Annotated in this window: 47 protein-coding genes, 1 tRNA gene, 1 pseudogene and 1 riboswitch (2 of these 50 running past the window's edge); of the genes and pseudogenes, 3 read left to right on the forward strand and 46 right to left on the reverse strand. The window is 39.6% G+C overall.

Annotated features, from left to right (window positions below; translation table 11 throughout):
- From purL to ACYSNO_RS02200, 12 genes are all read right to left on the reverse strand, one after another.
- Window positions 1-711, reverse strand: partial view of a phosphoribosylformylglycinamidine synthase subunit PurL gene (purL, locus tag ACYSNO_RS02145; RefSeq protein WP_461729413.1) — the start only. Its footprint begins 1,515 nt before the window's first position; the window shows 711 of its 2,226 coding nt (coding positions 1-711); its start codon is at window positions 709-711; its stop codon lies off the left edge, out of view.
- Window position 712: 1 nt separating this feature from the next.
- Complete coding sequence (gene purQ / locus ACYSNO_RS02150; protein ID WP_461729414.1) at window positions 713-1,387, reverse strand: phosphoribosylformylglycinamidine synthase subunit PurQ; 675 nt, start codon at window positions 1,385-1,387, stop codon at window positions 713-715.
- A gap of 1 nt (window position 1,388) precedes the next feature.
- Window positions 1,389-1,643 carry a phosphoribosylformylglycinamidine synthase subunit PurS gene (gene purS / locus ACYSNO_RS02155; RefSeq protein ID WP_461729415.1) on the reverse strand — a complete coding sequence of 85 codons (255 nt, stop codon included), beginning with the start codon at window positions 1,641-1,643 and terminating at the stop codon, window positions 1,389-1,391.
- Window positions 1,644-2,134: 491 nt separating this feature from the next.
- Window positions 2,135-3,259 (reverse strand): 5-(carboxyamino)imidazole ribonucleotide synthase, encoded by a 1,125-nt coding sequence (purK, locus tag ACYSNO_RS02160; RefSeq protein WP_461729416.1) that lies wholly within the window; start codon window positions 3,257-3,259, stop codon window positions 2,135-2,137.
- Window positions 3,243-3,731 (reverse strand): 5-(carboxyamino)imidazole ribonucleotide mutase, encoded by a 489-nt coding sequence (purE, locus tag ACYSNO_RS02165; protein ID WP_461729417.1) that lies wholly within the window; start codon window positions 3,729-3,731, stop codon window positions 3,243-3,245. The genes purK and purE overlap by 17 nt, the downstream gene beginning before the upstream one ends.
- A 130-nt stretch (window positions 3,732-3,861) precedes the next feature.
- Entirely contained in the window at window positions 3,862-5,646 is a 1,785-nt protein-coding gene (locus tag ACYSNO_RS02170) for a hypothetical protein (RefSeq protein WP_461729418.1), read from the reverse strand.
- A gap of 277 nt (window positions 5,647-5,923) precedes the next feature.
- Window positions 5,924-6,505: a xanthine phosphoribosyltransferase gene (locus ACYSNO_RS02175; protein ID WP_461729419.1), complete on the reverse strand. Its 582-nt coding sequence runs from the start codon at window positions 6,503-6,505 to the stop codon at window positions 5,924-5,926.
- A 67-nt stretch (window positions 6,506-6,572) separates the two neighbouring features.
- Window positions 6,573-6,669: riboswitch (purine riboswitch) on the reverse strand.
- A gap of 88 nt (window positions 6,670-6,757) precedes the next feature.
- Window positions 6,758-7,444 (reverse strand): beta/alpha barrel domain-containing protein, encoded by a 687-nt coding sequence (locus tag ACYSNO_RS02180; RefSeq protein ID WP_461729420.1) that lies wholly within the window; start codon window positions 7,442-7,444, stop codon window positions 6,758-6,760.
- A gap of 18 nt (window positions 7,445-7,462) precedes the next feature.
- Window positions 7,463-8,086, reverse strand: coding sequence for a glycoside hydrolase family 73 protein (locus ACYSNO_RS02185; protein WP_461729421.1), 624 nt, complete (start codon window positions 8,084-8,086; stop codon window positions 7,463-7,465).
- Window positions 8,087-8,093: 7 nt separating this feature from the next.
- Complete coding sequence (locus tag ACYSNO_RS02190; protein ID WP_461729422.1) at window positions 8,094-8,873, reverse strand: M15 family metallopeptidase; 780 nt, start codon at window positions 8,871-8,873, stop codon at window positions 8,094-8,096.
- Window positions 8,874-8,894: 21 nt separating this feature from the next.
- Entirely contained in the window at window positions 8,895-9,407 is a 513-nt protein-coding gene (locus tag ACYSNO_RS02195) for a hypothetical protein (RefSeq protein ID WP_461729423.1), read from the reverse strand.
- A 332-nt stretch (window positions 9,408-9,739) separates the two neighbouring features.
- A complete protein-coding gene (locus ACYSNO_RS02200) occupies window positions 9,740-10,699 on the reverse strand; it encodes an aromatic acid exporter family protein (protein WP_461729424.1) in 960 nt (319 codons plus the stop codon).
- Between the two features lie 90 nt (window positions 10,700-10,789).
- On the opposite strand from ACYSNO_RS02200, the pseudogene ACYSNO_RS02205 reads away from it, so the two are divergent.
- A pseudogene (locus ACYSNO_RS02205) lies at window positions 10,790-11,254 on the forward strand (FUSC family protein); the annotation flags it as partial.
- Between the two features lie 98 nt (window positions 11,255-11,352).
- Here ACYSNO_RS02205 and ACYSNO_RS02210 read toward each other — a convergent pair.
- From ACYSNO_RS02210 to ACYSNO_RS02225, 4 genes are all read right to left on the reverse strand, one after another.
- Window positions 11,353-14,772 carry an ABC transporter permease gene (locus ACYSNO_RS02210; protein ID WP_461729425.1) on the reverse strand — a complete coding sequence of 1,140 codons (3,420 nt, stop codon included), beginning with the start codon at window positions 14,770-14,772 and terminating at the stop codon, window positions 11,353-11,355.
- 7 nt (window positions 14,773-14,779) lie between these two features.
- Complete coding sequence (locus ACYSNO_RS02215; protein ID WP_461729426.1) at window positions 14,780-15,481, reverse strand: ABC transporter ATP-binding protein; 702 nt, start codon at window positions 15,479-15,481, stop codon at window positions 14,780-14,782.
- Window positions 15,482-15,694: 213 nt separating this feature from the next.
- The gene (gene nagA, locus ACYSNO_RS02220; RefSeq protein WP_461729427.1) at window positions 15,695-16,843 is read right to left on the reverse strand and encodes an N-acetylglucosamine-6-phosphate deacetylase; all 1,149 of its coding nucleotides are present in this window, start codon (window positions 16,841-16,843) and stop codon (window positions 15,695-15,697) included.
- Window positions 16,844-16,906: 63 nt separating this feature from the next.
- Complete coding sequence (locus tag ACYSNO_RS02225) at window positions 16,907-17,746, reverse strand: helix-turn-helix domain-containing protein (RefSeq protein ID WP_461729428.1); 840 nt, start codon at window positions 17,744-17,746, stop codon at window positions 16,907-16,909.
- Window positions 17,747-17,874: 128 nt separating this feature from the next.
- Between ACYSNO_RS02225 and ACYSNO_RS02230 the strand changes: the two genes are divergently transcribed.
- Window positions 17,875-18,066 (forward strand): DUF2187 domain-containing protein, encoded by a 192-nt coding sequence (locus ACYSNO_RS02230; RefSeq protein WP_461729429.1) that lies wholly within the window; start codon window positions 17,875-17,877, stop codon window positions 18,064-18,066.
- Window positions 18,067-18,462: 396 nt separating this feature from the next.
- On the opposite strand, the gene ACYSNO_RS02235 is transcribed toward ACYSNO_RS02230, so the two are convergent.
- The 15 genes from ACYSNO_RS02235 to parE all read right to left on the reverse strand — a co-directional run bounded on the left by ACYSNO_RS02235 (window position 18,463) and on the right by parE (window position 41,195).
- The gene (locus ACYSNO_RS02235) at window positions 18,463-19,680 is read right to left on the reverse strand and encodes a pyridoxal phosphate-dependent aminotransferase (RefSeq protein ID WP_461729430.1); all 1,218 of its coding nucleotides are present in this window, start codon (window positions 19,678-19,680) and stop codon (window positions 18,463-18,465) included.
- A gap of 228 nt (window positions 19,681-19,908) precedes the next feature.
- Window positions 19,909-19,990: transfer RNA gene (locus ACYSNO_RS02240), tRNA-Leu, on the reverse strand.
- 226 nt (window positions 19,991-20,216) lie between these two features.
- Entirely contained in the window at window positions 20,217-20,948 is a 732-nt protein-coding gene (locus ACYSNO_RS02245; RefSeq protein ID WP_461729431.1) for a hypothetical protein, read from the reverse strand.
- 91 nt (window positions 20,949-21,039) lie between these two features.
- Window positions 21,040-22,857 carry a glycoside hydrolase family 13 protein gene (locus ACYSNO_RS02250; protein ID WP_461729432.1) on the reverse strand — a complete coding sequence of 606 codons (1,818 nt, stop codon included), beginning with the start codon at window positions 22,855-22,857 and terminating at the stop codon, window positions 21,040-21,042.
- Between the two features lie 6 nt (window positions 22,858-22,863).
- Window positions 22,864-25,269, reverse strand: coding sequence for a glycogen/starch/alpha-glucan phosphorylase (locus ACYSNO_RS02255; RefSeq protein WP_461729710.1), 2,406 nt, complete (start codon window positions 25,267-25,269; stop codon window positions 22,864-22,866).
- An 87-nt stretch (window positions 25,270-25,356) separates the two neighbouring features.
- Window positions 25,357-26,784, reverse strand: a complete 1,428-nt coding sequence (glgA, locus tag ACYSNO_RS02260) for a glycogen synthase GlgA (RefSeq protein WP_461729433.1) — start codon at window positions 26,782-26,784, stop codon at window positions 25,357-25,359.
- Window positions 26,785-27,927, reverse strand: coding sequence for a glucose-1-phosphate adenylyltransferase subunit GlgD (gene glgD, locus ACYSNO_RS02265; protein WP_461729434.1), 1,143 nt, complete (start codon window positions 27,925-27,927; stop codon window positions 26,785-26,787).
- The gene (locus ACYSNO_RS02270; protein ID WP_461729435.1) at window positions 27,917-29,059 is read right to left on the reverse strand and encodes a glucose-1-phosphate adenylyltransferase; all 1,143 of its coding nucleotides are present in this window, start codon (window positions 29,057-29,059) and stop codon (window positions 27,917-27,919) included. Before ACYSNO_RS02270 ends, glgD begins: the two co-directional genes overlap by 11 nt.
- On the reverse strand, window positions 29,049-31,001 hold the full coding sequence (glgB, locus tag ACYSNO_RS02275; protein WP_461729436.1) for a 1,4-alpha-glucan branching protein GlgB: 1,953 nt from the start codon (window positions 30,999-31,001) through the stop codon (window positions 29,049-29,051). Before glgB ends, ACYSNO_RS02270 begins: the two co-directional genes overlap by 11 nt.
- A gap of 364 nt (window positions 31,002-31,365) precedes the next feature.
- On the reverse strand, window positions 31,366-32,211 hold the full coding sequence (locus tag ACYSNO_RS02280; protein WP_461729437.1) for a DUF1803 domain-containing protein: 846 nt from the start codon (window positions 32,209-32,211) through the stop codon (window positions 31,366-31,368).
- A gap of 72 nt (window positions 32,212-32,283) precedes the next feature.
- On the reverse strand, window positions 32,284-33,210 hold the full coding sequence (locus tag ACYSNO_RS02285; RefSeq protein ID WP_461729438.1) for a manganese-dependent inorganic pyrophosphatase: 927 nt from the start codon (window positions 33,208-33,210) through the stop codon (window positions 32,284-32,286).
- Between the two features lie 123 nt (window positions 33,211-33,333).
- Entirely contained in the window at window positions 33,334-34,101 is a 768-nt protein-coding gene (gene pflA / locus ACYSNO_RS02290) for a pyruvate formate-lyase-activating protein (protein WP_461729439.1), read from the reverse strand.
- 66 nt (window positions 34,102-34,167) lie between these two features.
- On the reverse strand, window positions 34,168-36,450 hold the full coding sequence (pflB, locus tag ACYSNO_RS02295) for a formate C-acetyltransferase (RefSeq protein ID WP_461729440.1): 2,283 nt from the start codon (window positions 36,448-36,450) through the stop codon (window positions 34,168-34,170).
- A 278-nt stretch (window positions 36,451-36,728) separates the two neighbouring features.
- Window positions 36,729-39,185 carry a DNA topoisomerase IV subunit A gene (gene parC / locus ACYSNO_RS02300; protein WP_461729441.1) on the reverse strand — a complete coding sequence of 819 codons (2,457 nt, stop codon included), beginning with the start codon at window positions 39,183-39,185 and terminating at the stop codon, window positions 36,729-36,731.
- Window positions 39,186-39,197: 12 nt separating this feature from the next.
- Window positions 39,198-41,195, reverse strand: a complete 1,998-nt coding sequence (gene parE, locus ACYSNO_RS02305) for a DNA topoisomerase IV subunit B (RefSeq protein ID WP_461729711.1) — start codon at window positions 41,193-41,195, stop codon at window positions 39,198-39,200.
- Window positions 41,196-41,375: 180 nt separating this feature from the next.
- On the opposite strand from parE, the gene plsY reads away from it, so the two are divergent.
- Window positions 41,376-42,005 carry a glycerol-3-phosphate 1-O-acyltransferase PlsY gene (plsY, locus tag ACYSNO_RS02310; RefSeq protein ID WP_461729442.1) on the forward strand — a complete coding sequence of 210 codons (630 nt, stop codon included), beginning with the start codon at window positions 41,376-41,378 and terminating at the stop codon, window positions 42,003-42,005.
- Between the two features lie 45 nt (window positions 42,006-42,050).
- Here plsY and ACYSNO_RS02315 read toward each other — a convergent pair whose 3' ends face one another.
- The 15 genes from ACYSNO_RS02315 to ACYSNO_RS02385 all read right to left on the reverse strand — a co-directional run.
- Window positions 42,051-42,926 carry an aldose 1-epimerase family protein gene (locus tag ACYSNO_RS02315; RefSeq protein ID WP_461729443.1) on the reverse strand — a complete coding sequence of 292 codons (876 nt, stop codon included), beginning with the start codon at window positions 42,924-42,926 and terminating at the stop codon, window positions 42,051-42,053.
- Window positions 42,927-42,947: 21 nt separating this feature from the next.
- Complete coding sequence (gene codY / locus ACYSNO_RS02320) at window positions 42,948-43,733, reverse strand: GTP-sensing pleiotropic transcriptional regulator CodY (RefSeq protein ID WP_461729444.1); 786 nt, start codon at window positions 43,731-43,733, stop codon at window positions 42,948-42,950.
- An 18-nt stretch (window positions 43,734-43,751) separates the two neighbouring features.
- A complete protein-coding gene (gene hslU / locus ACYSNO_RS02325; protein ID WP_461729445.1) occupies window positions 43,752-45,149 on the reverse strand; it encodes an ATP-dependent protease ATPase subunit HslU in 1,398 nt (465 codons plus the stop codon).
- Between the two features lie 3 nt (window positions 45,150-45,152).
- On the reverse strand, window positions 45,153-45,698 hold the full coding sequence (hslV, locus tag ACYSNO_RS02330) for an ATP-dependent protease subunit HslV (protein ID WP_461729446.1): 546 nt from the start codon (window positions 45,696-45,698) through the stop codon (window positions 45,153-45,155).
- Window positions 45,699-45,731: 33 nt separating this feature from the next.
- A complete protein-coding gene (xerC, locus tag ACYSNO_RS02335; protein ID WP_461729447.1) occupies window positions 45,732-46,634 on the reverse strand; it encodes a tyrosine recombinase XerC in 903 nt (300 codons plus the stop codon).
- 357 nt (window positions 46,635-46,991) lie between these two features.
- Entirely contained in the window at window positions 46,992-48,236 is a 1,245-nt protein-coding gene (locus ACYSNO_RS02340) for an MFS transporter (protein ID WP_461729448.1), read from the reverse strand.
- A 446-nt stretch (window positions 48,237-48,682) separates the two neighbouring features.
- Window positions 48,683-50,101 (reverse strand): flotillin family protein, encoded by a 1,419-nt coding sequence (locus tag ACYSNO_RS02345; protein ID WP_461729449.1) that lies wholly within the window; start codon window positions 50,099-50,101, stop codon window positions 48,683-48,685.
- Window positions 50,102-50,117: 16 nt separating this feature from the next.
- Window positions 50,118-50,534 carry a hypothetical protein gene (locus tag ACYSNO_RS02350; RefSeq protein WP_461729450.1) on the reverse strand — a complete coding sequence of 139 codons (417 nt, stop codon included), beginning with the start codon at window positions 50,532-50,534 and terminating at the stop codon, window positions 50,118-50,120.
- Between the two features lie 131 nt (window positions 50,535-50,665).
- A complete protein-coding gene (gene trmFO / locus ACYSNO_RS02355) occupies window positions 50,666-51,970 on the reverse strand; it encodes an FADH(2)-oxidizing methylenetetrahydrofolate--tRNA-(uracil(54)-C(5))-methyltransferase TrmFO (protein WP_461729451.1) in 1,305 nt (434 codons plus the stop codon).
- 63 nt (window positions 51,971-52,033) lie between these two features.
- Window positions 52,034-54,109, reverse strand: a complete 2,076-nt coding sequence (gene topA, locus ACYSNO_RS02360; protein ID WP_461729452.1) for a type I DNA topoisomerase — start codon at window positions 54,107-54,109, stop codon at window positions 52,034-52,036.
- Between the two features lie 138 nt (window positions 54,110-54,247).
- Window positions 54,248-55,114, reverse strand: a complete 867-nt coding sequence (gene dprA, locus ACYSNO_RS02365) for a DNA-processing protein DprA (RefSeq protein WP_461729453.1) — start codon at window positions 55,112-55,114, stop codon at window positions 54,248-54,250.
- Window positions 55,115-55,181: 67 nt separating this feature from the next.
- Window positions 55,182-55,952 (reverse strand): ribonuclease HII, encoded by a 771-nt coding sequence (locus ACYSNO_RS02370; protein WP_461729454.1) that lies wholly within the window; start codon window positions 55,950-55,952, stop codon window positions 55,182-55,184.
- Complete coding sequence (ylqF, locus tag ACYSNO_RS02375; protein WP_461729455.1) at window positions 55,939-56,805, reverse strand: ribosome biogenesis GTPase YlqF; 867 nt, start codon at window positions 56,803-56,805, stop codon at window positions 55,939-55,941. The genes ACYSNO_RS02370 and ylqF overlap by 14 nt, the downstream gene beginning before the upstream one ends.
- Before the next feature lie 125 nt (window positions 56,806-56,930).
- Window positions 56,931-57,479, reverse strand: coding sequence for a signal peptidase I (lepB, locus tag ACYSNO_RS02380; protein ID WP_461729456.1), 549 nt, complete (start codon window positions 57,477-57,479; stop codon window positions 56,931-56,933).
- 14 nt (window positions 57,480-57,493) lie between these two features.
- A protein-coding gene (locus ACYSNO_RS02385; protein ID WP_461729457.1) for a S41 family peptidase crosses the window boundary here: on the reverse strand, window positions 57,494-57,671 show its 3' portion. 1,250 nt of this gene lie beyond the right edge of the window; 178 of the gene's 1,428 nt are visible here — the last part of the coding sequence; the start codon falls outside the window, past its right edge; the stop codon is at window positions 57,494-57,496.

Genomic DNA, 57,671 nt, shown 5'->3' on the forward strand with positions numbered 1-57,671 from the left:
CTCTTCAGAAAATTCTTCGGATGAAAAGGTTGCACCATGAATCCCGTCTCGTCCCGTTTTGGCACCGACATACATGATTGAATTTCCAATTCCTTTCGCTTGTCCTTTTTGAATGTCTTCATGATTTATTAGACCAACACACATTGCATTCACTAATGGATTTTTTTCATAACATGCGTCAAATTGAATTTCCCCACCTACTGTCGGGATGCCAATCGCGTTGCCATAACCGCCAAGGCCGGCCACAACTTCCTTGAAGATGTATTTGGTCCGTTCAGATTCAAGCTCACCGATTCGCAGAGAATTCAACATCGCAATCGGACGCGCACCCATACTAAAGATGTCACGAATCACGCCACCGACACCCGTCGCCGCTCCTTCATAAGGTTCAACTGCAGATGGATGATTATGACTTTCTGCTTTAAACACAACTGCTTGATTATCGCCAATGTCGACAATCCCAGCGCCTTCCCCTGGCCCTTGTAGCACTTGCGGACCTTCTGTTGGAAACTTCTTTAAAACCGGTTTTGAATTTTTGTAAGAACAATGTTCGCTCCACATGACAGAAAACAAACCAGTCTCTGTGTAGTTAGGCAAACGATGTAAAATTTCTTCTGAGATCATTCGGTACTCTTCATCCGTTAATCCCCATTGCGCATAAATTCTTTGTTCTTTAATTTCTTGTGGCGTTGGCTCGATTCGATTTGTCATTTTAAACGGTCACCTTTCCAAAATTCTTTAAGATTGAAGTAAAAAGTGCTTTGCCATCTTCTGAACCAAGCAAGGCTTCCATCGCTCGTTCTGGATGCGGCATCATCCCTAAAACATTTCCAGCTGCATTAGTGATCCCTGCGATACTCGCTAAACTGCCATTTTCATTCTCAAGGTATTTAAAAACAATTTGCTGGTTCTCTTCTAATTGCGCCAAAGTTGCTTGATCACAGTAATAATTGCCGTGAGCATGCGCAACTGGCAACTGCAAAACTTGTTGCTCGCCATAGGCCGTTGTAAATTTTGTTTGGTTATTTTCGACAACAATCGCAAGGGTCTTGCAGATAGGCTTCAAAGCTTGATTCGTTTGTAAAATTCCAGGTAGGAGATTCGCTTCAGTCAAAATTTGAAAGCCGTTTCCCACACCTAAGACCATCTTTCCCTCTTTGGCAAAGCGAATGACTTCATGCATAATCGTATCGCGACTGGCTAAAGCGCCACTGCGTAAATAATCACCGTAAGATGCCCCACCTGGCAAGATAACACCATCAAAGCCTGCTAGACTCGTTGCATCATGGCGGACGTACGCTGCTTTTTCGCCTATGATTTCTTGAATCGCCCATAGTAAATCAAGGTCGCCACTAGAACCTGGAAAAACAACGATCGCAAATTTCATGTTAGGCTTCCTCCATTGCAATAATTTCATAATGATAAGTTTCCATGTTTTCATTCGCTAATAACTTACGACAGATTTCTTCGACCACTTCTTCGACCGGACGATCCGCTTTTGCCACCTTCACTTCAAAATACTTGCCGACACGTAAATCTTCTACTTCGGTAAAACCTAAACGATGGATAGCTCCTTTAGTCGCCTCTCCTTGTGGATCAACAACCGATTCTTTGTAAGTAACATAAACTTTAACGAAATACATGTTCTTCTTCTCCTTTAATAAAAACTTTATTTTTTATTTAACGAAAAATGCTTTGACTTCCTTTTGTCATTTAATGAACGAGAGTTATTCCAATATCGTTCGTGTTTGACACTAAAAGAGAACCAGGAAATCGGACGCTCTTTTTTTGCTTTCCGCTAGAATAACAAACAAAAAATTTTTCTCTCTCTTAATTTTACGTATATTCAAGCGTTAAGTTGATTTTTAAAGCAATCTTTTTGATAAAGAACGTTTCTTTTATGTCACTATTGTATCAACTCAGAAAGTCATCCGTCAATTAATTATTTACATTTCGTTTAATATAACCTATAAACGTTCGTGTTTTTTTAACGATACAAAAAAACCTTCAAAACAAGAGACCTGCCTCTTATTTTGAAGGTTGCTGCTTTCAGTTGAACATAAGGGGAAAAACATTGATGATCCTGACAACAGGTTTGATTGGTTCCATTTTTTACAAACCACCAAAATGACACTTACCAAATACCTGTTTGGTCAATCTCCGCTTTTGTTTGCATTAAGTCTGCGGTTACAATTGTGATATGGCCCATCTTCCGACCCTTTTTACTTTCTTTTTTTCCATAATAATGAAATTGCCAGTTCGGCTGTTGGGAAATTAATCCATATGTTTTCTCTAAATCTTCTCCTAAAATATTGACCATAATAGCTGGCGATAGCAGTTCTACTTCACCTAAAGGCCAGCCACAAATTCCACGAATATGCGCATCGAATTGACTGATATTACAAACTTCGATTGAATAATGTCCGGAATTATGAGGACGCGGAGCGAGTTCATTGACATAAATGCTTCCAGATTCTGTCAGAAAAATTTCAATCGCTAAAACACCGTGCAAGTTGACTGCTTTTGCAATCACTTTTGCTATCCGTGTCACTTCTTTTGCGACTTCATCTGAAATACCAGCTGGTACAATCGTTTGATGCAAGATATTCTTCCGATGAATATTTTCAACAATCGGAAAAGTCATAAATTCGCTCCCGTTTCCTGCCACCATAATCGATAATTCTTTTTCAAAAGGAATCCAAGCTTCTAGCTCGCACGTACCTTCACGTAATAGATTCATTGACGGCGCCAAATCAGACATATTTTTTAAGACGTATTGTCCTTTTCCATCATAGCCACCGCGAGTGGTTTTTAAAACACAAGGATAACCAATACTTTCAATCGCATCTTGAATATCAGTTGGATTAATAATTGTAGAATAAGGTGCAATTACAACGTTATTGGCTTCTAAAAAGGATTTCTCCATTAAACGATCTTGTGTAATTGCCAAAAGATCGGTCCCTTGTGGTACTGGAACGATAGACGTAATCGTACTCAAGGCTTCCACATTCACATTTTCAAATTCATACGTCACGACATCACTACGTCTCGCCATTTCTTCAAGGGCTAGAACATCGTCATAATCGGCTAATAAATGCCAATCTGCGATTTGTGCAGTTGGGCAATTTTCAGCTGGATCGAGCACTCCGACTTGAAAACCCATTTTTTTTGCACTCATTGTTAACATTTTTCCTAACTGACCGCCACCAATAATTCCAATGGTTGATCCGGGCATTAGCGGTTTAACCAAGTTGATCACTACTTTCTATCGCAATTTCTTTCATTGCGTTTCGATTGTTTTCAATTTTTTTCGCAATATCTAAATCATACATCGAAAGCATCTGAGCTGCAAGAATTCCAGCATTTCTTGCACCCGCTTTTCCAATCGCGGTCGTCGCAACCGGAACCCCCGCAGGCATCTGAACGATTGAGAGCAAGGAATCTAGCCCGCTTAAGGCTCGTGATTGAACCGGGACACCGATGACTGGTAAAGTCGTTTTAGCTGCAACCATTCCTGGCAAATGAGCCGCTCCACCTGCACCCGCAATAATCACTTTTATCCCTCTATCTCTTGCTTTTTCTGCAAAAGAAAACATTAAATCAGGTGTCCGATGCGCCGAGACGACTTTTTTTTCGTACGAAATTCCTAAGGCCTCTAACTCCAAACAGGCTTCTTCCATTGTTTCCCAATCAGAAACGCTTCCCATGATGACTGCTACTTGTGGCTTCATTCTTTTTCCCCTTTTATGCTTATTTTAGGCTTATTCTAACAACCAAAACCTTAAAAGTCAAAGAGATATCGAATATTAATCCATCCAAATGATTCATCGTTCGCTTATTAGAGAAGTCATCTCAGAATTATTAGGTATTTGAAAAACTTTTTCTACCTGAAGCACGACGCGTTGAGTTGCTTTTTCCTTTTTTTATCTTTTTTCCAATGACATAAACAAGGACGAGTACGATCGTTCCCATTTTAATCCAAAGAACGAGTCTTAAGGGAAAAAGTGGTTCGTATCCCACCTCAACAACATTTTGCCCTTTTTCAGCCGCTACAATCAACGTACCGAACTCGGTGGTATCATATGCCTCTTTTGGCAACAACTTGCCATTCAATTTCACGCGACTATTTTGATAAATAATAATTGGTACCAACTTAGAATTCGACTCTTCGTTTTCCCAACTTAATTTGATTTCTCCTTGATCGGTAATTTCTCGTTCAAAACCGACTTGGTTGTTTAGAATCGTCTCTCGATATTTTTTATACGATTCTAACGATTCAAAATCCCTACTATCTGTAATCGCCCGCTCTTTTTTCATTGGCAAATAATCAGAGGTCCCTTTTTGAATAGTCTTTAAAGCGTATGATAAGTCGGAACTTCTTAAATGGTTCCTAATTTCTTTCGCCGTGTAGCTTGAAGAATTGTTTCCCATAGACAATGGATCACGTAGCCATTTTTGCGCATTTGCTTCCATCTGTAAATGAGCCGAACTACTAATTAAGATGGTGAGCGTTAGCAAAGTCGCAGTCACCATTTTTTGTTGAGGCAACTGAAATGACTGTTTGATTCGACCGATTTCATCAAAAAAGACAACCGGTAGTAGAATAAAAGCAACGATACTCAAGCGAAAGGGGAATTGAAGCATCGTTAAAGCTGGAATCAATTGCATGAGTTTATCCCATGGAAAGATTGTCGTTGAAACCAAAAGAAAGAAGGCACCAACACCGGTCATTAATCGATTTAATAAACAGATTTCGGTTCGATTGAGAAGCACATAGACTATCAAAAAAATAAAAGGAAAGCCAAACAATAGCCCTAGCGTATGGTTTCCATTGATTGCTCCGACATCTAGCTTTAAGGACTCTAAAAGAAAAGAATCAGGAATATAGGGGCGTAATAAATGATTGGTTAAAGAGACTTCAAAATATGCGATGAGTGTATTTAAGGACATGAGTATCGTGAGTCCAACTGCTAAAAAAGCACTTCCCAACCATTTTCCTTTATTTCCTGCTTTAAAAAAACTAACCAAATAAAACGGTACAATCGCAACCACACCAATCAAGGCACTCAACACATGGGTATTTAATAATAAACTGACTGAGATGGCAAGATTAACGACATGTATCGGTTTCCTTTTATCCGTCACCGCTCGGATTGCTTGGATAAAAACAAATGGGAGCAAAGCAGAACCCCACCCCGAAAAACCTTGAGCGCGCACATAATAAATCACACCTGCACAAGACATATAGAAACTGGCAGCCATGATTGCATAAAGTTGTTCCATTTTGAGTTTGCGCGCAACGGCGTAGGTCCCCATTCCTGCAACAAACAAACAGAAAAAGGAACTAATTAATTGGAATTTCAACCAAGATTTTGTCAGGTACAAAAGAATGCCGTTGATAAAAGCCATGTCATAGCCATATAAAGCATTAACAATTCTTCCGCTACCATTAAAACCATAGAGACTTTGAAAATAATTGAATTTCCCCGTTTCGATTTGCTGCGCAACTTCATAAAAACGATTATAGTGAAAAGACATGTCCGAGCCTAATGGTACAAACCCAACGTAGATTTGAGGCAATAAAATAAAGATTGCGATCAAAGCGATCGCAGTGATTGGGATAAGATACTTCCTTCGTTTTGTCATTTTTTTCCCTTCTTACTTTTTACTATTCGTCCGATTCATCGGGTTTTCCAAAGAATTCAGAACCTATTAATAGTATACCGTAAGGGTGCCTCCTGAACAGATATCTTTGAAAAAAAAAACCTTTTTATTGCCTTTTTTTTGATCTTTTGAGTCTAAGATTTTAAGAATGCTCCTTATTTCATGTCCTCAATCAGAAAATAAGAAAGGCAACATTCAAACTTGAGAGTCGTTTGAACGCCGCCTTCCTTATTTTCTTATACGTTATCGCTCATTGTTTTTAAGCGTCCGCTTCTAAAAAGGTTACTTTCCCTTCTTTTAACGATTCAATTCGAGCTAAAGAGACAACTTGAATCCCCATTTTCTCCAATAATTCACGGCCATCTTGAAAGGATTTTTCAATTAAGATCCCTAGCCCTTCCACTGAAGCTCCTGCTTGTTGACAAAGCTCAATCAACCCTTTTGCCGCTTGCCCATTGGCTAAGAAATCATCAATGATTAAGACATTATCAGATTCATTTAAAAACTTACGCGAAATTGAAATCGTACTGGTTACTTGCTTCGTAAACGAATAAACGGAAGCCGTTAACAGTTCTTCATTCATTGTTAAACTCTTTGATTTCCGAGCAAAAATCATCGGAACATTTAGTTTTAAGGCACAAAAAATGGCAGGGGCAATGCCTGAAGATTCAATCGTAACCACTTTGGTAATGTTGCGATTTTCAAAAACCTCAGCAAAAAGATTACCCATTTGTTCCATTAACAAAGGGTCGACTTGGTGATTAATCAGGCTATCGACTTTTAGGACACCTTCACCGAGCACATCTCCATCTTGTTGAATTCGCTTCACTAATTCTTCCATTTCCAACTAACTCCCTTTTTTCTCAAAATAAAAGACACCTTTTTGCGACAATAGCAAAAAAGGTGCCTCGAACACTTTTTTTACTTATAGTCCAGTATTTGCGGCACCGGGTAGAGACTGTCGACCAATTACGACTATATATAAGTAATGACTAATTATGAAAAACACAATGATTATTATCTCGTGAAATACTTAAAAAAACAAGTCTTAATCATGGAGTTTCCTCGATTTCACCGATTTTTTCATTTGTTTTTAACCTTCAAACGCCATCCGCTCTTTTTCACGGTAGTCTTCCATTTTTTTACTAAAGAGTTTCCCATTTGAAGGTGGCGTATAAGTAATCGCATTGGCACCTGCTTGAATTGCTTCTCGAATCGTTTCTTCTGTCGGTCCTCCCGTAGCGATAATCGGCAACTCGGGATACTGTGCGCGAAAATAACGAACGACTTCTGCTGTTTTTTTCCCAGCACTAATATTAATAATTTTAACTCCGGCTTGAATTTTTTCATCAATAAATGTGTACTTACTCGTCACCGTACTCACAACTGGAATATCAACGACTTGACAAACTTCACGAACAGTCTCAATTGGCGTAGGACCATTTAAGACCACACCAATCGAACCTTGCGCTTCAGCAAAAAGGCTCATATAACCCGCTCTCGTTCCTTGCGTGAGACCTCCACCAACACCAGAAAAAACCGGAATATCAGCAGCTTCGATAATACTTTTTGTAATCGCCGGATGAGGGGTAAAAGGGTAAACAGCAATCACTGCATTCGCATTCGTATTACGGATGATCGCAATATCTGTCGTAAAAATAATCGAGCGGATTTTTTTACCAAAAATGACAATCCCACTTGCTTCATCAATCGCTTCTGGCACGCGTACAATATCTTTTCTTAACTCTGTCGTAATATTGGGTATAAATTTCTTTGTCATATTTCTGATCCTCCAACCCTAATCGTACTGATTTAATTCGTAGGTTTCAATAACATGGATAACCTTATTGGCATATTCGGGATCGGTTGCATACCCTGCTTCTTGCAAAGCAATCGCTGCTTCTCGATAGTTCGTTGCAGTTAAAACTTTTTCATATTTATTCGGACTCCAATCGACGCCATTTACAAACAACATCGTGTGATCCGTCATGGATTCTTCCCAGCTTTGATACACTCGAAAATCCCCTTGGATAGTAATCCATTGTTCATTAACATATTCTTGTGTATCCAGAGTCACTTTCTCCGGATGTCCAAAAGATTTAATACCGAATAAATTATTGTATTCACTAGCTAATTGACTGATTCCCCAGTTTGATTCCAAAATCCCCTGACCGATAATAATGCTCGGTAACACGCCATAACCTTCTTGTAAACTTTTTGCATGAGGCAACAGACGTTCAATAAATGCTTCTTTTGACAATGCTTGTGTCACCTCTGCTTGAGAAACCTCTCTTCCAACCCCTATTTCCGTTTCTAGTAAACTCTTTAACGAAAAAATAAAGGAGAGGAAAATAAATAATAAACCTGCTAATATCGCCGGAAATCTTAATCGATTCTTTTTTCCAGTTTGTCTTTTCTTCATTTTACCACTACTTTTCTTTTACTAAATCTAAATATTCCTCTAAACATAATTCATTTTCTTCAATATAGCGAGCGTGTTCGACGCCCACATAACGAAAATGCCAAGGTTCAAAATGAATCGCCGTTTGTTTTTCTTTTCCTTGAGGGTAGCGTAAAATAAAGCCGTATTCACGGGCATGCGCAGCCAACCATTTGGCACCTGGCGTCTGGGCATAATCAGCGTCCAACATTTCCTCTGGGTAATTCATGGACCACTCTTCATCAACGATATCGATTGCCAAGCCCGTATGATGTTCGCTAAATCCCGGTTCTGTCGAAGTTTCTTTCACTTTTTTCAAGGCTTCTTCTTCTGAATATCCCTGACTGATCCATTGATTCAAATACTCTTGAAAAATCTGTTCCTGATAAGAGATTGAACGATAGGCAGAGACTAAAACTAATGGAAATCCTGCCGCCTCCGCAGCTTCGTTTAACTGTGTATAGGCCGCTTCAATCCGGCGATCAATCATCATCCCGTTTGATAGAGTCAGAAACGTTTCCTCTGGAATATCTGATTCCAATGGCGACTGCGGACTGACTAAGCGTAAATTCCAATCGTCTCTTTGGCCATCAGGTAATGCCACTTGAGGTGCTTCTTTGGTTTTCATTTCTTTCGGGTGTTCAATCATTGCCGTTTCCTCTCCCTCGGTTGAAACATAAGGACGAGTGACAAAACGATTGGTTACATAAATTAATAAACAACCGATAATGATTAAAACACTATAACTGATTCCTTTTTTTATTTTCAATCTTGATCCCTCAAATAATTATTATTGTACATAGGCACTCTCTAGCTCTTCATTTACCCAATCAAGTAACGCAACTTTTTGACTAACGACTTGCTGTTGAATCGCTGCAGGTAATCGGAAGTTAAGCACATCGTCAAAGCCCCACTCATCGTATTGCAAACTTACTCGTAAATCAATAAAGTGTTCTTTTTTTTCTTCTTCTTTTAATTGCTGAAATTCAACCACCCCACAATTGGTGTTTAACCACTTTTGAGCGATTTTAATTTTTAACTTCTTATACTCTGATACGGCAATCTGACGTTTTTCAGGGTAAATGATCGTCTGACGTAAAATCTTTTGTAACAACATCCATTCATAATCACTAAAAATATTTTTTATTTTCTGGTTTTCTTCTGGGCTAAGGCTTAAGACACCTTTTTTCCATTGAAGCCATTTTTCTTCTGATAACCCAAGATATTCTCGATAAAAGGCACTTTCAGAAGTATATTTTTCAAAGATTCCACTCAAAACCAACTCAATATAGATTGCATGCATTTCGTCTTCCTCCTCTACTTATTTTACTTTCTTTTACACAGAAAAGAAACACATTAAAATAAATCTTAAAAAGTTTGTGACACTAATCGTATTATAACCTAGGAATTCGATTTAGGGAAAAATATCAATCGAATAAACCCGGAACAAAAAAACACAACTCTTGCAATCGGAAGATAAAAATACTGATAATCAGCTTGTTTTTCCACAAAAGACAGGATTGAACCAAATGCCGCTTCATTTGAAGTCTTTTTAACCGTCAAATAAAGGAATGCTCTTCCTTTTTGTTGACGCAAATCATCACCGTTTAAAACAAGAGAACTTACGATTCACCATTAAAAAATTTCTTGTTGTTTCATATAAAAGGCCGCTTTAATTTCAATGAAATCTTTATAGGTTTGTAAGTATTGGAACAATCGAGCGCGACTTTCAAACTCTTGTCGATCCTTTGGCAAAGGTTTTCCACGATAACTTTCGATCACTAAATCGATATTTCTCAAAATTTGTTGCCCATCATTTTTTTCAGACAACGTTTGTCCGGTATTTGTCAATAAAATGCGTAAATCTTCCACTAATGCTTCTTCTACTTGAATCTCATCTAAAAGGTAAATCATTGTTTTAATCAATTCGACTTGTGATCTTCGCATCACAAAATAATCTTCATAATACCAATTATCAGAAAGTAAGTGGTTTTCTTGATAGAGTTTCGATTGTTTTTGACCTCGACGAATCTGTTCTAGCAAACGGTCACAAGACTGCAACAAACTCGAACCATCTTTTTGATTTAATGTCGCTGCCATTTCTAAAAAAATCGCTCGAACACTCGCTTCTAATTTTTGTTGCTCTTCTTTGATTCGTGCTTCTAAATTGGGCATATAAAGATTCATTAAAAGTGCAAAACCTACACCCAGTCCCATTAATAAAAACTCATTCAAAATCAAGGTCCAGGCGAAGCTTTGTTCGAGCATGTAATGCGTAACTAACACGGAGGTAACCACAATCCCATCCGTTAACCCAAACCTTACTGTAACTGGAATAAAAAAGAATAGATACAGTGCAAAACCTAGTGCGGTGTAACCTAACAAGTGAAAAGCGATAAACGCTAATCCAGTGGCTAAGGCCAAAGAAAGGAGTCGAGCAAGCCCCGTCTCTAGAGATTTTTTCTTCGTATTTCCTACACTTAAAATTGCAATGATACCCGCTGCAGGACTATAATGTAAGCCTAAATATTCTGCTAGTAACATCGCCAACAAACAAGCGATGACTGTTTTAATTGTTCGTAATCCAAACCTCATGATCGTCCCCCTTTTTCGTTTAAATTGCCTCTTTTCACTAGTTATTCCTTTTTCTTTTGGTTAAAATAGAAAGAAAGGAAGTGATTATAAATGAATTTCGGCCGTTTTCGCATCGGTATGCGGACCATCAAGTCTTCACTAGCGGTGATGATCTGTATTTTATTGTTCCACTTTACCCATCGCGGAGAAGCAATGATCGCTGCACTCTCCGCTGTATTTTCACTTAGACAAGATTTACCCACTACCTTAAGCTTTGGCAAGTCACGCATCTTAGGCAATTTAATTGGTGGGATCACTGCCATGGCCTATGTCTTTGTTCAGAGCCTGGCCCAACAATCTTTTCCACTTGAGCTTTTGCTTGTCCCGCTGGCAGTGGCTTTTGTTATCATCCTATCTGATGGTGTGAATAACCACGCGGGAATCATTTCTGGTGTTGCCACGTTGTTATTAATCACCTTAAGTTCTCCAGGGGACGAACCACTAAACTACGCTTTTCAACGTGTCATCGATACTTTTATTGGGACCTTAATTGCCGTTGGACTCAATACCTTCCTTCCACTAACAAGTTTAAAAAACAGTGAGCCTTCCAGCTAGCTTGGAGAAGAAACCTTCTTTTCTCCAAAGCTAGCTCATCGTGGAAAGTTGACTGTTTTTTAGTCGTTAGACTTTAATGCTTCGATCATATCGACTTTTTTTAACTTTTGATACATCACAAAACCGACGACAATCGTAAAGAAAATCGTAATAATGCTCGAATACAAATAGCTTAAGACATGGATCTTAGGTGAAAACATCAACATATCTAGTTCAACCGTTTGTAATACATATCGATGGAGAATTTGACCAAACACTAATCCACCAGTAATTCCAAAGATGGTTAAAAAGATATTTTCACGATAAATGTACATTGTCACTTCTTTATTGTAAAAACCTAAAACCTTGATGGTTGATAACTCTCGAATTCGTTCTGAAATATTAATGTTGTTTAAATTATACAACACAATAAAAGCAAGTAGACCGGCAGAAATAATGAGTACCCAAACGACAATATTTAGCACTTCTGTCGTGTCATCTAATGCCGTCGATGAATCCGATAAGAACGTCACATTTAAGACTTGTTTTTCTTTCATTAATTCGTTTGCAATTTTGGTTTCTGTTTCTTTAGATAACTCTTTGCGGAATAATAATAAATCCGTATTAAAATCTGGCGTTTTTCCAAAAACTTTTTGATAATAAGCAGGCGTCACGTAAGCAAAGTGCCCCACATAGTTTTCAACAATATTTGTAATTTCTAATTGAAATGTTTCTTGGTCGCTATTTTCCAGAGTGAGTTGATCTCCAATCCGTAAGTCGAATAAAGTTGCGAGCTTTTCATTGATTACTGCCCCCTCTTCTTCCAAAGAGTAGACTGCTTTCGTTTTCCGATCGGTAAAGGAGACAAAGTCAGCGAGTCGATTCGGTTCTTCTGGTACATAAACTGTGACCTCTTGATTGTTTTTCCCTAATTGTTTTAACATTAGATTTTCTGAAGCAATTCCTAAATGGCTTTCTATTCCAGGCAACTGTTGACGTGTCTCCTGATAATGTTTTTCTTCTTTTTCTGTTGCATCTGTATCAAAAGTCACGATCCCTTGATAGCGCCAAACTTCGTTAAATTGAATAGGCACAATGTCACCTATCGAATTTTTCAACCCAAAACCTGTTAAAATCATCGCCGTACATCCAGCAATTCCAAAAACAGTCATAAACATTCGCGCTTTATAGCGGAACAAATTGCGCATTGTCACTTTTTGATTAAAATTCAAACGCCGCCACAAGGGACGAATCCGCTCAAGTAAAATGGTCTTCCCCGCTTTTGGTGCCTTCGGACGCAGGAGAGTTGCAGGATTACTTATTAAATCGACTCGTAAAACAATTAAGGAAACGCCAACCGTACAAAACAAACCCACAACAAACGCAATCAATGCGTAAGTCAGGTGCCAAGGAGTCGAAAAACTCCCCATACTATAGAGTTGCCCATAAGCATTAATAATGATGACCGGAAATAAATAAAAACCAACAACCAAGCCCAGCAAGGTGCCTGCTAGCCCTGCTGCCAAAGAATAAATTAAAAACTTTTGAGCCACTTCCCCATTTTTATAACCTAATGCTTTATAGGTTCCAATTTCCACACGCTTTTCCTCAATCATCCGGCCCATCGTTGTCAAACTAACCAAAGCCGCAATCAAGAAGAAGATAGTAGGAAAGACCGTCGCAATGGACGAAATTCGATTCGCATTCTCCTCATACTCTAAATAACCAGGATGATCCTCACGTGTTCGTACGGTAAAGCTTGCTGGTGATAGTTCTGCTAGTTTTTCTTTTTCTTTATTCAAAGTTTGTTGCGCTTTTTTCAATTCTGGTAACTTTTCATCGCGTAGCTGTTCAAATGCCTGCCGCTCTTGCTCATAGGTCGCTCGTCCTTCTTTAAAGGCTGCTTCCCCATCTGCTAATTGCTTTTGCCCACGCTCACGTTCCACTGCCAATTGCGCTTTCCCTTGACTTAATTGTTCACGCGCCTCGTCGAGTTGTACTTGTCCTGCTTCTAGGGCCAAACGACCGGCATCTAATTGTGCCTGTCCCGCTTCAATCGCCTGTTTCCCAGCCTCTAGTTCCTCTTGTTGTTGCACAAGATTCGCAAGTAATGCTTGCGTTTCAGTAAGTTGCTGTTCAATCAATCGACCGAGTTCCCGAATCCCGGCTTCTGTTTCTCTTAAATTTTCCAGCGTTATTTCCGTAATCAATCGCTCGAGCCACTCAAAATCGCCCGCATCATTTGGCAGCAGTCCTTGCAATTGACGAAGCAGTGTTTGAACTTCAAGTAAAACTTGGCTTTTCTCCTCCTCTGTTAACTCTTGCATTTGATCAAAAAGTAGTAGTAGCTCTTGATAGATCACCTGGGCTTCTTCCAATTGAAGGCGTGCCATTTCGAATGCGGCTTGTTGTTCGTATAATTGTGCCAATTGCTCTTCATAGGCCGTTAATTTCCCACTATTTCGATCCAACTCACGCTGTTTTTCATTCAGCTTTGCTTGTTGCAGCCGCAACTCTTTTTGCGCTTCTCGTAACGAGGCACTTTGCGTTTCGATTTCTGCTTGACCTTTTGTTATCTCAGCCTGAAATCGCGCGCGCCCATCGGTCAATTCTGCTTCAGCCTTTTCTAATTCTTTTAAAGCCACTGCTAATTTTTTTTCACCATCCGCAATTTGTTGTTCTGCCTTTGTTAATTCTGCTTGGTTTTTCTCAATTTCTTTATGCGCGATTTGACGAATTTCATCCAGCCGTCCCTGCTTTCGCGGTTCGAGTATTCTCTGGATGGTTTCTTTGTTTTCTTCCATCTTTGCTTCATATTCCTTTGAATAAGCGGTTTGATCCCTAACATTGTTAAATGTTAACAAAGCTCGACCAAAGGCATCCATCTGAAAATTTTCTTTTGGAAGATAAGCAAAAGCTGCAATGGAGCCATTACCGATATTCGTATTTCCTCTTTTCGAGTTATCGATAAATTCTGGACTTTGAACGAAACCAACGATTTTGTATTCTCGTTGTTTTAATTGGTTTTCTGGATCATCTTTTTCTTCAATCTTAAAGGAGTCACCTACTTTGTATTCCTTTGTTTCAGCGAACATGCGATCGAATACGATCTCGTTTTCTTTTTTAGGGTATGCGCCTTCTGTTAAAACAAGGTGGTTAATTGAACTTTCTTGATCAAAGCTAAAAAAACGAATCACTTGGTTTTGTTGGCTAAGAAATAAATCAAGCACATATTCTAAAACGACCTCCTCCACTTGCTTTACTTCAGAAAGCTGTTGTTGATCTTCTTCTGAAAAACCTAAAGAGGAGTAAAGGCTCAAATCAACCAAACGAGTGTCTTTGTAGTAGGCATCCGCCGAGCGGATCATATCTGGGCCTGTCGCTCCGATACCAACAAAAAATGCGACCCCTAAAAAAATAATCCCTAAAATCGATAAAAACCGCGTTGGCGAATCTTTCATTTCTCGTAAACTTGTTTTTAGTAATGCTTTTTTTTTCATCTCACACCTACCATTCAATTTTCGCAATCGGCATTGGTTGTTCATTTACTTCGATACTGCGAACTTTTGCATCATTCATGCGCACGACGCGATTTGCCATCGGAGCGATCTGTGAGTTATGGGTGATTATAACGACTGTTGTTCCTGTTTTTCTAGCAGCGTCTTCTAAAATCTGTAAAATCTGTTTGCCTGTTTCATAGTCCAATGCTCCCGTAGGTTCATCACACAATAAGAGTTTCGGTCGTTTTGCCAAGGCCCGTGCAATCGTTACTCGTTGTTGTTCTCCACCTGATAATTGAGCAGGAAAATTATTCATCCGATGACCTAATCCCACTTGTTGTAAAACGGCTTCGGGATCAAGGGCATCTTCTACAATTTGTGAGGCGAGTTCCACATTTTCTTTTGCGGTCAAATTTGGGACCAAATTATAAAATTGAAAGACAAAGCCCACATCATTGCGCCGATAGGTTGTTAGCTCCTGATCATTGAAACCCGCGATGTCAACACCGTCAATCAAAATCTCACCGCTATCGCAACTATCCATGCCCCCTAACACATTTAAAACGGTCGATTTTCCCGCACCACTTGGGCCTAAGATGACAGCGACTTCTCCTTTTTCAATTTGAAAGGTAACGTTATCATTTGCGATAATTTCGGTATCGCCCATTTGGTATTTCTTTACTGCATTTATGACTTCTATATAGCTCATCTGCGTCGTCTCCTCGCTCCTCTTTGCTTCACCTATTGTATCATAATCTTTCTTTTGATTGAAATAAGACTCTAGGGGGTTACCGAACAAAAGAACGTGCCAACACATCTTTTATCAAAATCGCTAGACAAAAAAATAAGCGAAAATCAACAGATACTTAAAAAGACTGCGACAAAAGTCACAGCCCCTTTTTTTAATCATCTTTCCTGCTTCTTATTTCTCGCTGAATCTTTTTACCCCATCTAAATAAGTAGCCGCTAACGTCATATCCGGATTTAAAACAATGAAGTCTGCTTCTCGACCGGCTTTGATTGCCCCACAAACTTCATCCAACTTACAACTTACTGCTGGAACATAGCTTCCCATTAAAACAGCCTCTTCCGGCGTTGCTAAACCCCAATCCACTACATTTTTAATTGCTTCTTTTAGTTTTAAAATACTTCCAGCCAAGTTTCCTTCAGCCATCCGAACCGTTCCATCTTTTACAATCACTGGGAATTCACCTAAAATATAATCACCATCTGGCATACCACCAGCCATCATACAGTCAGTAATCAAAGCCACATGGTCATGTCCTGCTTGGTCAATTAGGACTTCCGCTGCTTGTGGATGGACATGGTGCCCATCACAAATTAGTTCTGAAAAAACATCATTTAGGGTCATTAAAGCGCCAACCATTCCCGGTTCTCGATGATTTAATCCTCGCATCCCGTTAAAGGCATGAACAAATACGCTGGCTCCTGCATCAACTGCTTCGGTTGCTTGCGCCAAAGTCGCATTACTATGACCCAAGGCCACAACCACGCCTTCTTTCGTCACAGCTTCAACAAATTCTTTCACCCCTTCACGCTCAGGTGCCAGGGCAATTTTTTTAATGATTCCGCCTGAAGCTGCTTGCCATTCATTAAAAATTTCAAGACTTGGATCACCAAAATAAGATGGATTTTGTGCCCCTTTAAATTCTTCTGTAAAGAAAGGTCCCTCAAAATAAATCCCCTGTATTTTTGCACCAGTCACTTCTTCTTTCACCCGGCCAATTGTACCTGCAACTTCTGTTAACAATTCACGACTTGAAGTTAAGGTCGTCGGTAAAAAAGAAGTCACTCCACATGAAAGTAAAGCTTCAGACATTACTTTTAGTCCCTCGGCATCATTATCCATCACATCATGATTCATATAGCCATGAATGTGGGTATCGACCAATCCCGGTCCAATCCATTGACCACTGTGATCGATAATCTCACTATTTTCAGGAACTGACGTCGAGTATTCACCAAATTTCCCATCAATCATTTCTAAGTAGCCTTTGCCTTTTGTTCCTGAATGAAAAAAGAATTTATCTGCTAATATAAATGTTCTCATTTTTTTCGCTCCTCTTATTCGTTACTATCCTTAAAGTACTCTTATTCTTTTTTAAAGTCAAGGTTACTCCCGTGATTTAAAGGGACTAATTTTCCCAACTTGTTGCGCCAACTCACGCATTTTTACCGCGGCTGTTTTCTGCTGGCATTTTTCCAAAACAAGACTATTGAGTTCGTACAACTCTTCTAAATAGTAATAACTACAAAAATGCTCGACCAAACGCAACCCTTCATTAATTACGGCTAAGGACTCACCGTACTTCTCTTGTTCGTAAAGTAGTTCACCATAATGGTAGCAAACTTTGATTAACTCAAAGGTTTTTCTTTCATGAGGGAGCTTTTGTAAAAAGGTATAACTTTTTTCAAGTTCTTTTGTCGCTTGTCGCAATTGACCACTTGACTTAAGCACATAACCTAGACAACTTAAAATTCGAATCTCCGTCGTCGATACAAACACCTTATCTTGATTATAAGTATAAGAAAGTCCTTTTCTTAGCGACTGAATCGCACTTGCATGTTGATTTTCAACAAAAAACTCACAGCTCCCTAAATAATAATAATATAACTGTAGATCGGTTTCTAAAAAGAGTGAATCTAGAAATTCAGGTTCAGAAAGGATCAACATCATTTCCTTATACTTTTGCCTGACAAAATAATGATGAATTCGTTGAAATTTTTCACTTCTCTGGTGGATATCTGTTGCCTGCGAGAGCAACAACTGATCCACTGTAATATTTAACCGTTCGCATATTTGATGTAAGACAACCACATTTGGCAACTCTTCATTGTTTTCAGCCCGACTAATCACACTTTGCGCGCAGATATCGGCCGCCAACATCTTTTGGGTCAATTGTCGTTCACGCCTCAAATGTCGAATCGTTTCGCCAATTGATTCTTTTTGCACTCGCCTTCGCCTCCTAAAAATGCGGATTTGCATTTTTCATTTTTTCTATTTTAGCACATAATGTGGCTACAGATACGATTTATTTAAAATACTTTCGCAAATTTGCTAATGGATTAGGAGTGGTTTTTATGGAAACGCAAACAATTGAACTGCAAACCAACGTTACTTTTACATGGGAAGAGATTCGTTTATTCGGGGCAATTGAAAAAGAGTATGAAAATTCTTTTTTAATTCAAATCATTGATCCTTCCAAAGATATTATGGAAAAATACAACGGTCGAATGGTTGTTAGCAAAAAGATTTGTGAAATGATTGTTTGAGAATCGAATCCCGTTACGCCTCCAAAAGCGATGGACTACATTCAGCTTGTGGAGGTTTTTTTCTATATTTGTCCTCTTTTCTATTCGATATTAATCGGTGGGGCTCTTGGTAATTTGAACAGACGTCCAATGCTTTCGCCTTTGATTTCAATGTTTTATAAAAAGCAACAGACAAGCCATGGGATCAATCGCAACGAAAAATGAGGCCATGACAGTTGTCATAGCCCCAGGCCAATTTTATGAAGGTTTGACGGATAAACGGGAAACAAAGGGCTCATCTTCGCGTAATTCGAGCAATAAAAAAGCCAGTAGTTCAATTTTTTTCCAGTATCTCATAAAACCACGACTCTTGTAACACTTCTTTTTCGTCCGCTCATCGTTCATTTTTTGTTTTTTTTATTTTTGCTGATAGGTTGCTAAAAACTGTCGCATCCGATCAGCCGTCATTTTTAATTGCTCCATATTAGGTAAGTAAACAATTCGAAAATGGTCTGGCTCTTGCCAATTAAACCCGCCACCATGAACAAGCAAGACTTGATGTTCATGTAAAAAATCTAAGACGAATTTCTCATCATCAAGAATGTTAAATTTCTTTGTATCAATTTTAGGAAAGAGATAAAAAGCCGCTTTCGGTTTAACCACCGAGAGGCCAGGAATCTCATTAACCGCTTTGTAGATGAATTCTCTTTGTTCATAAATGCGACCACCGGGTAATAATAGTTCATCGACACTTTGGTAGCCTCCTAAGGCAGTCTGTACAATTTGCTGCGAAAGAACATTGGAACACAGACGCATTGAAGAAAGCATGTTTAAGCCCTCAATATAGCCTTTGATTCGTGATTTATCTCCGCTAATTGCCATCCATCCTACCCGAAATCCCGCCACACGATGCGACTTTGAAAGACCACTAAAAGTCACCACTGGCCGATCGGGTGCCAAGGCAGCTATATGTACATGTTGATGCCCGTCCATCAATAAACGGTCGTAGATTTCATCTGAAAAAATAATCAAATCAAATTCACGCGCAATCTTTACGATTTCTTCTAAAATTTCCTTCGGATAAACAGCGCCCGTCGGATTATTCGGATTGATTAAAACAATCGCCTTGGTTTTTGGGCTGATTTTCGTGCGAATGTCCTTAATATCCGGATTCCATTCACTCGCCTCATCACAAAGGTAATGAACCGCTTTTCCCCCTGCCAATGAAATCGAGGCGGTCCACAAAGGATAGTCAGGCATCGGTACTAAAATTTCATCTCCATCATTACATAAACCTTGCATGGACATCGTAATTAACTCGCTCACACCATTTCCCGTATAAATATCATGGATCGAAACATTAGGAAATTGCTTTACTTGATAATATTGTTCGACTGCCTTACGAGCAGAAAAGATGCCTTTTGAATCGGAGTACCCTTCCGATTCTCGAACATTCAAAATCAAATCTCGAACAATTTCATCTGGCGCTTCAAAACCAAAGGTCGCTGGATTTCCCGTGTTTAATTTTAAAATACTCATGCCTTCGTCTTGCATTCGTTCCGCTTCTTCTAATACAGGCCCACGGACATCGTAACTTACACCATTTAATTTTGTTGATTTTTCAAATTTTTTCATTCGTTTTCCTCTTTTCGAAAAATTTCATCTGAAACGGAACCTTTTGATTGTTTTTTACCGTGCCCTATTATACCAAAAAAGAAACAATCGCGGGGAATTTGACAAAAAAAAAGAAAACAAATGACAGGCAAAGTTTCAACTCAAAAACAAAGCAAGAGGATTGCCACTCCAATTGATTTGTTGCAAATAAAAAAACAACCTTCGCAACGGAAGATTGTTTTTTTCTTATGCGGCTTATGGGACTCGAACCCACACGAGTTTCCTCATACGCCCCTCAAGCGTACGCGTCTGCCAGTTCCGCCAAAGCCACTTCATAAATCTGGCTGCTTTCATTTCACTTCAAACGTTCATTTCTTGCAGCTGTTTTGTTGCAAATAAAATGACAACAAGTAGATACTACCGATAAATCATTCATTTGTCAACCGTCTTTTTGAATATAAGAACAAATTTCACCTAATTTTTATTCTGCTTTCGAAAAAACCAACTGAACCTTTACCGAAACAAAGTAAGGGGCAGTTGGTTTTCAATTCGACCGTTTATCGAAAATAATTCTTCTCAGTCACATCATTGGTTTCTTTGGCAATCATCCCATCGAGCGAGCGATTTAATGACATCCGCTTCTTTGATTTTTTAGGTTCTGACTCTTTGAGTAGCTCGGTTGTTGCAGGAAACTTCTTGACACTCGGTTCATCGTCTTTTCGTTCCTGATAAGGCGTCCGTTCACTGTCAAATAACAAATAACTATCCTGGGGTTTCCTCATCGAATCGAGTAACTCGGCTTCAGAAATCGTTGATTGTGTTTCATCTGGGATAATCGAAGCCGGTATATATTTGGGTACAAAATACGATCGGCCTGAGTATGCCCGTTTCACCGAAGGGACAACCTCGGATTTTTTTTCTTTCACTAAATAAGATGCTTGGCTAACTGTCTCGCCAAAGAGTTGCTTCTTGCCTGTTTTGGTGACTTCCACTTTTGAACGTTTTGTATAGTCCGGTAGATTTGTCCGATGTCGCTTTAATTCTTCTCTTTGTTGAATGCTGTGGCCAGCTTTGTTTTGCCCCGTGCGAGTCGAGCGGCGCAATTCCTTCGTGTCTTGAATTGTTTCTTTTTTTGTATAAAACGGTGTGCCTGTCTCTTCCGTCAAAATCCATGGTTCGTGAGCAGAAAAAAGCGGTTTTTTTTGCTCTCTCTGAATTTTCACACCTGTTTCATCCGAATAAGCAGGAAAGCGAAAGTGTTTTCGCTTAATTTCATCACTATTTCTCATTTTTCTCATCCTTTTAAACCAGATTTCCTTCATAATACCATACTTTTGAAAGGAGAAAGCTGCCTAATTACAAGATTTTTTTCATTTCATATTAAGATTCAAGAAACAAATAACTATTTTCTTCAAGTGTTTGATTTTTCAAACGTTCGTTCACCTTAAACACTACTTCAGAAGGCCCCGTTAAAAAGACAAAAGCTTCCGTTATCCGCACAGGATGATTCGTCGGATTGAACAGTACGACAACGTATTGTTGCCCATTTTTTCGCAAAATACCAAATAAATCGGCTGTGTAAAACAAATGAAGTTCTCCTAAATGGAAGATGGCATGTTTTTTACGTAATCTTATCCACTTTTTAAATTGTTCTAAGATTGCCGAATCTCCCTCTTCCCAAGGATGGAATTTACGATTCCCTGGATCTTTTCCCCCCGTCACTCCGACTTCATCTCCATAATAAATACAAGGAACACCAACAAACGAAAAGAGCAGACCGAGCGCTAAATCAAGTTTTTTAGGTTGTTTCTCTAAAATAGTAAAAATACGTTCTGTATCATGTGTACCAATATTATTCAGATTGTTAAAAAAGACGTCTGGTGGATAGTTTTCATACAAACGCATCAATCGTTTAGCGACTTGTTCCGTCGTTTGCTTGCCTGTTAACAAGGCGATGATACCATTGCGCAAAGGATAATTCATGACTCCGTGTAGTTGATCGCCTAAAATATAATCTCTTCTTTCTTGATAGGATATTTTATTTGAGGCATCTTCCCAGACTTCTCCAATTAAGATTTTGTCCTTGAAAGTATCAAGGTTTTGCCGAATCCCTTGAATAAAAGTGGCCGGCAACTCATCTGCTACATCTAAACGCCAACCATCGACTCCTTGTTGATTCCATTTGGTTAAAACACTCGCCTCTCTCCCATAAATAAAAGCTTGGTAAGAAGGGTTGGTCTTATCAACTGTCGGCAAGTCCGCAATCCCCCACCATGATTGATATGTCTCAGGATAATGAATAAATTGAAACCATGAATAATATGGACTATGAATACTTTGGTAGGCTCCCACATTCGATCCATAACGACCGTCACGATTAAAATAGCGACTAGTTTGACCGACGTGACTAAAAACACCGTCTAAAATGATTCGCATATCATTCGCATGGAGCGCTTCAACTAAGGCTTGAAAATCCGCTTCCGTACCTAAAACAGGATCAATCGTTAAAAAATCGGCTGTATCATAGCGATGGTTGCTTGCCGCTTCAAAAATGGGATTTAAATAGATTCCTGTAATTCCCAACTCTTTTAAATAGGGGATTTTTTTTATGATTCCTCGAAGATTGCCGCCAAAAAAATCCCAGCGTAAGATATCACCTTGCTCATTTTTGATGTAAAGTGGATCGTCTTGCGTCGTTCCATAAAGAAATGAATTTCGTTTAGGGTGGTTAACAAAACCATTGGGATTGCCATTATAAAATCGATCGGGGAAGATTTGATAAAAAATTCCTGCTCGATACCAATCAGGTACTTCTTCTTTTTGTGAAAAACACGTTAGTTGAAAATCCCAAGTCTCCTCTGAAGTTTCCATGATTCGACCTTCGCCCCCTTCTGGACTTGCTCCATAATAAAGGGTTGTGTTTTGTCCGTCCTTTTGGAAAGTGACTTCAAAATGATAAAAATAAAGACCTTTTCCTTGATTTAAAAAATACTCATACGTGTAAAGATTGGGCGCAACTTGCTCCATTTTTACGCGCTGGGTCATGGAAAAATCTTTATGAATCACTAGGGTCACTTCTTGAGTTGCCTCCAGCCAGACTTCTAATGATAAAGTGACCAAGCTGTTGACTTGGACTGCCCCAAAAGGAGATTTAGACTTTGGTTCCCAAGGATTAAAATACAGCCATTTCAGCGCCATCACCTTCTATCTTTTTTTATGCGCAAAGACAGGTTCAATTTGCCAAATATCTTCTGCATATTGTCGTACCGTATCATCAGCAGAGAAAGTTCCTGCTTGCGCGATATTAATCAAACTTTTCTCTTGCCATTTTTCGCTGTTTTGATAATCTTGGTTGACTTGTTCTTGTGCGACACAATAACTTGCAAAATCACGTAATAAGAAATATTCATCATTGTGAAGTAACAAAGAATCAAAAATTTCACGGCCTTCTCTTTGAATGTTTGGAATGGTACCATCAACGAAGGCATTGACAATCCGCTGTAACATGGGGTCCGCATCGTATAGCGCCTGAGATGAATAGTTTTGCTTCTCATAGTATGCATAGACCTCTTCTTCAGTCAAACCAAAAATATAGATATTCTCGCCTCCAACCGCATCACGAATCTCAATATTCGCACCATCTAAGGTCGCAATCGTCAAAGCACCGTTTAGCATCATTTTCATATTCCCAGTGCCCGAGGCTTCTTTTGAGGCGAGAGAAATTTGTTCGCTCACATCTGCGGCTGGAATAATCCGTTCTGCAAGCGAAACATTATAGTTCGGTAAAAAAACGACTTTTAATTTTTCGCTCAAGTCCGCGTCATGATTTATGAGGTTAGCGACTTCATTGATCGCTTTGATAATCGATTTCGCATAGCCATAACTCGGTGCCGCCTTTGCACCGAAAATAAAGACGCGCGGATGGAGATTGGCTTGCGGATTGTCTTTTAACTCAAAATACAATTTTAAAATATGGAGCAAATGAAGCAACTGACGTTTATAAGCATGCAGTCGTTTGATTTGCACGTCAAACATCGCATCGGGCGACACAACAATGCCCGTTGTTTCTTCAATAAAACGAGCCAATTCTTTTTTCTTTTCTTTTTTAGCGAAAGCTAATTTCTTTAAAACAGCCGAATCTTGACGATAATTCATTAATAATTTTAAGTCTGTTGGGTCGTGACGCCACGACCGTCCAATCGTTTCATCCAAGACATGACTTAGTGGTTCATTCGCTAGTTGTAGCCAGCGTCTTTGGGCAATTCCGTTGGTTTTATTATTAAAACGTTCTGGATAAATCAAATAAAAATCATGAAGCACAACGGCTTTCAATAAGTCAGAATGTAACTTGGCGACGCCATTTGTGCTATGGCTTCCAATAATCGCCAAATGAGCCATATGAATGTTTTCTCCTTGAATGATTCGAGTCCGCTGAATCAAATCTGATTCATGGATACCTGTCATTTCTAACACATACCGGCGATCAATTTCCTGTATGATCTGATACATGCGTGGTAACACTCGTTTCATTAAGTAGGTTGGCCACTTCTCAAGCGCTTCAGCTAAAATGGTATGATTTGTATAACTCATCACTTTGCAAGTAATGTCCCAGGCCTGTTCCCAACTCACCTCATGCTCATCCATTAAAATCCGCATCAATTCAGGGACGCATAAGGCAGGATGTGTGTCGTTGATGTGAATCGCTACTTTCTCACTTAAAGCGCTCCAAGGAAGATTGAGCTTCAAATAATAACGAATGATGCTTTGAACCCCCGCGGAAACAAAAAAATACTCTTGCGCTAAACGAACCAGTCGACCACGTTCATTGGAGTCATCCGGATATAAGACGGCCGTTAAATCTTCAAAGGCTCTGCGCTCCTCGATGCTTCGATACTTCCACTCTTCAGAAACAGGAATTTCAACGGACCAAAGACGCATCGTGTTGACAATTTGATTTTCAAAACCAATCATCCCAGTATCATAGGGCACCGCCTTTAAGACGGTTTCATTTTCAGAAACAACTCCTAATTTCCCATTCTCTTTTTCTTTTAAATACACATTGCCACCAAAGTGCACATTGACTGCTTTGCTTTCGCGACGTATCTCCCAGACATTGCCATTACTCAACCATTCATCGGGTAATTCCACCTGATAGCCATCTACAAATTGTTGTTTAAATAAACCATAATCATAACGAATGCCATTGCCATTGCCTGGCAGTTGACACGAAGCAATCGCATCCATAAAGCAAGAAGCTAGTCGACCCAGTCCGCCATTTCCAAGCGCCATGTCTTTTTCGACCGCGGCCAAATCTTCTAGGTCAATGTTGTAATCTGCTAGACCCTCGCGGACGATTTCTAACAGACCAAGATTCAACAAATTACTTTTTAGTAGTTTTCCAGGTAAGAATTCGATGGAAAAATAATAGACCTGCTTTTGTTCCTCTGTTAAGTAATCTTTCCAAGTCTTTTGCCAATATTGATTGTAAAGGCTTTTTACGGTGACTCCCAAGCTATAAAACAGTTCTTGATCTTTTGCATCTTCTAATTCAATCGCGTAAGTTTCGCGAATCGTTCTTTTTAATTCATCCATCAGTTGTTTTTTGGTAATCATTGATGTCCTCCCTCATTTCCTCGCCTAATCAAAAACAGACTAAAACAAGCGATTGTTGTTCCAGTCTGTTTTTCTCGTCTTTTTTTACAATTGCGCGTACAAATCAAGATAGGCTTGACAAGCAGTTGTCCAACTAAAATCTTTAGCCATTGCCCGTCGTTGTACTTTTCGCCAAGTATCGGGAGACGCTTCGTAAAGTTGAATGGCTTGTTTGATGGTTTGCATTAATTGAAAGCCAGTAAATTCAACAAAACCAAAGCCTGTCCCTTCTCCTGTTACGGGATTAAAAGGCTCGACAGTATCTCTTAAGCCCCCTATTTCGTGCACGACCGGCAGCGTGCCATAACGCATGGCAATCATTTGCGATAACCCACACGGCTCAAAAGCAGAAGGCATTAAAAAGAGATCTGACCCTGCATAAATTTTTTGAGCAAGCTGCACATCAAAATCGATTGAAACTGCACATTTTTCTGGATATTTTTGTGACAAATAAGCAAATCCCGCTTCAAAATTTGGATCACCTGTTCCAAGTAGCACAAACTGAATATTAAATTGTAAAAGGTTTTCAAGTTCTTCTAACAATAAATGAAAACCTTTTTGATAAGTCAAACGACTCACGACTGAAATCACAGGCACGTCACTTTGTTGCGAAAGCCCCATTAAACGTTGCAACTCTTTTTTATTCTCGGCCTTTCCTGTAAGGTCATCGATAGAATAAGCAGCAACTAAGGCGGGATCGTTCAGCGGGTCATTCCTTTCATAATCAATCCCATTTAAGATCCCAGATAATTTCCCACTTTCCATCTGCAAGACACCTTCTAATCCGTTCCCAAAGGCGGTTGTTTTAATTTCTTCTGCATATGAAGGACTGACCGCATTCACATGATTGGCGTAAAGAATACCTGTTTTCAAAAAGTTCAAAGCACCGTGCCAACGCAGTGTCCCATCATCAAAACGCTCTTGTCCCATCCCGAATAAATCGGATAAGACTTCGGGGCCGTATTGACCTTGGAACTCAATATTATGAATAGTTAAGACCGTTCGAATCGATTGAAAAGCTTGGATCCAATGATATTTTTCTTTGAGTAAGAAAGGAATCATCGCCGTATGATAGTCATTTACATGGATGATATCAGGGATAAAGGCAATTTTTTCCATCATCTCAATCACTGCTTGTTGAAAAAAGGCAAACCGTTCGCCGTCATCATAATCCCCATATAAATTTTCGCGATCAAAATAATATAAATTGTCAAGAAAATAATACGTCACGCCTTCTTGCTCTAAACGCTTTACTCCACAATATTGTTGCCGCCAACCAACAGAAACAGTAAAAGACAAGACGTCCTCACACTGGCGCTTATAGTGGTCGGCCATTTTTGTAAAATAAGGAAGGACAACAAGGGTCTCTATCCCTTTTTTAGCGAGTGCTTTTGGCAAAGCACCTGCAACGTCCCCGAGTCCGCCAGTTTTAAAAAAAGGAGCACATTCAAAAGCAGTAAAAAGTAGCTTCATTTATTTCCCTCCAATCCTATCTGCCACAACGTGTGTTCCCTTGGCTACGACGACTGGATTTTCAGCAGTCCCCTCAATTCGAATGCCCGGATCCACAATGACATTCTTATCCAAGATGGCATAGCGGATAACCGCTCCCGAATGAATCGTATTGTTCGCAAACACGAGCGAATGAGCGACTTCGGCATTTTCATAAATATGGGTGCCACGACTAATCAATGATTTTTCCACTTGTCCTTCAATGGTGCATCCTGTTGCAAATTGACTCTCTGTGACCACCGAACTTTCAGTGTAATAGGTTGGCACTTCATCTTTCATCTTAGTGTAAACTTTTTGACTGGAATACATTAATGAATTAAATTTTTTCACGTCAAGCATGTCCATATTGGCTTCATAATACGATTTCACATCATAAATATTATTTAAATAACCGGTGTATTCGTAAGCGATGGTATTTTCGCCAATACTATCACGCAGTAAACTCTCAATACTACCAACAATTCCAGCTGCCTGGCGTTTCCTCAGCAGATCAATTAATAAGTCTGTTTTAATAATATAAGTATCGATACACAAGTTGACTAACTCTTCCGGTTCTACCGTACTCACGGAAGCTTTTTCCACGACAATGTTGTTATCATCAAGTTTTAAGAGGATATCAGATGAGTGCAGCTTTTCCTTTGGTGCACGTTTATAGACCACGGTTAAATCGGCTTCGCGTGCCTGATGGATTTGTTGCAAGGCGCGAAGATCGATGTTACATAGGAACTTTGAACCCATAAAAACAGCATAGCGCGATTTTGATTTTTTCAAATAATCAATCACTAGTTCATAGTAGCTTCGATTATTATCCGAACGTCGAATATAATCTTGATAAATATGGATGAAAAAGCGATTTTGCACACCATCCAAGTTCCATTCTTTTCCCCCACCTAGGTGATCAAAAACGGATTGGGTCTCCCCTTCATTAAACACCATAAATAAGGACTTGATATTGGCGTTTGCCACATTTGATAAATTGAAATCAATCAAACGATACTTACAATCAAAGGGCAAGGTGGCAAGTGGACGTCCTTCAGTCAAAGGCAACAATTCATCATAACGATGGATATTGCCAATCAGGGCACACATTCTATTAGTCTTCATCAATCGTCACTCCAATCACTTCAGAATAGCCGACTACGGCAATCTCCTCTGTCCCATCAAGTACTGCATGGTCACCAATAATTGCATTTTCTCCAACAATGACCCGATTCAATACGACATTTTTCCCGATTGTTGCCCCAGACATGATGACACTATCGGTTATTTTTGCACCTTCTTTTACTTGTACATCGTCCGATAAAATACTATGGTTGATTTCACCTGCAACGTAACAACCATCCGCAATTAGCGACCGCTTCACCGAGCCAGATGCGGCAATAAAATGAGGAGGAGAAATGTTGTTACGTGAATAAATCCGCCAGTCTTTATCGCGAATATCTAAAGACATTTCAGGATTTAAAAACTCCATATTCGCTTCCCACAAGGAATCGATGGTCCCTACGTCCTTCCAGTAACCATCAAAACGATACGCCATCACATTTTCACCGCTTGCCAGATAGGCCGGGATGACATGCTTGCCAAAGTCATTCATCGTGCTATCTTTGGCATAGTTGGTGGTTAAAACACTTCGGAGGCGTCCCCAATTAAAAATATAAATCCCCATAGAGGCTAAGTTATTTTTAGGATTTTCTGGTTTCTCTTCAAACTCAATGATTCGATTGTTTTCATCTGTATTCATAATACCAAACCGAGAGGCTTCTTTCAGGGGCACTTCTAGCACTGCAACGGATAAAGAGGCATGGTTTTTCTTATGCTCCGTTAGCATGGCTTCATAGTCCATCTTATAAATGTGATCCCCGGATAACACTAAAACATACTGCGGATTCAATTGATCGATGTAATCGATATTTTGATAAATTGCATGTGCCGTCCCTTCAAACCACTTGCTTCCTTCCGAACTTGAGTAGGGTTGTAAGATTGTCACGCCTGAATTAATACCATTTAAGCCCCAGTTTGCACCATTTCCAATGTGCGTATTGAGTGCTAGCGGTTGGTATTGAGTCACGACTCCCACATTGTTAATTCCTGAATTGGCACAATTACTTAAGGTGAAATCAATAATCCGATACCTTCCACCAAAAGGGACAGCGGGTTTCGCGATATTTTTTGTCAATTTTCCAAGGCGCGTTCCTTGTCCACCAGCTAAAATCATCGCAATCATTTCATTTTTCATCTCTTCGGTGAATCAAATCCACCTTCCCTCCTTTTTTCTTTTTCTTATCTACGACTTTTCTAGTGTTGATATGAACCGGTCGCAAATATAAAACACCAAATGCCGGGACGCTAGTTTTTAACTGATGGTTAAAATGCTTGAAATCTTTTTCAACCGACTGTCGATTCGGATTTTTTTCCTGCCAAGCACCACCATACTGTTCCATTTCCGTGTTAAAAACTTCTTCGTACTCTCCTGGATAGGGGACGCCAATTGCAAAATCATCCCGTTCAATGGGCGCAACGTTCACCACAATAATCAAGAAATCCTTTTTTCGTCGTCCATGTCGAATAAAAGTTAACACCGATTCTGATTGATTATCGGCATCAATCCACTCAATCGTTGCTTCTTCATCGTCCAACTCCCATAAGGCACGCGCGTTTTTGTAAAAATCATTCAATTGTCTAGTGTAAACCAACATTTTCGCATTAAGCGCATCTGTCAAGTCCCCCCACTCGAGTCCATGGTCAAATTTCCATTCCAAGAATTGGCCCCATTCACTTCCCATAAACAGCAGCTTCTTTCCTGGGTGAGCATACATAAACGCATATAAATTTCGCAATTGGGCAAATTGTTGCGTTCGATTTCCCCACATCTTATGCATCAAGCTTTTTTTCCCATGGACCACTTCATCATGTGACAAAGCCAATAAATAATTCTCATTAAATAAGTACATAAAGGAAAAAGTGATTAAATGAAAATGCTCGCCACGATAAAGAGGGTCCATTTCGTAAAAGCGTAAAACATCATTCATCCAACCCATATTCCATTTATAGTCAAAACCTAAGGCGCCTGTTTCAAGTAAGCCCGTAATTTTTGTCTGAGAAGTACTTTCCTCCGCCATTAAAATAACTTCCGGATGGGCAAGCTTAAGCACGGCATTTAACTTTTGTAAAAAATAATAGCCTTCAAAGTTTCGATTTCCTCCTTCATGATTCGGCGTCCAAGGACCCTCATCATAATCAAGGTAAAGCATACTTGAGACCGCATCTACTCGAATGCCATCAATATGAAACATCTCAATCCAAAATAAAGCGCTTGAAAGCAAAAAACTTTGGACTTGTGGTTTCCCAAGGTCAAAGCAAATCGTCCCCCAACGATTATTTTTCGCCCGAACTGGATCGGCATATTCAAATGTGGGTGTCCCATCATAATACGGTAGCGTGTCTTCATTCGCACAATAGTGCCCAGGAACCCAATCAATAAACACACCAATATTGGCTAAATGACAAGCTTCAACAAAGTTTTGAAACTCTTCTGGTTTGCCATAATAAGAAGATAAGGCAAAGAAGCCGGTTAATTGATAACCCCAAGAAGCATCTAATGGGTGTTCCATTAATGGCATGAATTCGATATGCGTGTAGTTCATTTTTTTGACGTAAGGAATTAGGGTTTCTGTCAATTCTTTAAAGGTGTAGGGCCGATTTTCACTATGATGTTTCCATGAACTTGCGTGAACTTCATAAATATTCATTGGTCGTTTAAAGTGATTCGAACATTTTTGACGACCTCGCCACAAACCATCCGCCCACTTTTTTTCAGGGATGGTATAAATAACCGCTGCATTCCCAGGACGTTGCTCAAATCGAATCGCAAAAGGATCAATTTTCATGATTTCTTTTCCGTCTGCTTGTCGAACCTTAAATTTATAGAGTTGTCCTTCTTTAGGTAGCCCACTCGCAATTTCCCAGATGCCTGATTCTTCCCGTTTTGTCATGGGCAACGAATCGTCCCATTCATTAAAATCACCAACTAGCCACACTTGTTGCGCTTGTGGCGCCCAAACACGAAATAAATACTGTCCTGCTTGTTGGTGAACACCAAGAAAATGTTGCGCATAGAAATTTTCCCCCGTTAAAAACCTTGCCTCTGCTTCCAAAACACTCTTTAATTCATTCTCCATAACAACCTCCTTGTCTCCCTCTTTAAAAAGTTTGTACAATTAGTAATTACTAATTATATTGTATCATATTTTTAATCTTTAGATATGGATTTTTATCATTCATTCTACTTATTTCCAAAATATAGAATAACAAAAGAAGCAAAAGTCGGAAGCAAACAGACTCGAAACTGTCACAAAACACGTCTATTTCAGCGGTTTTTGACTGTTATTTTTAAATAACAATCATCTTTAAATTCTACCGAGGTTTTTTCCGCCTACTGAAACATTTTCCAACAAGAAGAATCGAGATGGTAATTGTTATCGTTTACATTAATTTAAAATGATAAAAAGAACACTCATTCCCTCTGGAAATAAGTGCTCCTGCTCATTCTTCATTTATAAATAAGAGTGTACTCACTTTTATCTGCCACTCTTGCATTAATTCGCCTAGTAACTCCCTTTGTTCAAAAAGCGAAAGTTTCTTATAGGATTCCATGATTGCATAATCTAACTCTGATTGCTCTTTTTTTGCCATCGAATAGATCGGAACTTCTAGCACCCAACGATCCGTTTGCGTAATGATACCAAATTCTTTCAACGATTGAAGAAAGATATTCTCTCGGATCCGTCTTCGTTGCCCCTGGATTTTTTCTAATAACGCCCAGACTTGATCGAGGTAATAGTCGGGATCAACATCTCCGATTAATGCTTCTATTGAGGAAAAAATCAATCGTTCGTCTTCACACTGCGTTCGATTAAAGTAACGAGGCAAACAAAATTCATGAGGGTGGGTCGAAAAAGTGACAACCTCCAATAAATCATTGCTCGCTTTCTCACAAAAACAAAAAGGAAGGTCTTCACTTAAAATAAAAGGAAGGGGCAATGTTTGTTGCGGATAAAGGGCTGATAGGAGCAACAAGCGCTTCGCTTCCGTTTGGTTTCGAGCGAATGCTTGTAATTCTTGTTTCACTGATTCGAAATAAGGACTCTTTTCTTTTTCAGTCAGATCAGGCAACTTCAGAAAATAGCGACGCGCTTCTCGAGAAATGATGCCCATTTTTACTAAATAATCGATTTTTCTTTCGATTTTTACGTCATTGATTCGCGTTTTCAACTCTCTTAATGTTAATGTTGGCTCTTGTTCGAATGCCGCACTCAGGGCACTGAAGAACGGACTTTGAAGCATCTTTGTTAGCGGTTGATTTCCACCTTCATAAATAATTTTTTTCATACAACCTCCAAAAAAAGGCTCGTTGCTACCAACGATTTGGATCGTCCTTATAGCAACAAGCCAAATTTATAGCTAGTTAAAACTTTCAGTTAATTGTGGCACTACTTGTTTTTTACGAGAAACAACTCCTGGTAAAAAGGCACGACGATTAATCAATTTGACAGCAAACGCCTGTTCCACATTTTCAACTGGTTCTCCCACAACAAGCAATTCTGAATCACTCGCTAGAATATCTGTTGCTACCAATAAAAATAAATCGTAAGCTTCCGTTTCATTCAACTGCGTCATGACAGCTTCCAATTCTGCTTGGCGCTCAAAAATTTCGTTTAAATCTACCGTATTCACTTGGGCGACACGTACGGTTTTCCCACCCATGGTAAAACTCTTCGCATCCAAGTCTACCAAAACTTCTGCGGATTTATCACTTAAATTGGTTCCCGCTTTCAACATTGCTAAGCCGTATGTTTCTAAATCCACATCTGCGATTGTTGCTAGTTCTTTCGCAGCAGCAACATCTTCTGGCGTACAAGTTGGCGATTTAAAGAGCAAAGTGTCCGAAATAATCGCAGACAACATCATCCCAGCAATCGCTTGTGGCACATCAATTTGCGCTTCTTTATATAACTTCAAAACAATTGTGCTAGTACAACCAACTGGTTCTGCACGATAATATAATGGATTCGCCGTCTCGAAATTCGAAATTCGATGATGATCAACAACAGCCAATACATTTAATTCTGCGATGTCTGCAATACTTTGTTGAAACTCATTGTGGTCAACAAGCATGACATCGGTTGTTTCCTCTTTCGCAGACTCGACCACACGAGGGGCTGTTAATTTGAAATAATCAAGGGCATATTGTGTTTCTTCATTCGGCAAACCTAAAGCAACTGCTTCCGCTTCTTTTCCTAAAGCACTTTGCAAACTAGCAAAGGCCATTGCCGCTCCAATAGCATCGGTATCCGGATTTTGGTGTCCAAAGACTAAGATTTTTGACATGATTTTCGCTCCATTCTTTCCAATTCAATCATTATCATAGCAAATTCTTGTGAAAATTACCATGTTTATCTCATAAGAAAAAGAAGAGTGAGAAATCGTCTTTTCACTCTTCTTTTTTGGAGATCATCGAGTTAAATAACCTGTATAATGATCGACATTCAATAATTTTTTCGCATTTTCAACTCGCGGGTTCGTTGGCGGCTCAATTCCTTCAAGCGGGTACTTCAAGCCTAGTTCCGCCCATTTATAACGTCCCATCGTATGATAAGGTAGTACTTCCACTTTGTCGACGTTATTTAATGTTTTGATAAATGCGTCTAGACGAATCAAATACTCATCATAATCCGTTTTGGTCGGAACCAAAACGTGACGAATCCAAACCGGTTGGTTGATTTCAGATAAATATTTTGCCATTTCTAAAATGTTTTCATTCGTCTGTGTCGTTAGTTCCCGATGCCCATCGTTATCAATGTGTTTAATGTCAAATAAAAATAAATCGGTATAAGACATCAATTCGGTAAACTGAGAAAAGAATGGTTCCTCTCTTGTAAACGGTTTTCCGCAAGTGTCAATCGTCGTATGAATCCCTAAAGCCTTCGCTTTTTTAAATAAATCAATTAAAAATTCGATTTGCAATAGGGGTTCTCCACCACTTACAGTAATCCCACCGTCCGCTCCCCAATACGGACGATATTTCAATGCTTCTTCCAAGACATCATCCGCTGTTCGAATCGATGCTTTTGGATCATTTATTTTCCAAGTATCTGGATTGTGACAAAATTGGCAGCGCATGCGACAACCTTGGGTAAAAACGATAAAACGAACACCCGGTCCATCAACGGTACCAAAACTTTCTGTTGAATGAATACTCCCTGTAATCGGAGTTGCCATACGAATCCCTCTCTCTCTTTAAAAAAAGGGTGAGCAGCCAAGGCTGTCACCCTTCGTTAAATACGATTATAACTTATCGTGTGAAGTTCTTGCAATCACGTCTGCTTGTTGCTCAGCAGTTAAATCACGGAATTTCACAGCATAACCTGATACACGAATCGTTAAGTTCGGGTATTTTTCAGGGTGTTTTTGTGCATCTAGTAATAATTCATTCGTAAAGACGTTCACGTTTAAGTGGTAGCCACCGTTGTTGAAGTAACCATCCATCACGTTACGTAAGTTGTTGATTCGTGTTTCTTCGTCTTTACCTAGACCATTCGGATTAATTGTTTGCGTGTTTGAAATACCATCTAATGCATGTGCATATTCTAAACGAGCTGTTGAGTTTAAGGAAGCCAATAAACCATTTTTCTCACCTAAGTATTTCCCATCTTGGTAACTTGGGTTCGCTCCTGGAGCTAATGGCTTACCTGCACGACGTCCATCTGGTGTGTTACCAGTCGCTTTCCCATAAACTACGTTTGAAGTAATGGTTAATAGTGACGTTGTCGGACGAGAATTACGGTAAGTATGTTGACGTTTAATTTGCGTCATGAAGTAATCTAAGATCCAGTTAGCCATTGCGTCTGCTTCGGCATTATCATTACCGTAAGTCGGGAATTCATTTTGCGGAATGTAGTCAATTGCCATGCCTTCTTCGTCACGAATCACTTTGACATTCCCATGTTTAATTGCCATGACACTATCAGCAGCATGTGAGATCCCTGCGATACCTGTTGCAAAAGTACGTTGTAAATCACTATCCATTAATGCTAATTGGGCAGCTTCGTAAGCATATTTATCATGCATATAGTGAATCACATTTAATGTGTTTACATATAATTCAGCTAACCAATCCATGATTTCTTTGAAGTGTTCCATAAATTCACCGTAATCTAAGGTCTCTTCTGTCATTGGACGGAATTTAGGCGCGACTTGCATTTTTGTTTTCTCATCCACACCACCGTTGATGGCATATAAAACAGCTTTTGCAAGGTTTGCACGAGCACCGAAGAACTGCATATCTTTCCCAGTAACTGTTGCAGACACACAACATGCGATGGCACAGTCATCAGATCCCCAGTTCGCACGTAGTAAATCATCATTTTCAAATTGGATAGAAGAACTTTCTTTTGCGATTTTTGCTGAGAATGTTCTGAATCCTTCTGGTAAATGCGAAGAATATAAAACGGTTAAGTTTGGCTCTGGTGATGGTCCCATATTGGTTAATGTATGTAAAATACGGAAATCATTCTTAGTTACTAATGAGCGTCCATCTAATCCCATCCCTGCAATAGATAAGGTTGCCCAAATCGGATAACCAGAGAAGAGTTGATTGTATTCTGGCGTACGTGCAAATTTAACCATTCGTAATTTCATAATTAAGTGGTCAATTAATTCTTGTGCTTCAAATTCTGTGATTGTACCATTTTCAAGATCACGTTGAATATAAATGTCTAAAAAGGCTGAAATACGACCGATTGACATCGCCGCACCATTTTGAGCTTTGATAGCACCTAAGTAACCAAAGTATAACCATTGAACCGCTTCTTGTGCGTTGGTTGCTGGACCTGAAATATCAAAACCATAAGAAGCCGCCATTGCTTTTAAATCGTTTAATGCACGGTATTGTTCAGAGATTTCTTCACGTAAACGAATGACGTCGTCTGTCATCACTTTGTTTCCTGTGTTGTCATGATCTTTTTTCTTTTGTTCCATCAAGAAATCAATGCCGTATAAAGCCACGCGACGGTAATCACCGATAATGCGTCCACGTCCATAAGCATCAGGTAACCCCGTAATAATTTTGTTTTTACGCGCCAAACGCATTTCTGGCGTATAAGCATCAAAAACACCTTGGTTATGTGTTTTACGATATTCCGTGAAAATTTTTGTCATTTCTTCGTCGACTTCATAACCGTTTGATACCAATGCACCGTTCGCCATATTGATTCCACCAAATGGTTGGAATGCTTGTTTTAAAGGCACATCCGTTTGTAAACCAACAATTTTTTCTGCTTCTTTAATTAAATAACCAGGGCCGTGAGAAGTTAAGGTTGCAGGGATATTGTTATCCATGTCATACACACCATTTTTCTCATGTTGTACGTCAAATAGTTCCTGTAACTTCGTCCACAATTGGTCTGTACTTGGTGCGATACCTTCTAAAAAGCTATCGTCTCCACGATATTCCGTGTAGTTTGCTTGAATAAATCCTCGAGTATCAACTTCTGATTCCCAGCGTCCGCCAGTAAACCCTTCCCAAGCGGTGTTAAATTGTTCAACATTGTTTTTTACTACAGATGACATTATTTCGTCCTCCTTATTTTCTGTTCTTTAGTGTAACAGCTCTACGTGAATAGTATAACACAATTCCACTTCTTTGCAAGCCTAATCATAAAAAACAATGAACATAAAAATCGTTATCTTTCGTTATATTGTATGAAACGTTGATATATAGGTATTTATACCTTGTGATTATTTTACTCAATTTAACATTTCTGGAAAAATCAGTAGTGAACAAACGAAAAAAACAGAGACAACTGTCATGGTACAGTTGTCTCTGTTTTGATTCCAAAGTGTAACAGTTATTCGTTTGCGATTTCTGCAGAAAAAGCACGCGTCACTTGGTAAACCTTGCCGCCTTTTTTCTCATCCATCACAAAGCTGCCATTGGATGTGCGATCGGCAATCGGATAATCTTTTGTGGCAATGACTACTTGTTCACCTTTTTCATTTTGCAACGTATATTCTTGAACCTCACCATCTCCCATAAAGACGATACGGTGTGGGTGACTCTTTAATTCTCGAAGAATCATCTGTCCGCGTTGTGCACGACTTGCTTGTGGCAGTTCTTGTGCCAGCATCCGTTTTACAGCTCCTCTTTGACTAACAATCACCACTGGCTGATCTCCATCAGTATAAACCACCAATGAACCAACTACAAAGTCTGCTTCTTTAAGATTCATCGCACGTACTCCAGCTGCTCGTGGCCCTACGACTGCGACTTCTTCTAATGCATAGCGCAAACCATAAGCCCTATGCGTCGCGAGAAAGATATCCAGTGATTGATTTTGTGCGTCAACTAAATAAACGTCAATGACTTCATCGGTCTTTGTTTTCAACGTCATCCCAATTTGCGGACGCGTCTTATAGGTGCGCCATGGCGCAAATTCATTCATTTTAGTTTGTTTGATCCAACCTTCTCGACTAACGAAGACAAAGTTCTTTTCAAGCGCCATCTCTTTATAATCAAAGACGCCAATAATCGACTCTTCCGGTAAGTAGCTGGAAATAGTCTGAGACAGATGCTCGCCGAGTTCTTTCCAACGAACCTCTGTTAGCTCATGTACAGGACGGTAGATGACATTTCCTCGATTGGTAATAATTAGTAAATGTTCGAGCGTATTCAGTTGCTTTGTATAAAGCAGCTGATCTCCTTCTTTGATGCCAATTTCTTCTGGCTTCGAAGCTTGATAAGAACGTAGACTACTGCGTTTTAAATACCCTTCTTTTGTTACAGTAACAACGACTTCCTCGGGAATTACTAATACTTCGGTTTCAATTACAAGTTCTTCAATTTTCGCTTCAATTTCTGTTAAACGAGGCGTGTCATATTGTTTCTTTATTTCTCTAAGCTCTTTTTTTATCACCCGTAATAATTCAGACTCTTCGGCAATGATTTTACTTAGCGCTTCAACTTGATTCGCTAATTCTTGCGCTTCTGCTCGTAATTGTGTAATATCCGTGTTCGTTAAGCGATACAACTGTAACATCACAATGGCTTCCGACTGCTCTTCTGTAAATTGGTGTTGAAGAACTAACTGCTCTTTCGCATTCTTCTTATCTTTACTACTACGAATTGTTGCAATCACCTCATCTAAAATAGATAAAGCCTTCATTAAACCATCAACAATGTGTTGTCTTTTACGTGCTTTTTCTAAATCAAAATGCGTACGTTGTAACACTACTTCGCGGCGATGCGTAATATAGCTTTCTAAGATACGCTTTAATCCAACTTGTTTTGGATGCATATGGTCAATCGCCACCATATTAAAGTTATAGTTTACTTGAAGATCCGTATTTTTAAATAAGTAATTTAAAATTCCTTCTGCATTCGCTTCTTTTCTTAGTTCTACAACGATTTGTAACCCTGTTCGGTCACTTTCGTCACGAACTTCGCTGATGCCATCAATTTTTTTATTCATACGGATTTCATCCATTTTTTTCACTAAATTAGCCTTATTCACTTCATAAGGAATTTCATTAATGACAATCTGTTGTCGGCCACCTTTAATCGGCTCTATTTTTGTTTTCGAGCGTAGGATCACACGACCCTTCCCTGTTTCATAAGCCTTTTTAATCTCAGCTTTCCCTTGTAAAATACCACCCGTTGGAAAATCTGGTCCAGGAATGAAAGTCATTAATTTCTCCAGACTGGCATTCGGATGATCAATTAAATAAATGGTGCCATCAATCACTTCACCTAAATTATGGCTCGGAATTTCTGTTGCATACCCGGCTGAAATTCCTGTTGAACCATTCACCAATAAATTCGGGTATTGGGCAGGTAGCACGGTCGGTTCTTTTTCAGTGTCATCAAAGTTCCAGACAAAGGCAACCGTTTCTTTATCAATATCTTTTAAAAGTTCGCCACTCAGTTTCGATAATCGCGCTTCCGTATAACGCATTGCAGCAGGCGGATCTCCATCCATGCTTCCGTTATTTCCATGCATTTCAATCAATACTTCTCGTAATTTCCAGTCCTGACTCATCCGCACCATCGCATCATAGATACTGCTATCCCCATGCGGATGGTAATTCCCCATAATATTTCCGACTGACTTGGCTGATTTTCGAAATGATTTTTCAAACGTATTGCCATCTTTATGCATGGAATACAAAATTCGTCGTTGAACAGGTTTTAGCCCATCGCGAATATCAGGTAATGCCCGTTCTTGAATAATATATTTTGAATAGCGCCCAAAGCGATCACCCATCACTTCTTCTAACGTTAACTCTTGAATATTTTGTTGTTCCGTCATTCAGTGATCCCCCTACTTCTTAAATAAATCTCTTTCTACTTGTTCTTCCTCACGCGTGTCATTGGACTTGTCTAAAATACTCGTTTCTTCTGCCAAAGTAAACTGGACATTATTTTCAATCCATTTTCTTCGAGGCTCGACTTTGTCTCCCATGAGCGTGGTCACCCGACGTTCTGCTTGTGCAGCATCGTCAATCCAAACACGAATCAATGTGCGCGTTTCTGGGTCCATCGTTGTCTCCCAAAGTTGATCGGCATTCATTTCACCCAACCCTTTATAGCGTTGAATCATATAACCACGCCCAACTTTTGTGATTTTCTCACGTAATTCTTCTTCAGTCCAAGCATATTCAATGATTTCTTTTTTCCCACTTCCCTTCGAAACCTTGTATAAGGGTGGCAAAGCAATATAAACTTTGCCTGCTTCAATTAACGGCTTCATATAGCGATAGAAAAAAGTTAATAGCAAGACTTGAATATGTGCGCCATCCGTGTCCGCATCGGTCATAATAATAATCTTATCGTAGTTGCAATCTTCTAGTGAAAATTCCGGCCCGACACCCGCACCGATTGTATAAATCATGGTATTGATTTCTTCATTTTTTAAAATATCTTGCATTTTCGCTTTTTCTGTATTAATTACTTTCCCTCGTAAGGGTAAAATCGCTTGGAATTTTCGATCACGCCCTTGTTTGGCAGATCCTCCCGCAGAGTCTCCTTCGACTAAATACAATTCGTTACGCTTAGGATTACGCGACTGAGCCGGTGTTAACTTGCCGGAAAGTAAAGATTCCCCTCGTTTTCGTTTCTTGCCATTTCGACTTTCTTCCCGTGCACGACGCGCGGCTTCCCGAGCTTCGCGTGCCTTTAAAGCTTTACGAATTAACATTTGGCTGATTTCACTGTTTTCTTGCAGATAATAACCTAATTGTTCATTTATGATTTGCTCCACAACTGATCGTGCAATCGGTGTACCTAGCTTCTCTTTCGTTTGCCCTTCAAATTGCAATAAATTTTCCGGCACCCGAATCGAAAGCACGGTTGCTAACCCTTCACGAAAATCGCTACCTTCAAGGTTTTTGTCCTTTTCCTTTAACAAGTTGACCTTCCGTGCATATTCATTAAAGGCTTTGGTTAGCGCCGTTTTCATTCCGACTTCGTGGGTTCCGCCATCGCGCGTACGCACGTTATTGACAAACGAGAGCAAGTTCTCTGAAAAACCATCGTTATATTGGAAAGCAACCTCGACTTCAATGCCCTCGCGTTCACCAGAAAAATAAGCAATTGGCGTCAAGGCATCTTTTTCTTCATTTAAATACGCGACGAAAGCTTCAATGCCATCTTCATAAGAAAAAACTTCTGAAACTTCTGGCTCTTCTCGTAAGTCGGTAATGGCAATCTCAATCCCCCTTAATAAAAAGGCAGACTCTCTTAAGCGTTCTGCTAGCGTGTCATACGAAAACTTCTTCGCTGAAAAAATCGTCTCGTCAGGTAAAAAATGGACTTTTGTTCCATTTGCTTTTTTAGTCTTTCCAATTTTTTTCAACGTTCCCTGTGCTTTTCCACCATTTTTAAAAACTTGGCGGTATTCCAAACCATCACGGTAAATGGATACTTCTAACCAACTTGATAAGGCGTTGACGACACTCGCTCCAACTCCATGCAACCCACCGGAAGTTTTATAGCCACCTTGACCAAATTTCCCGCCAGCATGCAAAACCGTGAAGATGACTTCAACGGTCGAAACTCCTGACGCATGCATCCCAATTGGCATGCCCCGACCACAATCTTCCACGCTAATACTATTATCAGGGTACAAAACGACATCAATTTGATTCCCATAACCAGAGAGTGCTTCATCGACTGCATTATCAACAATCTCATAGACGAGGTGATGAAGTCCACGACTATCCGTCGAGCCGATGTACATCCCTGGTCTTTTACGAACAGCTTCCAATCCTTCTAACACTTGGATGGAGGCATCATTATATTCTGTTGTTTTCTTTTTTATCAAAGCAAACGCTCCTTTGTTTATCAAAATCACTCGAATCATTATACATCATAAGAGGGACTTATCGCAAAAAAATCCTGTTTTTTTCTCGCATGATTTTTCCGACAGCGATAAAATAGATTGTTGAAACCTCATTTTCATGCTAAGATAATACTAGATTTTTTTAGAAAGTGAGTCATTATGAAAACGATTCTTTTATTATTTATTGCTTATTTACTAGGTTCCATTTCTTCCGGCGTCTGGATCGGTCAACTCTTTTTTAAAAAGGATATTCGACAATTCGGCAGCGGAAACACAGGAACAACGAATACCTTCCGCGTGCTTGGAACTAAAGCGGGCATTGTTGTTTTATTGATGGATATTCTCAAAGGAACGTTGGCAACGACTTTACCTCTCTTATTTCACATCAACGACGTCAATCCTTTATGGTTTGGTTGTATGGCCATCTTAGGTCATACCTTCTCCATCTTCTCTCGTTTTAAAGGAGGAAAAGCAGTCGCAACCAGCGCGGGAATGCTCTTAGGCTATAACCCTATTTTCTTTTTTTACTCGGTCATCTTGTTTGTTATTTTGCTCTATTTGACTAGCATGGTCAGCCTATCTAGTATGATTGCGGCAGTTCTCATTACTTTATCGACCATTGTGTTGCCCTACGTGGCTCCTGCAATTTTACCGCACCAGGATTGGTTGTTAACAATCATCGCTATTTGTGTGACGACTTTTATTTTCTATCGTCACAAAGACAACATTCAACGCATAAAAGACGGAACGGAAAATAAGGTGCCTTTTGGACGCCATCCAAAAAAATAAAACGTTAAGTGATCGATTGTTAACAGCCGATCACTTAACGTTTTTTTATTTCACTGTTATGGCATATTTTGCAAAAAACGTCTCTTTTGATGCCAGTGTTTCTATGCCATACTTCTCGGTTAAGTCCCCTGTCGCATCCGTTGTGTCTGCAATGCCGGCCCAAGGTTCAATACAGACAAATGGCGCTTCCGTTGCCGCTGGTGACCAAATACCTACAAAGGGCAGGTGGTTATATGAAAGTGTCACTTTATGCGGAGAGCGATCGCTACAAATAGAAAAGGAATTCAACCCTTTCGTTTCAAATATCAACGCATCATGGGCAAACAATTCACGAGTGAAAGCGATGGCTGCATTCGTTTGTCCGAGCGTCCGATGCTCAAGGTCAATGAATCGTCCTTTTAATGGGATTGTAATCCTAGACTTCATCGGGGATGATTTCAAATAATAATCTTCAAAAGTTAAATGGTCAACCAAGGGCACATTAAAAGCTGGGTGCCCGCCGATTGAAAAGTACATTGTTTCTTTCGATTCATTTTGAACTTTGTAAGCAACGGTTAAGCCGTCACCACCAAGTTGGTATGAAAGAAATAATTGAAAGTCAAAAGGATAAACGTTTCTTGTTTCCTCATTACTTTTCAAAACAAAAGTGACTGCATCGGAGGCTTGTTCAAAAACCTCAAATTCCATGTCACGTGCAAAACCATGTTGACTCATTGGATAGACCTTACCCTGATAAGTGTACTGGTCGTCTTTCAAGGCCCCAACAATCGGAAATAAGACTGGTGAGCGGCGCCCCCAATGTTGTGGATCTCCTTGCCATAAATATTCAATTTCATGTTCTTTACTAAATAAACTTTGCAACTCGGCTCCTTTTGAATCGATTGTTGCTTGTAAATAAGCTGTTTCAATTGTAATTTTCATACAAAATCCCCCTGACTTCGTTTACCCTTTATTTAATTCTGCTTTAAAACGCTGGTTTAGTACCTTCAAGTAAGTCCCCTTCATACCTAATGAACGGGACTCAATAATCCCTGCCGATTCTAATTTTCGTAAAGCGTTCACGATGACCGAACGTGTAATTCCAATTTCATCTGCAATATTTGATGCCGTCAAGCGACCTTCATCGCCTGGTAAAGCTTTAAAAATCGCCTGAACTGCAATGAGTTCGCTATAAGAAAGCGTACTGATGGCCATTTGAACCGCCGTTGCACTGCGAACGTCTTCTTCTATACTGCGTGATTGCTGATATAAGATTTGCATTCCAACGACTGTTGCACTATATTCAGCTAATACTAGTGCGTCATCATCAAAAAACTGGTCCATTCTTGAAAGAATAATGGTGCCTAGGCGCGAACCTGCGCCATAGATTGGTACGACTGTGGTTACACCATCCGGATAAAGTTCTCGTGATTCGATTGGAAAAGCCGTTAAGTCGCTACTAATTGGAATATTTGCCTCCGTCTTGGCTAATCGGTCAGCCATATCAGTATAGCTTTTTGGAAATTGTTTTTCAATAAACATATTTTTCACACGATCATTATTCACATCATGTTTTTCATTAAAACCCAACAAAGCCCCTTCTTGACTAATAATATAGGCATTACTGTTTAAGATATCCCCTAACACAATCGCCATCTGATCGTAAGGCAAATCGGTTGCTGAATTAAAAGTATTTTTTTGTTGCAACAACTCGTTCATCTGTCTCGTCTTAGCTAAAAGTGTACTCATCTTTACTCCCCCACTCACTTAAAGTATGTAACGACTTAAATCTTCATTTTCGGTTATAGATGCCAACTTCTCATTCACATAGGCTTCGGTAATGGTTATTTCTCCCATTTGAATGTCTGAAGCTTCAAATAGTAAGTCTTCTAACAACTTTTCTAAAATGGTATGCAAGCGTCTTGCCCCAATATTATCCGTATCTCGATTGACCTGGAAGGCCATTTCTGCTAAGCGTTCAATGGCTTCAAGCGTGAAAATTACTTTGACTCCTTCCGTTCCTAAGAGTGCAACGTACTGCTTAATTAAGGCGTTATTTGGTTCTTTTAAGATTTTAACAAAGTCTTCCGTCGTTAAATCGTCAAGCTCCACACGAATTGGAAAACGTCCTTGTAACTCAGGAATTAAATCACTTGGTTTCGATAAATGAAAAGCACCAGAAGCAATAAACAAGATGTGGTCGGTTTGTAACACACCATATTTCGTGTGAACTTGTGAACCTTCAACAACAGGTAAGATATCACGCTGCACCCCTTCACGTGAAACCTCGCCAGATTGTTGACCTTTAGAAGTCACTTTATCAATTTCATCAATAAAAATGATTCCACTTGATTCGGCCAAACGCAAGGCCTCACTATGGATATCCGCATCATTAACCAATTTTGACGATTCCTCTTGCAATAACAATTCTCTTGCTTCTTTAACAGAAACGGTTCGTTCAATTTTCTTCTTTGGCTTTAAGGCCCCAAGTGTTTCATTTAAATCAATACCCATTTGTTCTAAACCTTGATTCATTGAAGGCATGTTCACTTTTGGTTCGTCAATTTCAATCGTTATTTCTCGCTGATCTAAGGCACCACGTTCTAATTGTTCATAAATCGATTGACGGTTACTCCGAATCTCATCCGTCAATTCCTCTTTGACTTCCTCCGGTTGTTGCATTTGATTAAACATTGCCATCATTTGATCATACGGATTGATTGATTTTTTTTGCTCTTTTTTCATTCCCGGTACCAAAATTTTTGCTAGGCGACGATTGGCTTTTTTTTCTGCTTGCAATCGAACCCGAGCATATTGTTCTTTACGAACGATTTGAATGGCATTTTCAACCAAATCGCGAACCATTGATTCGACATCACGACCAACATAACCGACTTCTGTAAACTTTGTTGCCTCCACTTTCACAAAAGGCGCATGAACAATTTTGGCTAACCGACGGGCAATTTCTGTTTTTCCGACTCCTGTTGGTCCAATCATTAAAATATTTTTAGGTGTGACTTCTTGCTGCATTTCTTCATCCAGTTGCAGGCGACGGTAACGATTTCGTAACGCAACCGCGACTGATTTTTTCGCCTGGTTTTGGCCAACAATATAGCGATCCAATTCCGTGACAATTTCTTTTGGTGAGATTTCTTGGTTCATCATCTTCTAACATTCCTCCACGATAATATTATGGTTCGTAAAGACACATATGTCTGCGGCGACTGTTAAGGCATTCTTGGCAATTTCTTTCGCAGATAAATTCGCCCCACCATATTGTTTCATTGCTCGAGCAGCTGCGAGGGCATAATTTCCACCTGAACCAATCGCTAAGATTCCATCGTCTGGGGCAATCACTTCACCTGTTCCTGAAACAAGTAGCATTTCCTTCTCGTTCATTACAATCAGCATGGCTTCTAGCTTTTGCATCGCTCTTTCCGTCCGCCATTCTTGCGCCAATTCAACAGCCGCCCGTTGTAAATTTCCATTGTATTCATTTAGTTTTTCTTCAAATTTTCCTTCTAAAGTAAAGGCATCTGCCACACTTCCGGCAAAACCAACCACGACCTGATCGTGATAAATACGACGGACTTTTTTCGCAGTCCCTTTCATTACGATTTGTTCGCCCATCGTTACTTGGCCGTCACCTGCCATGGCAAATTTCCCATCTTTTTCAATTGCACAGATGGTAGTTGAGTGAAAAGGTGATTTCATTCTTATTCCTCCTACGTCTTTTCCCTAGGCGCCCTACGCGCGAGGATGGAATTGACGATAATTTTTTTGTAAACTTTCTTTCGTTACATGGGTATAGATTTGAGTTGTCGATAAATTCTCATGTCCTAATAGTTCTTGCACCGTTCGCATATCTGCCCCATGATTTAGTAAATGAGTCGCAAAGGTGTGTCTTAATTTATGTGGATGGATTTCAAGATCCAAACTTCCTTTTTTGATGATTTGGTTTAAAATGTAGCGAATCCCTTTAGGTGTTAGTTGCCCTCCCCGGTGATTCACAAAGACAAAAGAAGGCGCTTCCGCTTTTTTAGCAATTAATTCTTGCCGTCCTTCATTTATGTATTGGTTTAAGGCCACACCCGTCGATTCATTAAAAGGCACAAAGCGCTCTTTGTTCCCCTTACCAACCACTCTTAATACTGAAAATTCCCAATCAATTTGTTCAAGAGCAAGATCACTACACTCACTTACCCTTAAGCCAGAACCATACAAGACTTCTAACAACGCACGATTCCGTTGTTCTAAGGGGTTCGTTCCCTGAATACTAGCAAATAGTTGTGCTATTTCTTGTTCATAAAAAAAATGAGGCAGTCGTTGATTTTGTTTCTTTAAATGCACATAGCTAAAAGGATTTTCAGCAATGATTTCTTGTCGTAATAAATATTGATAAAAAGAACGCAAACTTGCAATTTTTCGGTTGGTTGTGTTACGGCTATATTGCTTTTCATTCATTAGAAAGCTCAAATAGATACGAACATCTCGATAATCAATCCTTAGGTAGGCACTGTCGCCTGAATCTTCCAAAAATTGAATAAAATCAAGGATATCCTTTTCATAGGCATTCTGGGTTTGAACGGAGTAGCCACGTTCAATCGACAAATAGCGAACAAATTCATAGAGCCAGTTTTCTCGTTCCATCAGACCCCTCCATCCTAATATTTTTAAGATTAGCATAGGTATTCAAAAAAGACAATTGGAATTGTCAGAATTGTTTCTATTATTAACAATAGTGCGACAATCTCTTAATAAAGCTTTAATATTCGAGGTTTCGTCAACTGCTCAGCCAGCGAAAAAAGACCTTGTTTTTCTATTTGCTATCATAAAGAAATGAAATTTCATGATACCAAATAAAAAAGAAGGATTTGAGACTATTTCTTGAAATTCAAAAAAGAAGCGAAAAAAAAGATGGGGTTTCTCCCGATCTCTTTTTTCGCTTCTAAAAAATGATGAACAAAGCTCTTTCTAACTGTTTTTCAAACAACCTTTTGCTATAACTTACGCAGCCTTTTTCTTTAAATTCGCTAACATAAATAAAGTCGTACCGACAACTAATAAGATAATTGCAATGTAAAAGCCCATTACTTTTGAACCAGTGACATCTGAAATGCTACCAGTTAATGCCGGTGCCACAATCGATGACATCATGCCAAAGAAGTTAAAGACCCCTAATGTCGTACCAATTCCAACCTTTGGTGCGTTATCACCTAACCAAGAAATAATAATCGGTTCCACTGCTAGTTTGCCTAGAAAACCATACATCACTAACGCAATTAATAAAAAGGTTGCATTAGTCGCTTGAACGGTTAATAACAACATAATGGCTGCTAAAAATTCTAAAATGACAATAAAACGAACTTTATGATGCATAAATTTATCTGCTAAACGACTAAATGCCAACGCACCTGGAATCGCTGCAAAGGAAACAAGTGACGCGGAAAATCCAATTGCCGCACCTTCAAAACCACGTTCCGTTCCTAAAAAGTTTGGTAACCAAGTCACTGTCATATAGTAAGCATAACAAGTTGCAAAGTATAGAATATAGGCAAATAACATTTTCGGAGCAAACAATTTGCTAACAGAGACAGATGAGGGTGCTTGAGTCGTTGTTTTTTCTTCTTTTGGCGTTTCGACAACATCAACAGGTGGCATCTCTTCTTTAATAATCAGTTGAAAAGCAATTAACATCATAACAATCAAAGCAACTGAGATGTACATCATTGTTTGCCAAGGGAATCCTCGTTGAGCGACTAAGAAGCTTGATAAAATCAAACCTAAACCTGATCCTACTGCAGAACCACTATTAACGATGGCTGTTGAAAAACTTCTTTTTGCCTTAGGAATGTATTGAGAAGTTAGACTATAAGCTGAGCCATAAAAAGAGCCACACCCCAACCCTGCAAGTAAACTTCCTGCATAAATCACGCCAACTGAATTCGCTTGTGAGATTAAAAAGGCTGCAATCCCAAATAGGGCAAAGCCAGGAATTAAAACTTTTTTCTTCCCAATTTTATCCACAAGGTAACCTGCTGGAATTTGCATTGCGACATAACCGGTAAAATAAAAACTTGAAATTAGTCCAAGTGCTGTATCGGTGACACCCCCACCTAAAGATGCTCTAATTTGCGGATAGACAGGCGAGAGTGCCGAACGGTAGATCCAAATCGCAACCCAACCTGCACAAAGTAAGATAACGATTTTCTTCCAATATTCAAATCCTTTTTTGTTCACTGATGCTTCCATGTAACTTCCTCCATTTATCAAAAATTTGTGAGATTTTCTTCTCAAATGTTTCATCTCATTCATTGTAAACGATACCTGAAACCGTTTCATTGTCGTTTCCATACAAAGGAACACTGCCTTTTATACCATTTGCACAATGATTTTTCAATACTTTTTCACAAACTTTGACAATCTTTTTTCTCCTTTTTAAAAAAAGGTGATGCGTTTTTCTTCAATCGCGGCAAGAGCTTACGCCTATACCAAAATAACTGTTTTTAAAATTTGTCCATTACGGAATCGTTCGTTTTTATTGCTCAATCTTATACTTTTCCTTCACAAGATACACGTTCAAATAGGAGGGATTTCCTTTTCGAAGCAACAAAATTATGTTTTTTTCATTTATTTTTGAATTTAAGCGAGGAAATTCAAAAAAAAGAAACGCAACTAATGTTACGTTTCTCGTTTTTTTACTCAACACTTGTTTTTGGTTGTTCGTTTTTCCCTTCAACAGCCGCAACAAGTTCCTTATTCCCTTGTTTTAGAGCCATCGACTCATTAATCAGCGTCACCAAATCTAAGCCCGTCGTTTCTTTAATTGTATCAAAGGTGCGCGCTAAGCCTGCTTCTCCCATTTGATGAACGTCGTTGGCGCCACCAAAACTTACGACTTTGTCAATGTTGCTAATTGGCGCATTGACTTCTTTTGCAATCGCTGGTAGTACTTTAATAAATTCAATTAAAATTCCGGCTTCATTGAGTTTTTGTAATGCCACCGCCATTTTTTCCTGCGCTTCCGCTTGGGCGAAACCAATTTTTTCGATTTTTTCAGCTTCAGCTAAACCAATTTTTTCAATCCGCTCTGCCTCTGCTTGCGTTGCTAAGCGAACGGTCTCTGCTTCTGCTTCGGCACGCGCAATTTCCCGCGCCTTGTCAGCTAATGCATTTTGTTCAATTACATATTTATCTGCTTCCGCTCGTTTTCTTAAGGTCGCAGTTAATTCTTTTTCGGCTAACTCGGCTTGTTTGGCCTGGATTTCAATATTTTTTTCTTGTTCAATTAATTGAACTTTCATCTGTTCGCCCGTGGCAATTTGTTCTGCTTTTGCCACTGCAACTTCTTGTTCTTGTTTGTATTGCGCTTGTTTTAAAGCCATTTCTTTATTGGCTTCCGCAATTTCCGTCCGACGACGAATCTCTTCTTGTTGAGCGAGTTGTTCGTTTGATGCTTGTTTAATCCTTGTTTCTCTTAAAGCATTAGATTCAGCAACTTCCGCATTTTTCTTTACTTCTGCAATTTGCGGGCGTCCTAGCGCATCTAAATAGCCATTTGGATCGGTCACGTCTTTAATCGTAAACGAAACAATTTCAAGTCCCATTTTACTTAAGTCGGTGGAAGCTACCTTTTGCACTTGTTCAGCAAAATCATCTCGATTTTTGTAAATCGCTTCGACCGTCATCGTTCCTAAGATTGCTCGTAAATGACCTTCTAATACTTCACGCGCCTCATCTTCAAGTTCTGAAGTAGATTTACCCAAATATTGTTCCGCTGCTGTTTTTATCGACTCGACACTGTTACCAACTTTTACTAAAACCGTTGCACTTGCTAAGATTGGAACCCCTTGTTCCGTGTAAACTTCGGGTGTCCCAATTTCAAGTTTATGCGTCAATAAACTTAACTTATGTGACTTTTGAACAATTGGAATAACAAACGTCCCACTGTTCTTCAAAATTTTAATCCCTTCTTTACCTAAAAATGAACCGGTCACAATTAATGCTTCGTCTGGTTTTCCGATTCGATAACGCGCCATAAGAAAAATTAAAACAATTATTACTGCAAGAATCGCCCAAAAAATAATACTACCAAAAAGATCAAAAATTAAAAACATCTGCTTTCATCCCTTCCTAAATACGATTTCTTTCAACAACCAACGCAACTCCTTGGTCATCAAACCCAACAATTAACACTTTGCTGCCTTTTCGAAGCACTCGGTTTTCTTTTTGTTCTTCTTCTCGATACAACTTGGCGGGGTAGGTCGAACGAGCGGTTGCATGATCGACCGCCATCACTTCGCCAATCGAAGCTCCTTGAATTTTTTCTGTGAGTTCACCCAATAAGAGTTCCTCACGAGAAAGTGTGTTGCTTTGATTTTTATCCGTCAGTCGATTAAAAAGATACATTACAGGAAAAAAAAGAAAACTTAGTAGGAGGTAGAGTAAAAATAAGAGCACAACAAGGCCGCCTATCAAAAAAACGACTCGTAACCACAAAGCTTGTTCAAACAGCAGCTGCCCCATTTCTTTCAACGCTTCGCTAAACATCGCTACTCATCTCCTTCCTCTACTATAAAGCAAGCATAACGCAAGAAAGGAGGAGAAACAAGCGAAAACAAAAAGATACATCTCTAGTCTGACAATCTTCTCAGCCTAGAGATGTTCTTTTGTAATTCTTTTTATAGTCCTTGTTCTTTTGCTACTTCTAAAGCATTTAAAGCGCGATTGGCAATCGCTTCATAGCGTGTCTTTTTATCTTTAATTCGTTCAGGCATTTCTGGGAACAAGCCAAAATTGACATTCATCGGTTGAAAATTCTTACCTGATGCATGAGTGATGTAATAAGCCAAACTTCCCATTGCAGTCTCTCTTGGTAAAATAACTGGCGCTTCGCCTTTAATCAAGCGTACGGCATTTTTACCAGCTAATAAGCCACTCGCAGCACTTTCAACATATCCTTCCACGCCTGTCATTTGACCCGCAAAAAATAAATCTGCCCGTTTCTTGGATTGATACGTTTGCTCTAATAACTCTGGTGAGTTCATAAAGCTATTGCGGTGCATCACACCATAACGAACGATTTCTGCATTCTCCAAACCAGGAATCATTTGGAACACACGTTTTTGCTCGCCCCATTTTAAGTGTGTTTGGAAGCCAACAATGTTATAAAGCGTTGCCACGGCATTGTCTTGACGAAGTTGAATTACCGCATAGGGTCTCTTCCCCGTTTTTGGATCTTCTAGTCCCACCGGTTTCATCGGACCAAAGAGCATGGTTTTTGGACCACGACTTGCCATGACTTCAATTGGCATGCATCCTTCAAAGAATTTTTCTTGTTCAAATTCTTTTAATGGTGCGACTTCAGCACTTAACAAGGCTTCACGAAATGCCTCAAATTCTTCTTTATTCATGGGACAGTTTAAGTAGGCCGCCTCACCTTTATCGTAACGTGACTTCAAGTAGACCTTATCCATATCGATGGTTGATTTATCAATAATCGGAGCTGCCGCATCATAAAAGTAAAAACCATCGGAGCCATTGAAAGCTTTGATCGCTTCTGCTAAGGGTTCGGACGTTAATGGACCTGTGGCAACGATTGTGACACCTGTAGGAATTTCTGTTACTTCTTCACTAAAAACAGTCACTAAAGGGTGTTCCTTTACTCGCTTAGTGATGAGTTCAGAAAAGGCATGACGGTCAACTGCTAAGGCCCCTCCTGCTGGAACAGCTGTTTCATCTGCTGAAGTGATTACAACCGAATTCAAACGGCGCATTTCTTCTTTTAAGACTCCCACCGCATTTGCTAAACTATTGCCACGTAAAGAATTGGAACAAACCAATTCCGCAAAGTTGTCTGTATGATGCGCTTCTGTCATCTTCGTCGGACGCATTTCATAAAGATGGACTTCAATCCCTGCTTGGGCAATTTGCCAAGCTGCTTCACTTCCTGCTAATCCAGCACCAATCACGTTTACATGTGTCATATTATTCTCCTCTGTTTCAAAAAAGGAAAGGGAATCCGAGGATTTCCTCTCACTTTTCAAATTTTATTTTTGCACTTCTTCTTCGTAGTCACCGTTGGAACAAATCACTTGTTTGCCGCCTTTGACTTTCTTTTCAACCAAATAGTGGTCACATTTTGGACAATTCCGGCCGACTGGTTTATCCCATGAAACGAATTCGCACTCTGGGTATCGATTACAGCCATAGAACAAACGATTTTTCTTAGATTTTCGTTCAATGATTTGTCCCTCTTTACAAGTTGGACAAGTGACACCAATTTCTTTGACAATCGCTTTTGTATTCCGACATTCAGGGAAATTACTACAAGCATAAAATTTTCCATAACGGCCGAGTTTAATCACCATTGGTTGCCCACATTGATCACAATCAAATCCTGCAGGTTCATCTTTAATTTGAATCTTTTCAATATTTTCTTCTGCTTTTTCCAATTCTTTTTCAAAAGGCCGGTAAAAACGGTCGACCACTTTTTTCCATTCTTCTTCCCCTTCTGCAATGGCATCAAGGTTGCTTTCCATTTCAGCAGTAAAGTGAATGTCAATAATTTGTGGGAAGAAGTCAACGATGATCCCGTTCACGATTTCGCCTAATTCCGTAGGTTCGAAACGTTTTTGGGCCAATTTCACATAATAACGGCGTTGAATGGTTTCTAAGGTGGGCGCGTAGGTTGACGGTCGACCCACACCATTTTCTTCAAGGGTCTTAATTAAGGTCGCTTCGCTAAAACGAGCAGGTGGCTGAGTAAAATGTTGTTTCTGTTCAATATCAACAGAGGTAACTTTTTCCCCCACAGCTAATTCTGGTAAGATGTTATCTTTTTCTTCTTTCCCATCATCGCTTCCTTCGACATAGACTTGCATAAAACCTTTAAATTTAATTTGTGAGCCATTGGCTACAAAGCGGACTTCATTTTGCTCTAAGTTCGCCTTGACCGTATCAAAAACGGCTGGTGTCATTTGACTAGCGATGGTTCGAGACCAAATTAAGCGATACAGTCGCAGTTGGTCTTTATCTAAAAATTTCTCGATTTCTTCTGGCGTTCGTAACACACTTGTCGGACGAATGGCCTCATGCGCATCTTGCGAACCCTTTTCTTTTTTCATTTTCTTTTGAGTGGCAGCAAATTCAGGCCCATACGTGCCTTCTACAAATGTCGCAATCTCTTCCATTGCGGATTCAGATAATCGTTTTGAATCGGTACGCATATAGGTAATTAACCCTATGGTTCCTTTACGGCCTAAGGGGATTCCTTCATAAAGTTGTTGGGCAACCATCATGGTTTTACGAGTTCGAAAATTTAATTTACGAGCTGCTTCTTGTTGCAAACTACTCGTGGTAAACGGTGCTGCCGGTTGGCGTTTGCGCTCTTTCTTTTCAACTTTTTTCACTTCAAATTCGTTGCTCGTTAAGCGGTCACGTACTTCCTTCACACTTTCAGCATTTGGTAGCTTTTTCTTTTTCCCATCAACACCCCAAAAACTCGCTTTGAATTTCCGTCGTTCTTTTTGAAAATTCCCATCTAAGCTCCAATATTCTTCCGGTTTAAACTCTCGAATGGCTTGCTCTCGGTCCATAATCATTTTCAAAGCAATTGATTGAACACGACCTGCACTTAAGCCTTTTTTAACTTTTCGCCATAAAATTGGACTAATCGAATAACCAACTAAGCGATCTAAAAGTCGACGTGCCTGTTGGGCGTCAACCAAGTCAATATCAATCGTTCTCGGTTCCTTGAATGCCGCTTTCACTGCTTCACGCGTAATTTCATTGAAAACCACTCGATTCTTGTCTTCGAGGTCTAGGCCCAGTAGGAATGCCAAATGCCAAGCGATGGCTTCCCCTTCTCTATCCGGGTCACTTGCCAGGAAAACTTTTTCAGCCTTTTTTGCCGCACTACGTAAGCTTTTGATGACATCGCCTTTTCCGCGGATGGAAATATAATGCGGTTCGTAATTATTTTCAACATCAATTCCCATTTTACTTTTCGGTAAATCACGAACATGCCCCACGCTCGCAACCACTTTATAGTTTTTTCCTAAGTATTTTTCAATTGTTTTTGCTTTTGCTGGGGACTCTACAATGACTAAATATTTATAGGCCATACTTTCTATTGGCTCCTTTCAAAACAAATTCCTACTATATAATAGTACCTTTGTTCAATTACAACAAATCGTAGCTAATCATATCGGTAAGAGAATATTTTGTCAAGAAAGGAAATTGAATCTTTTACAAAAAGTGGGTTAATACTGAGGTAATTCCTCTAAAATATCTGTAATTTGATAGACACATTTGGCCCCATCTTGGATCAGACGATGACAGCCATTTGATTGTCCACTTATAATTTCACCCGGGACAGCAAAGACCTCCTTCCCACTATCTAAAGCAAGTTGAGCCGTGATTAAAGAACCGCTTCGTTCCTTGGCTTCAATCACACACGTTCCTTGTGCCAGGCCAGCAATAATTCGATTACGCATCGGGAAATGGTGCTTTCGAACAGGCGTACCTGCGGGATATTCACTTAAGACCAATTGTTCCGACTTCATTTTATTAAATAAATCATAAACTTCTCTCGGATAACAAATATCCAAGCCGCAACCAACCACACCAATCGTCTTGCCTCCATAATAAAGTGCCAATTCATGACTAAAACGATCGACACCTTTTGCAAGCCCACTGACAATCACTTGCTTTTCTGCCAACAGTGCTGGGATTAACTTCGCTAAAACTTGGCTAGCATAAGGAGTAGCCAAACGCGCTCCAACAATGGCAAATAAGGGATAATCAAGTAAATCGAGGTTCCCAGCATAAAATAACGCTAACGGTGGGTCGGCGATATTTTTTAAACTTTCCGGGTATCGTTCAGAAAAAAAGGAGAGATAGGGTTGCGTACTCAACTGTTCACTTAGCCAACTAGCAGTGGTTCGTTGCCATGATTCTTTGAATAATCCACGCTGGTTTTTCGCTTGAGTAATCTGCAAGGCTTCTTCAAAGGTAAAATCGGTCCACTCATGCTTACGCGCAAAACGCATTAAACGCCACTTACCAATCGTTCCAATTCCTTCTGTAAAAACTAATTTTAATAGCAATTCTTCTAGTTTCTGTTCCACCACAAAAAAACCTTCTTTCTGCATTCATTTACCCTAAATTCGCAAAAAGAAAGTTTTTATTTTCAATTTAAATCATTGCTGAAACTGGAGAAAAACTACGACGATGAATCGGCGTCACCCCATAGTTTTCAAGCCCTTTTAAATGTTCTTTTGTGCCATAGCCAGCATTGCGCGCAAAGCCATAACCCGGATATTTCGTGTCATATTTGGCCATTAACTGATCGCGATAAACTTTGGCAATCACACTTGCCGCAGCAATCGAAACCGATCGAGCATCTCCTTTGATGATTTTTTCTTGCGCTTGTTTCAACGGCAATGTCATCGCATCAATCAACAAATAATCGGGCGCTTGCTCGAGTGATTCGACTGCCACAACCATTGCTTTTTTACTTGCTTGATAAATATTGATTGCATCAATTTCTTCTGGCTCAATGATGCCAATCCCAATCGCTAATGCTTTTTCCTCAATCTCTTTGACTAGCGCTTCTCGTTTTTTCTCACTGAGTTGTTTGGAGTCATTTAAACCCAAAATCACGCAATCCGCTGGTAAAATCACGGCTGCTGAAACAACAGGACCAGCAAGCGGTCCACGTCCAACTTCATCAATTCCAGCAATTCGTTGGTAGCCCGCTTGATACGCTTGTCGTTCAAAAATTTGCATCTCTTGGTACTTTTTTTCTAATGCTGCGACTTTTTCTAGACGTTTATCAAACTGGGTAAGGAGCTTTTGGACACCAAGACGCGAATCTTGGCGCAATTGTTGCACATAACACGCACCGGGGTCACTTAGCGTCATTAATTTTTCTTTAATCTGTGCAATCGATTCAGGCTTCGTCATTTTCGGCACCACGCTTCATTTCATAACGATCTAAGGTATATGCACCAAGTTTTCCTTGACGAATATCATAGATAATTCGCTCGCTCCCGCGGTCAAAGTCATCCTTGAAGCCTAATTGCTCGGTGATTTTGATTAACAATTCCGGACCAGCTAAGGTCAGATCTTCCTCTGTTAAACGATAGCGTTTTTTGATGGTTTCTGGATAGTAAGTTCCAAAAAAATGTAGGCCATAAATCGCAATCTCATCCAGATGTAACAGCTGGTCTTTAATCGCACCCGTTAATGCTAATTTCCGACCAATTTCTTGATCTTCAAATCGTGGCCATAAAACACCTGGAGTGTCTAAAAGTTCTAAATCTTTTCCTGATTTTAGCCATTGCTGCCCCTTCGTTACACCGGGTTTATTCCCTGTAACAGCAATTTTTTTACCGACTAAACGGTTCATTAATGTTGATTTACCCACGTTTGGAATACCAATAACCATTGCTCGAATCGCACGTGGCTTGATCCCTCGACGGGCATCTCGTTCCATTTTTTCTTTGAGAGCCTCTTTCGCTTTTGCGATAATCTCTTTCACACATTTGTTTTCATTTGCGTTGATTGCTAGGACAAAAAAACCTAAATCGATAAAATACGCTTCCCATAATTTCGTTTGCTGCGGATCTGCCAAATCAGCTTTATTGATTAGAATAAGGCGTGGTTTTTGTTGCAACACTTTATCCAGCATGGGATTGCGAGAAGAGATTGGCAAACGTGCGTCCACTAACTCAAAGACGATATCGACAAACTTTAATTTTTCGCTTATTTCCCGACGCGCTTTCGCCATGTGTCCAGGGAACCATTGTATTGTCATTTCTCTATCCTACTTTCTTCGTTCATTTCGTTTTCTATTGTAACATACTTGAGTAATTTTTTTTCCTTCCTTTTTCTCACAAAAAAGAAAAGGCTTTTTCCAAATCGAATCCGCCTTTTCTGATTTTAGACAAAATGGAAGTGATTCAGCGGGTAGTAGACGAAGCGTGCCTTTCCTAAAATTTTATCGCCCGAAATGGCTCCGAAAGAACGGCTATCTTTCGACATGCGCCGATTATCGCCTAAAACAAAGTAACTGTCTTCACCTAACTTACTGACACCCATTAATTGTTCAAATTCAAAGTCGTTTGTATAGAAATTACGCGGCTCTTCTTCTTCCGCCAAATTTTCTGCTAAAAAAAGTTCATCGACTTTTTTATTATTAATATAAAGCTGATCTTCACGGTAACTAACACTCTCACCTGGTAAGCCGATGACCCGTTTGATATAAGTCGTTCCATCTGGCATTTGAAAAACGACGACATCAAAACGCTGAATAGCAGTAAACTTTTCCATCACAATAAAGTCGCCTTGTGTCAACGTGTTTTGCATGGAGTTTCCCTCAACAGGGACAGGAATCAAGAAAAAACCGCGAATTAACAATGCCAAACCGCCAGCTAAGAAGGCATATTTCACTGTCAACCAAAAACCGTCTAAAAACCGGTTGAAATTCATGGCAGTCATCCTTTTCATTTTTTACTTTCAAGTAAGACTTCTATAGCCTTTTGATACATGGGATCCGTCTTTTGCAATTGCTCTGCTAAACGCAGCTCAATGCCAATCATCGTTTCTAAATCTAAGCGGCCGGTTACTGGCAACTCATTTTCTTCTTGAAACGCTTCAATCGCGTCACTTGTTTGATTGGTA

This window comes from Enterococcus sp. LJL98 (assembly GCF_054871745.1).

Coding starts and splice junctions, on each gene's coding strand:
- purQ (WP_461729414.1), bottom strand. CDS start 1,387: ATGAAATTTGCGATCGTTGTTTTTCCAGGTTCTAGTGGCGACCTTGAT.
- purS (WP_461729415.1), bottom strand. CDS start 1,643: ATGTATTTCGTTAAAGTTTATGTTACTTACAAAGAATCGGTTGTTGAT.
- purE (WP_461729417.1), bottom strand. CDS start 3,731: ATGAAGCCACAAGTAGCAGTCATCATGGGAAGCGTTTCTGATTGGGAA.
- ACYSNO_RS02170 (WP_461729418.1), bottom strand. CDS start 5,646: ATGACAAAACGAAGGAAGTATCTTATCCCAATCACTGCGATCGCTTTG.
- ACYSNO_RS02175 (WP_461729419.1), bottom strand. CDS start 6,505: ATGGAAGAATTAGTGAAGCGAATTCAACAAGATGGAGATGTGCTCGGT.
- ACYSNO_RS02180 (WP_461729420.1), bottom strand. CDS start 7,444: ATGACAAAGAAATTTATACCCAATATTACGACAGAGTTAAGAAAAGAT.
- ACYSNO_RS02185 (WP_461729421.1), bottom strand. CDS start 8,086: ATGAAGAAAAGACAAACTGGAAAAAAGAATCGATTAAGATTTCCGGCG.
- ACYSNO_RS02195 (WP_461729423.1), bottom strand. CDS start 9,407: ATGCATGCAATCTATATTGAGTTGGTTTTGAGTGGAATCTTTGAAAAA.
- ACYSNO_RS02200 (WP_461729424.1), bottom strand. CDS start 10,699: ATGAGGTTTGGATTACGAACAATTAAAACAGTCATCGCTTGTTTGTTG.
- ACYSNO_RS02210 (WP_461729425.1), bottom strand. CDS start 14,772: ATGAAAAAAAAAGCATTACTAAAAACAAGTTTACGAGAAATGAAAGAT.
- ACYSNO_RS02215 (WP_461729426.1), bottom strand. CDS start 15,481: ATGAGCTATATAGAAGTCATAAATGCAGTAAAGAAATACCAAATGGGC.
- nagA (WP_461729427.1), bottom strand. CDS start 16,843: ATGAGAACATTTATATTAGCAGATAAATTCTTTTTTCATTCAGGAACA.
- ACYSNO_RS02230 (WP_461729429.1), top strand. CDS start 17,875: ATGGAAACGCAAACAATTGAACTGCAAACCAACGTTACTTTTACATGG.
- ACYSNO_RS02235 (WP_461729430.1), bottom strand. CDS start 19,680: ATGAAAAAATTTGAAAAATCAACAAAATTAAATGGTGTAAGTTACGAT.
- ACYSNO_RS02245 (WP_461729431.1), bottom strand. CDS start 20,948: ATGAGAAATAGTGATGAAATTAAGCGAAAACACTTTCGCTTTCCTGCT.
- ACYSNO_RS02250 (WP_461729432.1), bottom strand. CDS start 22,857: ATGGCGCTGAAATGGCTGTATTTTAATCCTTGGGAACCAAAGTCTAAA.
- glgA (WP_461729433.1), bottom strand. CDS start 26,784: ATGAAGCTACTTTTTACTGCTTTTGAATGTGCTCCTTTTTTTAAAACT.
- glgD (WP_461729434.1), bottom strand. CDS start 27,927: ATGAAGACTAATAGAATGTGTGCCCTGATTGGCAATATCCATCGTTAT.
- ACYSNO_RS02270 (WP_461729435.1), bottom strand. CDS start 29,059: ATGAAAAATGAAATGATTGCGATGATTTTAGCTGGTGGACAAGGAACG.
- glgB (WP_461729436.1), bottom strand. CDS start 31,001: ATGGAGAATGAATTAAAGAGTGTTTTGGAAGCAGAGGCAAGGTTTTTA.
- ACYSNO_RS02280 (WP_461729437.1), bottom strand. CDS start 32,211: ATGAAAAAAATTATTTATGAAGGTGGAAATCAACCGCTAACAAAGATG.
- ACYSNO_RS02285 (WP_461729438.1), bottom strand. CDS start 33,210: ATGTCAAAAATCTTAGTCTTTGGACACCAAAATCCGGATACCGATGCT.
- pflA (WP_461729439.1), bottom strand. CDS start 34,101: ATGGCAACTCCGATTACAGGGAGTATTCATTCAACAGAAAGTTTTGGT.
- pflB (WP_461729440.1), bottom strand. CDS start 36,450: ATGTCATCTGTAGTAAAAAACAATGTTGAACAATTTAACACCGCTTGG.
- parC (WP_461729441.1), bottom strand. CDS start 39,185: ATGACGGAACAACAAAATATTCAAGAGTTAACGTTAGAAGAAGTGATG.
- plsY (WP_461729442.1), top strand. CDS start 41,376: ATGAAAACGATTCTTTTATTATTTATTGCTTATTTACTAGGTTCCATT.
- ACYSNO_RS02315 (WP_461729443.1), bottom strand. CDS start 42,926: ATGAAAATTACAATTGAAACAGCTTATTTACAAGCAACAATCGATTCA.
- codY (WP_461729444.1), bottom strand. CDS start 43,733: ATGAGTACACTTTTAGCTAAGACGAGACAGATGAACGAGTTGTTGCAA.
- hslU (WP_461729445.1), bottom strand. CDS start 45,149: ATGATGAACCAAGAAATCTCACCAAAAGAAATTGTCACGGAATTGGAT.
- hslV (WP_461729446.1), bottom strand. CDS start 45,698: ATGAAATCACCTTTTCACTCAACTACCATCTGTGCAATTGAAAAAGAT.
- xerC (WP_461729447.1), bottom strand. CDS start 46,634: ATGGAACGAGAAAACTGGCTCTATGAATTTGTTCGCTATTTGTCGATT.
- ACYSNO_RS02340 (WP_461729448.1), bottom strand. CDS start 48,236: ATGGAAGCATCAGTGAACAAAAAAGGATTTGAATATTGGAAGAAAATC.
- ACYSNO_RS02345 (WP_461729449.1), bottom strand. CDS start 50,101: ATGTTTTTAATTTTTGATCTTTTTGGTAGTATTATTTTTTGGGCGATT.
- ACYSNO_RS02350 (WP_461729450.1), bottom strand. CDS start 50,534: ATGTTTAGCGAAGCGTTGAAAGAAATGGGGCAGCTGCTGTTTGAACAA.
- trmFO (WP_461729451.1), bottom strand. CDS start 51,970: ATGACACATGTAAACGTGATTGGTGCTGGATTAGCAGGAAGTGAAGCA.
- topA (WP_461729452.1), bottom strand. CDS start 54,109: ATGGCCTATAAATATTTAGTCATTGTAGAGTCCCCAGCAAAAGCAAAA.
- ACYSNO_RS02370 (WP_461729454.1), bottom strand. CDS start 55,952: ATGACGAAGCCTGAATCGATTGCACAGATTAAAGAAAAATTAATGACG.
- ylqF (WP_461729455.1), bottom strand. CDS start 56,805: ATGACAATACAATGGTTCCCTGGACACATGGCGAAAGCGCGTCGGGAA.
- lepB (WP_461729456.1), bottom strand. CDS start 57,479: ATGAATTTCAACCGGTTTTTAGACGGTTTTTGGTTGACAGTGAAATAT.